Annotated in this window: 45 protein-coding genes (2 of these 45 running past the window's edge); 6 read left to right on the forward strand and 39 right to left on the reverse strand. The window is 48.7% G+C overall.

Annotation, left to right across the window (positions count from 1 at the left end):
* The 9 genes from IMCC21906_RS13095 to dapA all read right to left on the reverse strand — a co-directional run.
* A protein-coding gene (locus IMCC21906_RS13095) for a class I SAM-dependent methyltransferase (protein WP_052763531.1) crosses the window boundary here: on the reverse strand, positions 1-718 show its 5' portion. It extends 59 nt beyond the left edge of the window; 718 of the gene's 777 nt are visible here — the first part of the coding sequence; it begins with the start codon at positions 716-718; the stop codon falls past the left edge of the window.
* A gap of 147 nt (positions 719-865) precedes the next feature.
* On the reverse strand, positions 866-1,297 hold the full coding sequence (locus tag IMCC21906_RS13100) for a CBS domain-containing protein (RefSeq protein WP_231580270.1): 432 nt from the start codon (positions 1,295-1,297) through the stop codon (positions 866-868).
* A 123-nt stretch (positions 1,298-1,420) separates the two neighbouring features.
* On the reverse strand, positions 1,421-2,428 hold the full coding sequence (locus IMCC21906_RS13105; RefSeq protein WP_047012540.1) for a hypothetical protein: 1,008 nt from the start codon (positions 2,426-2,428) through the stop codon (positions 1,421-1,423).
* Between the two features lie 263 nt (positions 2,429-2,691).
* Positions 2,692-4,827, reverse strand: coding sequence for a TonB-dependent receptor (locus tag IMCC21906_RS13110; RefSeq protein WP_052763532.1), 2,136 nt, complete (start codon positions 4,825-4,827; stop codon positions 2,692-2,694).
* A 119-nt stretch (positions 4,828-4,946) separates the two neighbouring features.
* Entirely contained in the window at positions 4,947-5,234 is a 288-nt protein-coding gene (locus IMCC21906_RS16895) for a hypothetical protein (protein WP_156166050.1), read from the reverse strand.
* A 29-nt stretch (positions 5,235-5,263) separates the two neighbouring features.
* Positions 5,264-5,983, reverse strand: coding sequence for a phosphoribosylaminoimidazolesuccinocarboxamide synthase (gene purC, locus IMCC21906_RS13120; RefSeq protein ID WP_047012542.1), 720 nt, complete (start codon positions 5,981-5,983; stop codon positions 5,264-5,266).
* Positions 5,984-6,022: 39 nt separating this feature from the next.
* Positions 6,023-6,781, reverse strand: coding sequence for an MBL fold metallo-hydrolase (locus IMCC21906_RS13125; protein ID WP_047012543.1), 759 nt, complete (start codon positions 6,779-6,781; stop codon positions 6,023-6,025).
* A gap of 7 nt (positions 6,782-6,788) precedes the next feature.
* Positions 6,789-7,808, reverse strand: a complete 1,020-nt coding sequence (gene bamC, locus IMCC21906_RS13130; RefSeq protein WP_047012544.1) for an outer membrane protein assembly factor BamC — start codon at positions 7,806-7,808, stop codon at positions 6,789-6,791.
* Entirely contained in the window at positions 7,809-8,687 is an 879-nt protein-coding gene (dapA, locus tag IMCC21906_RS13135; RefSeq protein WP_047012545.1) for a 4-hydroxy-tetrahydrodipicolinate synthase, read from the reverse strand.
* A gap of 203 nt (positions 8,688-8,890) precedes the next feature.
* Between dapA and IMCC21906_RS13140 the strand changes: the two genes are divergently transcribed.
* Positions 8,891-9,379 (forward strand): DUF3806 domain-containing protein, encoded by a 489-nt coding sequence (locus tag IMCC21906_RS13140; RefSeq protein ID WP_047012546.1) that lies wholly within the window; start codon positions 8,891-8,893, stop codon positions 9,377-9,379.
* A 37-nt stretch (positions 9,380-9,416) separates the two neighbouring features.
* Here IMCC21906_RS13140 and IMCC21906_RS13145 read toward each other — a convergent pair whose 3' ends face one another.
* From IMCC21906_RS13145 to IMCC21906_RS13200, 12 genes are all read right to left on the reverse strand, one after another.
* Positions 9,417-10,304 (reverse strand): AEC family transporter, encoded by an 888-nt coding sequence (locus tag IMCC21906_RS13145; RefSeq protein ID WP_082117479.1) that lies wholly within the window; start codon positions 10,302-10,304, stop codon positions 9,417-9,419.
* Between the two features lie 95 nt (positions 10,305-10,399).
* On the reverse strand, positions 10,400-11,821 hold the full coding sequence (gene pyk, locus IMCC21906_RS13150) for a pyruvate kinase (RefSeq protein WP_047012547.1): 1,422 nt from the start codon (positions 11,819-11,821) through the stop codon (positions 10,400-10,402).
* 215 nt (positions 11,822-12,036) lie between these two features.
* A complete protein-coding gene (locus tag IMCC21906_RS13155) occupies positions 12,037-12,792 on the reverse strand; it encodes an SDR family NAD(P)-dependent oxidoreductase (protein ID WP_047012548.1) in 756 nt (251 codons plus the stop codon).
* A gap of 201 nt (positions 12,793-12,993) precedes the next feature.
* Positions 12,994-13,872: a transglutaminase family protein gene (locus IMCC21906_RS13160; RefSeq protein ID WP_047012549.1), complete on the reverse strand. Its 879-nt coding sequence runs from the start codon at positions 13,870-13,872 to the stop codon at positions 12,994-12,996.
* A complete protein-coding gene (locus IMCC21906_RS13165; protein WP_156166051.1) occupies positions 13,869-16,433 on the reverse strand; it encodes a circularly permuted type 2 ATP-grasp protein in 2,565 nt (854 codons plus the stop codon). Before IMCC21906_RS13165 ends, IMCC21906_RS13160 begins: the two co-directional genes overlap by 4 nt.
* A 171-nt stretch (positions 16,434-16,604) precedes the next feature.
* Positions 16,605-17,537 (reverse strand): alpha-E domain-containing protein, encoded by a 933-nt coding sequence (locus IMCC21906_RS13170; RefSeq protein WP_052763533.1) that lies wholly within the window; start codon positions 17,535-17,537, stop codon positions 16,605-16,607.
* Positions 17,534-18,946: a circularly permuted type 2 ATP-grasp protein gene (locus IMCC21906_RS13175; RefSeq protein ID WP_369795843.1), complete on the reverse strand. Its 1,413-nt coding sequence runs from the start codon at positions 18,944-18,946 to the stop codon at positions 17,534-17,536. The genes IMCC21906_RS13170 and IMCC21906_RS13175 overlap by 4 nt, the downstream gene beginning before the upstream one ends.
* 533 nt (positions 18,947-19,479) lie before the next feature.
* Complete coding sequence (aceF, locus tag IMCC21906_RS13180) at positions 19,480-21,189, reverse strand: dihydrolipoyllysine-residue acetyltransferase (RefSeq protein ID WP_047012551.1); 1,710 nt, start codon at positions 21,187-21,189, stop codon at positions 19,480-19,482.
* Between the two features lie 22 nt (positions 21,190-21,211).
* Positions 21,212-23,857 carry a pyruvate dehydrogenase (acetyl-transferring), homodimeric type gene (gene aceE, locus IMCC21906_RS13185; protein WP_047013425.1) on the reverse strand — a complete coding sequence of 882 codons (2,646 nt, stop codon included), beginning with the start codon at positions 23,855-23,857 and terminating at the stop codon, positions 21,212-21,214.
* A 374-nt stretch (positions 23,858-24,231) separates the two neighbouring features.
* Positions 24,232-27,063, reverse strand: a complete 2,832-nt coding sequence (locus tag IMCC21906_RS13190; protein WP_047012552.1) for an insulinase family protein — start codon at positions 27,061-27,063, stop codon at positions 24,232-24,234.
* A 45-nt stretch (positions 27,064-27,108) separates the two neighbouring features.
* On the reverse strand, positions 27,109-28,194 hold the full coding sequence (locus IMCC21906_RS13195) for an AI-2E family transporter (protein ID WP_047012553.1): 1,086 nt from the start codon (positions 28,192-28,194) through the stop codon (positions 27,109-27,111).
* 44 nt (positions 28,195-28,238) lie between these two features.
* Complete coding sequence (locus IMCC21906_RS13200; protein ID WP_047012554.1) at positions 28,239-28,469, reverse strand: sulfurtransferase TusA family protein; 231 nt, start codon at positions 28,467-28,469, stop codon at positions 28,239-28,241.
* Positions 28,470-28,638: 169 nt separating this feature from the next.
* Between IMCC21906_RS13200 and IMCC21906_RS13205 the strand changes: the two genes are divergently transcribed.
* The gene (locus tag IMCC21906_RS13205) at positions 28,639-30,093 is read left to right on the forward strand and encodes a M48 family metalloprotease (RefSeq protein ID WP_047012555.1); all 1,455 of its coding nucleotides are present in this window, start codon (positions 28,639-28,641) and stop codon (positions 30,091-30,093) included.
* A gap of 72 nt (positions 30,094-30,165) precedes the next feature.
* Here IMCC21906_RS13205 and IMCC21906_RS13210 read toward each other — a convergent pair whose 3' ends face one another.
* The 5 genes from IMCC21906_RS13210 to IMCC21906_RS13230 form a co-directional block, all read right to left on the reverse strand.
* Complete coding sequence (locus IMCC21906_RS13210; protein WP_052763534.1) at positions 30,166-30,903, reverse strand: TetR/AcrR family transcriptional regulator; 738 nt, start codon at positions 30,901-30,903, stop codon at positions 30,166-30,168.
* Positions 30,904-31,058: 155 nt separating this feature from the next.
* Positions 31,059-32,360 carry a cytochrome P450 gene (locus IMCC21906_RS13215; protein ID WP_047012556.1) on the reverse strand — a complete coding sequence of 434 codons (1,302 nt, stop codon included), beginning with the start codon at positions 32,358-32,360 and terminating at the stop codon, positions 31,059-31,061.
* A 25-nt stretch (positions 32,361-32,385) separates the two neighbouring features.
* The gene (locus IMCC21906_RS13220; protein WP_047012557.1) at positions 32,386-33,879 is read right to left on the reverse strand and encodes an aldehyde dehydrogenase; all 1,494 of its coding nucleotides are present in this window, start codon (positions 33,877-33,879) and stop codon (positions 32,386-32,388) included.
* Positions 33,880-33,941: 62 nt separating this feature from the next.
* Positions 33,942-34,316, reverse strand: a complete 375-nt coding sequence (locus tag IMCC21906_RS13225) for an EthD domain-containing protein (protein WP_047012558.1) — start codon at positions 34,314-34,316, stop codon at positions 33,942-33,944.
* A gap of 106 nt (positions 34,317-34,422) precedes the next feature.
* Positions 34,423-36,705: a TonB-dependent receptor gene (locus IMCC21906_RS13230; protein ID WP_052763535.1), complete on the reverse strand. Its 2,283-nt coding sequence runs from the start codon at positions 36,703-36,705 to the stop codon at positions 34,423-34,425.
* Positions 36,706-37,033: 328 nt separating this feature from the next.
* Here IMCC21906_RS13230 and IMCC21906_RS13235 point away from each other — a divergent pair, with 328 nt between their 5' ends.
* Genes IMCC21906_RS13235 through IMCC21906_RS13245 form a run of 3 tightly spaced genes read left to right on the forward strand, consistent with a single transcriptional unit; the run spans position 37,034 to position 40,532 of the window.
* Positions 37,034-37,516 (forward strand): nuclear transport factor 2 family protein, encoded by a 483-nt coding sequence (locus tag IMCC21906_RS13235; protein ID WP_047012559.1) that lies wholly within the window; start codon positions 37,034-37,036, stop codon positions 37,514-37,516.
* Between the two features lie 18 nt (positions 37,517-37,534).
* Positions 37,535-39,727, forward strand: a complete 2,193-nt coding sequence (locus IMCC21906_RS13240; protein ID WP_052763536.1) for a PQQ-dependent dehydrogenase, methanol/ethanol family — start codon at positions 37,535-37,537, stop codon at positions 39,725-39,727.
* Position 39,728: 1 nt separating this feature from the next.
* On the forward strand, positions 39,729-40,532 hold the full coding sequence (locus IMCC21906_RS13245) for an SDR family NAD(P)-dependent oxidoreductase (protein WP_047012560.1): 804 nt from the start codon (positions 39,729-39,731) through the stop codon (positions 40,530-40,532).
* A 210-nt stretch (positions 40,533-40,742) separates the two neighbouring features.
* Here the strand turns inward: IMCC21906_RS13245 and IMCC21906_RS13250 are convergent, their stop codons facing one another.
* The 10 genes from IMCC21906_RS13250 to IMCC21906_RS13295 form a co-directional block, all read right to left on the reverse strand.
* Positions 40,743-42,026, reverse strand: coding sequence for an MFS transporter (locus IMCC21906_RS13250; RefSeq protein ID WP_197085900.1), 1,284 nt, complete (start codon positions 42,024-42,026; stop codon positions 40,743-40,745).
* 137 nt (positions 42,027-42,163) lie between these two features.
* Positions 42,164-43,825 (reverse strand): AMP-binding protein, encoded by a 1,662-nt coding sequence (locus IMCC21906_RS13255; RefSeq protein WP_052763537.1) that lies wholly within the window; start codon positions 43,823-43,825, stop codon positions 42,164-42,166.
* Positions 43,826-43,947: 122 nt separating this feature from the next.
* Entirely contained in the window at positions 43,948-44,820 is an 873-nt protein-coding gene (locus IMCC21906_RS13260) for an SDR family oxidoreductase (RefSeq protein WP_047012561.1), read from the reverse strand.
* Between the two features lie 13 nt (positions 44,821-44,833).
* Positions 44,834-45,853, reverse strand: coding sequence for a phosphotransferase family protein (locus tag IMCC21906_RS13265; protein WP_047012562.1), 1,020 nt, complete (start codon positions 45,851-45,853; stop codon positions 44,834-44,836).
* On the reverse strand, positions 45,850-47,091 hold the full coding sequence (locus tag IMCC21906_RS13270; protein ID WP_047012563.1) for an acyl-CoA dehydrogenase family protein: 1,242 nt from the start codon (positions 47,089-47,091) through the stop codon (positions 45,850-45,852). Before IMCC21906_RS13270 ends, IMCC21906_RS13265 begins: the two co-directional genes overlap by 4 nt.
* Before the next feature lie 77 nt (positions 47,092-47,168).
* Positions 47,169-48,341, reverse strand: a complete 1,173-nt coding sequence (locus IMCC21906_RS13275) for a 2-hydroxyacyl-CoA dehydratase subunit D (RefSeq protein ID WP_047012564.1) — start codon at positions 48,339-48,341, stop codon at positions 47,169-47,171.
* Positions 48,342-48,441: 100 nt separating this feature from the next.
* On the reverse strand, positions 48,442-49,227 hold the full coding sequence (locus tag IMCC21906_RS13280) for an SDR family NAD(P)-dependent oxidoreductase (RefSeq protein WP_047012565.1): 786 nt from the start codon (positions 49,225-49,227) through the stop codon (positions 48,442-48,444).
* Positions 49,228-49,329: 102 nt separating this feature from the next.
* Positions 49,330-50,127, reverse strand: a complete 798-nt coding sequence (locus IMCC21906_RS13285) for an SDR family NAD(P)-dependent oxidoreductase (RefSeq protein ID WP_047012566.1) — start codon at positions 50,125-50,127, stop codon at positions 49,330-49,332.
* Between the two features lie 102 nt (positions 50,128-50,229).
* The gene (locus tag IMCC21906_RS13290; RefSeq protein ID WP_047012567.1) at positions 50,230-51,564 is read right to left on the reverse strand and encodes a 2-hydroxyacyl-CoA dehydratase subunit D; all 1,335 of its coding nucleotides are present in this window, start codon (positions 51,562-51,564) and stop codon (positions 50,230-50,232) included.
* A gap of 98 nt (positions 51,565-51,662) precedes the next feature.
* The gene (locus IMCC21906_RS13295; protein WP_047013431.1) at positions 51,663-52,610 is read right to left on the reverse strand and encodes an acyl-CoA dehydratase activase; all 948 of its coding nucleotides are present in this window, start codon (positions 52,608-52,610) and stop codon (positions 51,663-51,665) included.
* Positions 52,611-53,326: 716 nt separating this feature from the next.
* Here IMCC21906_RS13295 and IMCC21906_RS13300 point away from each other — a divergent pair.
* A complete protein-coding gene (locus IMCC21906_RS13300; RefSeq protein ID WP_047012568.1) occupies positions 53,327-53,971 on the forward strand; it encodes a hypothetical protein in 645 nt (214 codons plus the stop codon).
* A 39-nt stretch (positions 53,972-54,010) separates the two neighbouring features.
* Here IMCC21906_RS13300 and nadA read toward each other — a convergent pair whose 3' ends face one another.
* The 3 genes from nadA to IMCC21906_RS13315 all read right to left on the reverse strand — a co-directional run.
* Positions 54,011-55,054: a quinolinate synthase NadA gene (nadA, locus tag IMCC21906_RS13305; RefSeq protein WP_047012569.1), complete on the reverse strand. Its 1,044-nt coding sequence runs from the start codon at positions 55,052-55,054 to the stop codon at positions 54,011-54,013.
* Between the two features lie 726 nt (positions 55,055-55,780).
* Positions 55,781-56,503, reverse strand: a complete 723-nt coding sequence (locus tag IMCC21906_RS16405; protein WP_052763539.1) for a LuxR C-terminal-related transcriptional regulator — start codon at positions 56,501-56,503, stop codon at positions 55,781-55,783.
* Between the two features lie 106 nt (positions 56,504-56,609).
* Positions 56,610-57,671: the final stretch of a TonB-dependent receptor gene (locus tag IMCC21906_RS13315; protein ID WP_047012570.1), read on the reverse strand. The gene runs 1,095 nt beyond the window's last position; only the last 1,062 of its 2,157 coding nucleotides appear in the window; its start codon lies beyond the right edge, outside the window — the gene reads right to left on this strand; it ends in the stop codon at positions 56,610-56,612.

Here is a 57,671-nt window from a genome sequence, read left to right on the forward strand (position 1 = left end):
CCGCAAACTGAGGCGGCCTTCCCCCAAGAGGAGGCGCGTGAGGGGGGCGCTTAACCACGACCCGGTGCTTAGCCGCCTGCAGGGCCAAATCCAGCAACGCATCTGCATCGTTGTCCATACCCACAAGGCTGTGGAAGAGACGCATCTCTTTTTTGACCAAAGCAGATTTACCGGACTCGGGAAACATCGGGTCTAAATACACCACATCGGGCTGCTGAGTTTCTGACATAGCAGCCAAAATACTGTGGGCTCCCGTCGTCTGTAACTCCATCCTCGATACCATCTCGCAGATGTCAGGGTCATACTGCCCCCTGCTAATACCATCCGCCAGCATGGCAGCAACAATGGGGTTGCGCTCACACAGGGTAACTGTCGCGCCATAACTGGCCAGCAAAAAGCTGTCCCGCCCCAGACCTGCCGTGGCATCTAATATCCGCAACTCAGCTCGTCGACCACCAATCGCCTTTAACAGCAATTCTTTACCCCGGTGTCGATCGCGAAACTGCTTAGCAAAATCAATGGCAAACGGCTTTTCACGCAATCGGGGGTTACGTCCGACTACCAGTTGTTGGTCTTGAAAGAAAAGGTAAAGCTGCTCAGAACCGCCATCCCGGTCTGCAACTTCAGGCAGGTTCAGATGCGCCGCCAGCGCCGAGCTTCGGGGCTCGCCATCGGGGTTCCACACCAAAACAGATTGAACAGCGGCGGCATCAGACATAGTCGTTAGATTTCAAGCTCAGTCGTTAAAAAGTAAAGCTCGCAATCATAGGCGAAAGTGCCGCCGCTGCCCATGCTTTCAATTGGCGATGCGGAGGGCCTGTTAACATTAACTGGCCCTAACGAAACGCCAAATAAAACTTAGAAATTAAGAATAATGACGACAGCAATTTACAATGCGGCCCGCCCACTCTGGCTCATTACAAGCTTCGGCAATATCTGCCAACGAGACCACACCAATAAAATCTTTATTTCGAGAGTTATTCATGACCAACAGGCGCTGCACGCCTTGATCCTGCATATTTTGCAGTACGTCTTTAATATCGTCGTCCTCATAACAGTAACGCGGCTGACGGCTCATCACCGAACTGATAGGATCATCGGCCGTTTTGCCCTTGGCAAGGCCACGCAACGCAATATCTCTATCTGTCACCACGCCAACCAATTTCTCTCTATCTGCAATGGGAGTAAAACCACGATTTTGATCGCCCATTCGCGCCACGGCTTCACCAATGGTGGCTGAGGCTTCTAGGTATTCAGGTTTGCGGCTCATTAGCTGCTGCACTTTCATATCAACCATATCGGCTCTCCACTTCTACGGCCCGTTACCGAGCCTGACGTTTCCGCCATCACCAAGAAAGCATTGCCTTTGCGGTAAAACACTTTGGTAATGACGTATAAACTGACACTCAATTAACACACTCTAAATTTCATCAAGCCAGCGGCGCTTACGCACCTGCACTTTAATAACTTCGATAATCTCAACCATAACGTCGCCCACCTCATGACTGGACTGTGGGGGTTTATCAGCAACATCGCCCAGCAAGCTTCCCAGCACATCATCAATCACCTTTTCAAACTCCGGTGAATCAAGGCTATTAATCATCTCTTCCATCAAACCCAAACTGCTGCCAGACAGGCTGCGGGCAATGCCATCCACGATGGCATCACCGATTCCTGGTACCCGTTCCAGCTGTTTTACAGCGGCGTTTTGCTGCACGGACTTGGCAACTAATTGCGTGAGATATTTTTCTAAATCGTCTTTATTATCCTGGTAGACGTTTTGATAGGTTCCGCCCATGCTCCTGGCAATACTGCGGCTTAGCGCCTCCCGCCTTGGCAAAATAACGTCATCCACAATTTTTGCCGGCAGAGTGGATCCCCCGCCACGCACTTCGTTTTGTATCCCGGTTAACACATTTTCCACGACCCGATCTGAGACTTCTTCCAGAACAATATCGTAGTAGCGTTTGAGTAGCGCAAATACCCGCCAATTGCGCATATTTATCAAACCCATACGCTGCAGTCGTAGCAGTATCGCCAAGACTCTCAGCACTCTGAGCAAGCGAAATCCCGACAGAGGAATGCACCCCAGCACGTCGTACCAGCGGGCAAAAGGATAAAACCACCAACGTTGATAACTGCGATGAACTATCGCGTAAACCCAGCCAGAAGCGACATCCAAAAGAAAAACTGCGACAAAATATAAATCGATTTGCTGAAAGTTTTTATGAATATTGTCGTCGTACCATTGATGGAAATCAGGCCATTGGCCCTGAACGACATTATTGATTGGACCGATAACAAATACGCTGTCAACCAAGATCAACGATAGGTTAAGCCCCACCAAAAAAATGATCGCCAAGTCCCAAATCAGCAAGCCCCAGTCCTGGGCGCGTCTTTTTTCTCGCACCTGCTCAGGCTGCTCCATTGATCACCTCAGCCTTGCAACACGATATTGTTTCTATGTATTCGCGATTAGTGAGTAACATTCCGCTGTTGTTTTGCTGCATATTTCTGTGACCGGTAGTGAATAACAAAATTCACTTATCCTGACCTATTTTGCGCTTTGATCACAGTCCACCCCTTCGCAGTACCATCACCGCCTTGTTTACGCAGCTCATAAAAACAAAAAAGCGAGGACTCTGCCTCGCTTTTCTAATTCAGTTACAGGGCGTCAAACCACATTATGGCTTAGTCACCAAAATCCACTCTCAACGCCAGCACCACGCTTCTGCCCGCCTCAGGCGCATAGTCTCGGATAAACGAACTACTGCTGCGAATCAATTCGTCATTCAAGTTTCTGCCCCGCACACTCCACGTGTAGGTGGCGGCGACCGTTTCATAGCGCCACGCCACGCTAGCATCCATGCGGTGATAACCCGCTGTTGACGCTTCACTCAAGCCCGCCCGACGTTGTGCTGCCGCTCGTTGCCAATCCAGCCCGGCGGTTAGGGCACCGTGGCGCCACTCTAGCCGTAAACCATCGCGCTGGGGGGGCAGCCGCGGAATATCACCACCCCTGTCTAACTCGGCACTGACCCGGTCACCATAGAGCGACACGCTGACTTCACCGGCTCCCTGCCACAACAGGTAACTCAGTTCATATTCCAGGCCACGAAAGTCGGCATCTTCCTGCCGGTAGCTTAGTACCTCAATATCATCAACTTGCTGCCCGGTATTTTGCAGATAAATAAAATCCTCAAAGGCTTTGTAGAATAATGTTAGCGACCCTTGCAGACGCTGATAATGTAATTTCACACTGACATCCGCACTGTCGGCTTTTTCCCGGCCTAAGTTCTCATCCCCTACTTCAATCAAGCCCGTCGCGCCATGAACAACATAGCTGTCAACATCATTAACCCCGTTGGAATATCGCTCTTCTGCAGTGGGTGCGCGTCGAGACTGGGCCAATGACACACCCAAAGTAAGAAAATCATTCACGTCATATAACGCCCCCAACGATCCGCTTACACTGTAAATATCGGCATCAGCAAATGCTCCAGCATCCGGGCTAAGACGATCTAACTCGCCTCTGAGTCCCATCTCTAATTGCCAATGCTTGCTATGGTAATCTTCAAGCCAAAACAGGCCGAGGTTTTGACGATCGGTCGCAGGCACAAACGCTTCTTCTCCCTCCGCAGAAAACTCATTATCTAACCACTGCATGCCCACTACGCCATGCCAGTCTCCTATCGCCTGATGGCTAAGTTCGAGCCGCGCGGCCAGGGCATCACGCTGAAAGCGGGTACCGGTCTCACCGCTGGGCTCAACCTCGACATGTTCATATTCGCTGTAAGCCATTCTCCAGCGCATCAGTTCCCAGAAATTCGACAGATGTAGATCCCCTGCCACATCCCAGCGTTTTTGCTGAATATTGAGCCGAATTCCCTCGGCGGACTCCTCATGATCATCATGATCGCCCCCCTCCTCATCGTGGTCCTCTTCGTGATCCTCTTCGTGTTCGTGCTCATGCTCGTGGTCTTCGTCATGGTGGTGAACACCGGCCGGAATACCATAATCATTACTGAGTTCTGAGTAACTAAGCCCCCAATACCCCGTGTCAAAGTGATGCGCAGCACCAATGCTAAAGCGCCGGGTGCGGCCATCGGCATTGGCGACAAAACCATCACTGTTTTCTTCAATATCGGCAACATTCCTTGGGTTTATCGCTAACCCGGGAATATCCGGATCACTCCAATCACGGTAGAGCCCATCGACATGCACAGCCCAATCACCATTCCCGCCGTCGACCCGAAAAACACCGGTGCGGCCATCATCAACGCTGCTGTGGCGAAATTCTGTACTGCCTTTTACGCCATTAATGGCCCTGCTGGGAATTCTGCCATCCAACACATTCACAATGCCGCCAATCGCGCCACCGCCATACAACAGCGTCGACGGGCCCTTTAGTATTTCAATGCTGTCTGCCAAAACCGGTTCAACCGAGACCGCATGATCTGCACTGTTAGTAGACACATCCAGGCTTGGCAAACTGTTTTGCAAGATCTGCACCCGAGGTCCTTGTTGACCCCGAATAACCGGCTGCCCCACCGCCGGACCAAAACTAGCGCTGGCCATTCCCGGTGTTTGGCGTAGCGTGTCGCCTAGCGTCGCTGCCGCCCGCTGATTAAGCTCATCACCCTCAAGTACGGTGATCGGCATAGCGGTGCGGGCATCTTTTTGATGGGCGGGAATAGAGACAATGACATGCTCCATTGGCGGTCGTTCTTTTGCACCAAGTTTCTCAACATCCTGAGAAACTTGGCTAAACACAGGGGCACTGACTGCTGCGCAGACAGACACCAGCAACGTAACTTTGTTGTTCATAATTTGTTCCGTTTATTCCTGCAAACCCCATGACGGTGTCACGGTTCACACACGGCAACCGTAAAAACCAAGCGGTTTACGAAGTTAATTTAAAAACGTATTGGAAGTGGCCTAAGCCATTAAACGGAATAAAACGGAGGGGCTCTTGCGGGAGGATGATATCGAGCACCGTCAATAATAGCCGACATAACCGGCAGCGTGACGGAGTGCAACGTCGGCGCGTCCATCGCCCCGACATAAAGCTGGCCGACAGCGGCGGCAGAACCATGGTGGCACACCGCGCAATCATGAACAGGACCGTGGTCCTGAAGATGGATATGTTCGCCTTGCAGCCACAACGAGCCACTCAAGCAAAATAGCAAGAGGGCGAGTACAGTCGCTTTACGGTGCAAATTGCGTAACATCATGTGGTTTTGGAGGAGCCTACGCGCGTCACTTAAGCATCAAAGTCGATGCCCAAGCGACGACCTACTAATTCATATGATTCCACTACATTGCCTAAACCTTGGCGGAAGCGGTCTTTATCCAGTTTTTCACGTGTGTCTTTATCCCATAGTCGACAGCCATCGGGGGAGAACTCGTCGCCCAAGTAAATTTCACCATCGTTAAATACGCCAAATTCCAGCTTGTAGTCCACCAGCAGCATGCCCGCATCTAAAAACAGCTGTTTAAGCACATCGTTGACTTGATAGGTCAGGGTTTTCATTTTGGCCAGCTGCTCAGGCTTGGCCCAAGCAAAGGATTCAGCCAGCGACTCATTAATCATCGGATCGTGAAGCGCATCGTTCTTCAAAAACAATTCATAGGTAGGGGGCGTAAGATTACTACCCTCTTCAACACCCAGACGCTTTACTAGCGAACCCGCGGCGATATTACGTACCACACACTCTACTGGCAGCATATCTAAACGCTTTACCAAAGCCTCATTGTCACTGAGCAGTTTTTCAAAATGGGTGGGGATACCCGCCGCTTGCAGCGTTTGCATAATAAACGCATTAAACTTGTTATTGACCATGCCCTTACGAGCCAGCTGCTCAACTTTGAGACCGTCAAATGCCGATGTATCATCTCTAAAGCTAAGTACAAAGCGATCCGGATCATCGGTTTTAAATACCGACTTGGCCTTTCCGGCATATAACTCTTCGCGTTTTTCCATGATCTGCCTCGTCAACACTCGCTTAAAAATTAATATTAACTACGAAATTTCCAGCCATTCAAAGCCAGCTTCCTGATCTGCCGATAATAATGCCTGACTGCCGTTTAAATACGGTGCCACCGCTTGCTCGGCAAGGGCCGTGGTATTGTTTTGCTCACTAAGATGGGCCATCACCAGGTGCTGCAATCGCTCTACGCATACAGTCTGTAAAAGACTTGCTGCTTGCTGGTTATTCAAATGTCCCCAATCGCCGCCTACCCGACGTTTTAGCATTGCCGGGTAAGGCCCCATCCTCAGCATTTCCACGTCGTGATTGCACTCTAGCAGCAGTGCATCGCAATTTTGATAGTGCTCCCGAACGAAGGGCGTAATACTACCCAAATCCGTGAGCAGGCCAAATGTTTTTTTGTGATGACGAAACACAAATTGGCAGGGCTCCCGAGCATCGTGGGGCACTGCCACAGGTGTTACGGTGACATCACCAAGCTCAAAAACCTGCCCTAATGATAAACCCTGCCACAGTGGTGAGGTGGACAGCTGGCCGTACTGGGCGGTACCCACACTTGAGTAGACCGGAATTTGGTACTTACGGGCTAAGGGCAGCACCCCTTTGATATGGTCGCTGTGCTCATGAGTAACAAGAATGGCGGTCAACTCGGACGGTGAACGACCCAAGCGAGCCATCCGCCGCTCGGTTTCTTTGATGGTAAAACCGCAGTCTACAAGCAGGCAATGGGACGCTGTTTCCAACAACGTCCCATTGCCTTTGCTGCCACTACCTAAAGATGCGAATCGCACGGCTCAATTAATACAGATAGCCCATAATGCGGCTTAAAACTTGTTGCCGCTCTGCTTCACGCAAACGGCGGCCTTTCTGATAATTGAGGTAAACCAGCGACTCTTCTTCAGCAATCGGTTTCATCTCAATCACGTAACGAGCAACAGGGGGTTTTGTTGCCCCGGTAAAGAACCGGACAAACCAACCGGGCTTTTCAGTTTGAGGAGGAACATAACTGGCCCAGAATTTATTGACATTTTGCGAGGAATCCTCAATCTCAAAACCGGCCTTTTCCAATGCCAGCCCCAATGCCCCCCAAGCACGGTCATAGGGAAGTTGCACCCGCAGATGGGAGTACTCGCCTTCACCTTCCAAGAAGATTTTGCCCTTGGTACCACCTTTTTTGGCCAACACTGACACAGCACTGTTTTTGCCCTCGCTATTCGCCATATACTGGGCCAATAACTTAATCAACTCTTGGGTCCGCGCCGGATCAGGTGACTTTTCAGGCCAACTGTCTGTGCCGTCTTGCTTAGACTGGGTGACATGAACTTCAGCAGTGCTAGCCTGTACACCCTCTTCAATCCGAAATCGATAGCGCTCTGGTACATTACCTGAGCGTGGGTTTAGCCATTCTGTTTCCAAAATGCCTTGGTCCACATCTGAGCGCGCCACGTTCATCTTGGCCTCATTCAGAAAACCACGAACCTGCGGCCAAACCTGCCCAGGAGAACCATCCATCAAAATCCAAGATTTATCATCTAAACTTTGAATACGAATTTCTGCACGGCCTACATTTCGAGAGATAGGCTCTGGCGGCGGCACTTCAAATTGACCCGGCAAACCTTTATGTTTCTCAATACCCGGTACGCCGTATTTATCACCTAAAGTTTCACTACTCACACCCGGCGGTAATTTAAGGGGCTGACTCAATTCAGCCTGACGATAGTCTTCCCCGCGATCATAAAATAAACCACAGGCTCCTAGAGAAAAACACAAACCGATGGTGACAAGACGGAAACCGGAACGGCGCATAGACATGCTCATTTAATTTATTAATCCTGCTTCTTTAAGTGCAGCTCGAACCTCAGCGTAATGCTGTTCACTGAGGGGTGTTAAGGGCAGGCGAATCCCCTCTTCCATCATACCCATTTCAAGTAGAGCCCACTTGACTGGAATCGGGTTGGATTCAAGAAAGAGTTTTTTGTTCAATGCTTGCAATGGCCTGTTAGCCGCTTCAGCGGCTGCCCGGTCACCGGTCATAGCGGCAACACAAAGTGCTTTCATTCCTGCCGGGGCGACGTTGGCCGTAACGGAGATATTACCCTTACCGCCCACCAACATTAACTCCATGGCCGTCGCATCGTCACCCGACAGCACATCGAGCTTGCTGCCAACCGCGTCTATAAGCTCTTTGCCCCGCGCCACGTCCCCAGTCGCGTCTTTAATCGCGATGATATTGTCGTGCTCTGCCAAGCGGATCGTGGTGGCATTGCTCATATCGCAGGCTGTTCGGCCCGGTACATTATAAAGTATCTGCGGGATGTCTACCGCATCAGCAATGGCCATGTAATGCCGATACAAACCCTCTTGGGTAGGCTTGTTATAATAAGGCGTTACCAGCAAACAGGCATCTGCGCAGACTTCTTTAGCCACTTCGGTCAGCTCAATGGCCTCACTAGTGGAGTTCGCACCGGTACCCGCAATCACCTTTAGGCGACCTGCAGCCTGATCAACACAGGCCTTAATGAACATTTTGTGCTCATCCATACCCAACGTTGCTGACTCACCTGTGGTGCCCACTGCCACTAGCCCATCGGTTCCCTGCTCGACATGCCAGTCGATCAGGCGCGACAATGCAGCCCAATCAATACTGCCATCAGGGTGCATCGGACTAACTAAGGCAACTATACTGCCCCTAACCATGCCTGTATCTCCAGAATTAATGCAAGCCGCTAATGGTACTGGCCAGTGCAGCCCAGCTCAAGGGACAAATCAACACTATCCGAGGGATTCATGCGTCTTGAAACCATTCGCTTGATCCCCCATCTAACACTTATGGCTATAATTGCCGCCATATGATCAAAAGCTTCGCCACCGAAAGCTGAGTTTAACCGGAGAATAAAATAATGCGTCTACTGTATTTGAGCCTGATTTTACTATTGACTCCTTTGGCCCAGGCCGCAGAGCCGTTACGGGTCGACCCAATAACGCCCTTAGACCAACGATTTATGGACAATGCCACCGCCGAACTGAACAGCTTAGCTCAAATTAAGACAGGGCGTAGCTTCAGTGGTGAGCGGGAGCGAGACCTGGAGCTATTGCAACTGATGTTAGACCGCAACCTGGTAGATGGCGACGACACCAAGCTCATGCAGGCGATGGGCATCGTGATGGCCCAACATTTACAAAAAGCCCACAATCTTAAGTGGGTTATCTACGTCGACAATGTCGGGCGTAGCCGGGCATTGGAAGTGCCGTTTAAAGAAGATTTTATTTTCCCAGTGACGCAAATCTCCAGTCGTGCTGCCGTCGGCGCCGACATTAATGTGCAAGCCATCTACGATAAGCTAGAAAAGGAAGTCGCCCAAATTCGTAAAAAAATTATTGTTCATTAAACCTTATTCAGGCGCTGCTGAATAAAAGGTCACAAAATCAAAGGCCAATGAAATACAACAATAAGGGAATGGTAAAAAAGCTCAGTAGCGTTGACCACAATACCATTCCCGCCACCGCATCGGGCTGACGCCGGTACTGCAACGCCAGCAAGTAATTAAACACTGCTGCGGGTGTTGCCGATTGCAGCAAAATCACTTTTCTCATCAAGCCCTGCAAATCCAGCAAATGTACGGTCAACAACCCTGCTCCCAGTCCTACTGCCAGCCGCAAACAGGCTAAAAGAAGAGCCTTAGCCACACCACCCGGACGCAAACTACTCAGCGACACACCCAGCGTAATTAGCATTAACGGCACTGTCACCCCGCCCAGAATATCCAAGGTGTTTATCGCCGCCTTGGGCAACTGCCAGGCGCATATCACCATCAATCCCGCAAACACACCAGCATAGACAATCGGTGAGCGGGTCACTGCACCGATTGCTCCAGGCCCATTCAGTATTGCCACACCAATGGAAAAATGCGCCAGCGTAGTAACAACAAAAATCCCCAGTCCAATAGCCAAACCCGGCTCACCAAAAGCAAATAAGCACAGTGGTAAGCCCATATTGCCGTAGTTGCCAAATACCAGCGGCACCAAAAAATCCCGCGCAGGAAAACGAAACACCAGGCAAATAACCGCCGCAATCAACAGTGATAAAAACAGCAGTAGTAGGGTTGCCTGAGCCGAAATACGCAACTGCTCCAGTGAAACATCCACCGTGGCGAAGGTACCCACAATCAATGCAGGCGCACCCACCCACATGACCAAGCGACGTACAAACTCTTGATCGAAGGGTTGATTTGTCCGCGCCCAAACGATCCCCAGGCCGGCACACAGCATCACAGGTAAAATAACCGGCAGTAAAGGGGTTACAATGGAGAACACATTGATATCCGATTAATTAGTGGTCACCACCCCAATAGCGGAGATGGCGGCGAGAAAGCAGAAGACGGCTTTCTCTACCCAAAGAGACTGACTGACTAACTGAGCCGAAGCATTTTTAAGGTATTGGTGTGGCCATCGACTCCTACCGTGTCGCCCATGGTCACCAGAATCAAATCACCACAACTTACTTCACTGCGGGCCTTCAAGGCCGTTACGCAATCATCGATAGACGCATCGGCGCTATCTGTTGGCAACGCATATACTCCGCGATACAAACTGACTCGCGTGCAGGTTTCCCGGTTGCGACTAAAGGCATAGATAGGAATACCCGAGGTTAAGCGCGACATCAATAACACCGTGCGCCCCGTTTCCGTGAGCGACACAATCGCCTTAACGCCTTTTTGATGATTAGCAGCATAGACGGCGCTCATCGCCAGGGTTTCTTCCACCGACTCAAACTGTCGTTCCAATCGATAACTGGACTTGCGCGCTGAGGGATACAGCTCGGCACCCTCGCAGTTTCTTGCCATGGCGATAACCGTTTCCACCGGGTACTGCCCCGAAGCGGTCTCAGCTGACAGCATCACCGCGTCAGTACCATCCAGAACAGCATTGGCGACATCAAACACTTCTGCCCGGGTCGGAACCGGGTTCTGAATCATCGACTCCATCATCTGCGTCGCGGTAATCACTGGGCGATTTAACACCCGCGAGCGTTTGATAATATGCTTTTGCAAACCAATCAAACTGGCATCGCCAATTTCGACGCCCAAGTCACCGCGAGCCACCATCACCCCATCGCAGGCGCGAATCAAATCATCTAAATGCTCGTCATTAGCGACGGCTTCAGCCCGCTCAATTTTGCCAATAATATGGGCAAAACAGCCAGCCTGTTGCAGTTTAGCTCTGGCATCACGAATATCTTCAGCGCTGCTGGGAAAGGACACCGCGATAAAATCCAGCCCCAACTCGGCAGCAAGATCAATGTCCACCATGTCTTTTTCCGTCAGCGCCGGTGCCGAGAGGCCACCACCCAGTCGGTTGATGCCCTTACGGGAATGCAAATTACCGGCGCTTTCAGAGATACAAAACACCTCTTCTCCTTCCACACGATCTACTAACAATCGCAGGCGACCATCATCCAGCAGTAAAATATCCCCAGCCGCAACAGAGCGGGCGAGCGGCTCATAATCAACACCAATATGCGTTGCATCACCCTCGCCATCGGCCAGGCGGGTATCCAGCACCAACTCCAGACCCGGTTGTAAACGAATGGGGTCCTCAGCCAACTTGCGTAACCGGATTTTGGGACCTTGCAGATCACCCAAAATACCCACATAGCGTTCTTGCTTCGCCGCAATTTCGCGAATCAATGCCGCCCGGGCTTTATGCTCATCACCGGTACCATGAGAAAAATTCAGACGAAAAACATTCACGCCTGCGCGGACCATCTCGGCCAACAACTCAGGAGAATCACAGGCGGGGCCTACCGTAGCTACGATTTTGGTTCGACGCATGGAGAATAAAACCTTATTTCAATGGGAGGTTTAACAGACTTACAATATTACACAGGTTCACGGAGGGCTTCGATAGGAAGTCTGTCATTGGCTGTAAACAAGCCTATTTCACGAAGTATCAGACACTTTTTGATTGCAGTAACCACGTGGATAGAATGGGCGGATTGAATGGATAGCATCAATGCGTTAACGCAGTGGAGTTAATCCCAACAGCATTACCGCAATAAGGCCTGACCGCCATCGACCGGTATGGTGTGACCAGTGATATAAGCCGAATCGGCACTGCACAAAAACACCACCACCCGGCCAATATCTTCTTCGCAATCACCTACGCGCCCCAATGGGACGGTTTCCAGAAAGTCAGCGACCTCGTCTTCACCGCTTTCTACCCAGCTGGCCATAGCCGGTGAATTAGCCAAAGGCATGATGCAGTTCACTCGGATATTATCGACACCCCATTCGCAAGCTGCTGCCCGGCTTAACGCTCGAATCGCTTCTTTAGCCGCAGCGTAAGCACCATAACCAGCAGAATCGGCTTTAACTGCAGCAGAGCTGGCTACATTGACCACAGCACCTTCCCCGCGTAAAAAAGGGTAACAGGCTTTAAGAAAACGAAAGGTGGCCAAGGGACCGGAATCCATCCCCAGGTGATACTCGTCTTCACTGAGTTCCAGAATATCGCCCAAGGGCAGGATTTGAGCATTGTTGATCAGGATATCGATGCCGCCAAACTCATCAACAACCTCTTGCACCGCTGATTCAATATCCTCAAGCTCCATCACGTCACACACAAAGGCTTCCGCCCGGCCACCTCGGCGATGAATTTCAGCGCAGGTCGCTTCCAAGCTCGGCAGGTTTCGACCCAATACTGCAACCGCTGCACCTTCCGCCGCCAAGGCCAACGCAATACCCGCCCCAACGCCTTGCCCGCCGCCGGTAACGAGTGCGACCTTTTTGTCTAAAACTGACATTTTCCACCTCCAGCAGAAACCACTACGGATGCAAAAGCCTGCACACTACACAATAAAGCGCTTTAGGAGTATAGACTAGAACAAGCCTTTCACGCTTAAAAGGTAAAAGACATCCGCTGCTGAGACAGGTAACGCAAAACGCGGTGAAAAGGGATTGCAACCCAGGCCAAACATTAACAGATTTAGTGATGTTGCCAGCGATTAGGACACTCTTTCCACATCAACTGCCACAGACAGTTTTTGATTGCTGCCGCCGCCAAACACGATGCCCTTGAGCGGGGTCACATCTGAATAATCTCGACCCCAGCCAGTGGTGACATGCTGATCTGCCGGAATAATGTCATTCGTCGGATCAAAATCTAACCAGTCATCACCCGGCACAAAAACAGAAAACCACGCATGGGAGGCATCGGCACCTTGCAGCTTCACCTGCCCCGGTGGCGGCAGGGTCTCCAGATAACCGCTCACATACCGGCTTGCGTAGCCAAGGCTTCGCAGCACAGCTATAGCAAGATGAGCAAAGTCCTGACAAACACCCCGTCGGTTTTTCATAACATCCGCCAACGGCGTGGCCACGGTAGAAAAACTGGGGTCGTACTGAAAATCCTTATAAATACGGCTATTGAGCGCCGTCACCGCCTCAACAAAAGCATTCTCTGGCAAAAACAGATCCCGAGCATAATCGCCAATTTCCTGGCTGCCACTCAACATCGGCGAGTCAAAACAAAACTCCGACGCTTCTATATCATCTTGGGACTGACCGCTATTTAAAGCTGCCAGCACCTCGCCACAGGTAATACCGCTGCTAAGCAATCTGGATTCAGAGGGAGCGACTTCTATTTCACTTTCTACCGTCACCTCAAGGCTCCGATGGGGCTTTTCTACCGAAAAATGGCACACCACATTGCCGTAATAATCCTCTCGGCGGATTCGTGTCGCCGGGATAGGATCAATACTGATATTGCTATAAATCACCCGCTGACCACGACAATCTCTAGGAATCAAATAGGCGATGTTATAGCCCTGGCTCACTTGATCGGCGTAGTTATATTTAGTGGTGTGACTGATGCGATATCTCATTGCAAGCCCCTGCCACTCATCTCGATAGGCTGGGGACCAGACGCGTGCTCAAAATAGCGATCTGCCAGACAACGAGCTGCGGCCTTGAGGTCTTCATCCAAGGTTTTCAGAAAGATATCGAGCTGCAGGAAATGACCGCTTTCGGTATCCAGCTTAGACAGCTCGGTTAAAGAAGACAGCAGCAAGCTATTAATGGCTCGAATAACACAGCGCATATCATCACCCACCTGCACGCCACGAGTTGGCCCGGTTACATCTTCAAGGTGGCCTTTTAATGCTTCTAACTGGAACAGTACCGAGCGGGGGTTCTCGGGGTCGAAGATAAGCAATTCCAAGCCCTTATCCAAACGATAACCCACCCGATAATAGCGCTTATACACAATCCTCGATTCCAAGCTGGCCAAAACCGGTTTGAGCAGTGGCACCCCGTGACCGTCGGCCCCGGCAACCAAGGTGTGGCGCAGCAATTCCACGGTGCGTTGGGCGCGCTCAATACGCCGACCAATTTCCATAAACCGCCAAGCTCGGCTGCGCACCATGCTTTCTTGGCTTAAACCCGACAAGGCCAGCAAGGTGGTAATCAAGGGATCTAATAGCTCTTCTGGTGCCGCTTGTAAGCTAGAGGCCAAATTGCTATTCAGATATTCCATGCCGTCTCTGACATCGTTTATCAGCCGCAGCATATCATTGGACAACAGCTCTTTTACGCCACCTGCAGAATGCAGTATGGATTCTAGGCAATGGGCGATACTACCCTGGCGGGCACGGTTTGCCACCAAATCTAAAAGCTCTTGCTCAGGGGCGGAAAAATCCGCATTTTTGGCAGTAAAACCGGGGTAGCTGGCAGTCAAATGGGTGACCGCTCGCAACAATGATCGGCGCATATTCTCACGTAAGGGCTCAATGCTATTGAGTTCTTCAAACGCGGTGCGCACCAGGCGCAAACCCGACTCCGCCCGTTCCGCATAACGACCAAACCAATACAGGTTTTCAATAACCCGGCTAGGCAAGCTAAAGCTGCGATCCATTTTTTGCCGAGCCATAAAGTCATCAGGCTGGGCGTCTTGCACCTCTGGCTCGGATTCGAGTATCCACGTATCTTTGCTGGCGCCAGCAAACTGACTGACAATATGCAAGGTATCTTCGCTACTGCCCACACGGGTCAGGCCGCCGGGCATCACGTTATAGGAGTTGCCACTGGCAACCGTAAAACCTCGCAGGACCAAAGGGCGACTACTAAACGAGGCGCCACTGAGAACCGGCGTCTGAGAGGGCGTCACCGCAGCTTGAGCAACGTAATCATTGGGTTTGGCCAAAACGTGATTTAACAGCTCTTGGCGCTTTTCTGGCGGCAAATCACTGACAAAAAGACTGTGCTTACCCGGCAAACGGAATGTCGGTCGTATTAACAGTTCATTAAAATGCGCTTTTACATATGCCAAATCGGCCGGGTCGCCACACCACCAGGTTTGTACCGAGTTCAGCCGCAGCTCTCGCCCTAAAAAGTGCTGGGCGATAGCGGGCATATATTTCGCTAATACCGGATTTTCCAGTACGCCACTCCCCACTGGGTTGGCAATGACCACTCCGCCGCTGCGAGCCACTTCCAATAAGCCAGGCACCCCCAGAGACAGATCCTGGCGCGCCACTAGAGGATCGGTATAAGCATCATCCACCCGCCGCAAGACCACATCGACCCGGCGCAAGCCGTCCAGCGACTTTAACCACACACTGCCTTTGCGAACGGTGAGATCTCGGGATTGCACCAACGGGTAACCAAGATAGTTAGCCAGATAGGCATCTTCAAAGGAGTTTTCTTTAAACGCACCTTCGGTCAGATAAACCACCAAGGGCGAATCTTTCGATTGGCTGAGTTCGGCCATTTTCCGGCGCCAAGCCAGAAAGAAGTTAGACAGACGATGCACATGCGCATCCCGGAACAAACTGGGCATTACCCGCCGCAACACGGTGCGGTTTTCAAGTGAATACCCTGTTCCTGAAGGCGCTTGAGTACGATCGCCAATCACCAGCCACTCGCCGTTGTTATCCCGCACTAGGTCGGAGGCATGAAAAATCAGCTGATGTTCGCCGGGCACGCGAATACCGTCACAGGCTCGCATAAAGCCCCGATGCCCGTATAACGCGGCAGGAGGGATAATTCGATGTTTGAGTAGATTTCGCTCGCCGTAAATATCATCGAGAATCAGGTTGAGCAACTCTGCCCGTTCTCTCAGGGCGTTTTCTATCACTTCCCACTCTTGACTGGACAGGATCAGCGGCAGCAGGTCCAGGTTCCAAGTGTGACTGATATTAAGCTGATCGCCAGGGCTGTAACTGGCGCCATCATCTCGAAGAATGCGTTTTGCAGTGCGCTGACGCTCAAGCAAGGCTTCGGGTCCCATGCTGCGTAAAACCTGCATGGGGTAATGCCAATGCTCCCGAATCGCGCCCTGCTTATCGACAACCTCATCGTACTGGTTATGTTTGGGCGTGTAGTTAAAGCGGTCTAAAGGCATAGAATTGGAACCGCCAGATTGGGATTGAGTCGCCGTTTTTTGCATGAGTTTCGGGTTTCCGCGACGCGACGGTCATTACGATAACAGTTATTACGATAGTAAGGGCCGCGGGTCCCTTAATAGCGGGCAATCGCGAGAAAGCAGACTACCGCAGTTCCCCACATCCAGCAAACGCATTACACCGCAAATTTCTGCTCTGTTGAGGGTAACCAGCCTTCAGCTGGGCGTAAACCAGGTGTCATTGATGACATTATTCAGCCCCCCTAAACTCCGTTGCAATTCATCCAGATGGGCGGGCAAACCCTCAAAAACATCGTCGTAATGGTCACCCTTTTCAACCTTTTTGATCAACTGATCCAAGAATTTGCCCACCGGCATTCCGCCCGGCAGGACGCCTGCAGAGCTACGCATATCCAATAAGCATGCCGCAACAGCCCGGGGAAACAAGGTGTCTTCTAACAAGAATCGAGCAGAATCCTCGCCGTTCAACGACACTTTCATGGTCCGACGGAAGGGCATAATCGCATTGAGGGTGCCCAGCACACTGCTCCAAACCGCATCGGTGACGTGAACGCTGTCATGCTCAAAACAATCGACCGACATTCTTGAGCCAGCTTCCAGCGTTCGCAGGGTCATATCTGCGGTTTCCAAACTGCGCCCCAACACCAGAAAATGCCAAGCATCGTCTCGGCGCATGGTGTCAGAGATCAAACCATTAATTTGCTGGCAGGTTTTGATGATATCGCCGAGAAATTCATTACGGTGGCGGCGGTTGATGCCCTGCTGCATATTCTCGTTAACAAAAATCTGAAACTCATTCACCAGCTCCCAACATTCAGCGGGCAAAATATCCCGTGTGGTACGAATATTTTCCCGCACCATGGTCAGTGATGACGTTAATGACGACAAATTACTGGTATCTTCCAGTAAAAATTTAATAACGCGCTTCTCATCTTTTACCGAAAACCGTCGCTCATACTCCTGGTGACTCCCACTGGCAACCACCAAATTATGCCAGCTGATGCCGGTATCTTTGGGTAAATCAAACAACAGCGAGGTATAGACATTAATCAGCCTAGCCATGCTCTCAACCCGCTCTAAATACCGGGCAAACCAGTAAACCCGCTCAGCAACTCGAGATAACATCATGATTTTTTACCTCCCTGAGCCACTATCCACGTATCTTTACTGCCTCCCCCTTGCGAGGAGTTCACCACCAAAGACCCTTTTGTTAAAGCCACTCGGGTTAAACCGCCGGTGGTCACGGTAGTAGTTTTACCTTGCAGGACAAAGGGGCGCAGATCTAAATGCCGAGGCTCAACTTGGCCCGGCCCAGTAATGACCGGGGTGGTCGAAAGCTGCAACGTCGGCTGGGCAATGTAATTGCGGGGGTTTTCTTTCACCAATTTACGAAAGGCATTATGCTCTTTTTCCGTAGCGTGGGGGCCCACCAACATGCCGTATCCACCGGATTCATTGGCGGGTTTAACCACCAGCTTTTCAATATTTGCCAGGACATACTCCAGCTGCTCGGGATCATCGCAAAGATAGGTTTCCACATTGGGCAATATCGCTTTCTCGCCCAAATAATATTCAATCATTTTGGGCACGTAGGCATAGACTACCTTGTCATCGGCCACCCCCGCTCCCGGTGCATTCACCAGCGCAACATTGCCCGCCTTCCACGCCCGCATTAACCCGGCACAACCAAGAATGGAGTCGGGGTTAAATGCCTCAGGGTCGAGAAACAAATCGTCGATGCGTCGGTAAATCACATCTACCCGCTCAAGACCCGAGATGGTACGCATATAAACGCAGTCGTCGTCAGCCACAAGCAAATCGCTGCCTTCCACCAATTCCACCCCTAACTGCTGGGCCAAAAAGGCATGCTCAAAATACGCGGAGTTAAAAATTCCGGGGGTTAAAATAACAATCTCTGGCTGACGTACTTTGCGGGGAGAAACCGACGCCAGCATGCTAAAGAGTTTTTCGGGGTAATCATCTACAGGTAAAATATCGATGCTTTCGAACAGCTCAGGCAACACCCGCTTGCTGATTTCCCTATTTTCCAGCATATAAGCCACGCCCGAGGGCACGCGTAAATTGTCTTCCAGCACATAAAATTTGCCATCGATGTCTTTCACCAAATCGCAGCCGCAGATATGCGCCCACACCCCTCTTGGGGGATTAATACCCACACATTCCGGGCGAAAGTTTTTAGAATCTTTGAGTAGATCTTCGGGAACCACGCCATCTTTAAATATTTGCTGGTCGTGATAAACATCGTTGATAAACATATTCAGCGCTTTAACGCGCTGTTTTAAGCCTTCTTCGGTGCGCTTCCATTCAGCCTCACCAATCACCCGGGGAATAAGGTCGAAAGGCCAAGCCCGATCAATATTGCTGCCATCCATATACACGGTAAAGCTAACACCCATATCCCGCACGGTTCGATCTGCAGCCACCCGCCGGCTTTCTAACTCTTCATCACTCAGTTTGGATAACGCACTCACAACACTGCGGCTGGCGGCTCGAGGATTGCCTTTCTCAGAAATCATTTCATCAAAAAACTCCCCAAGGGGGTAACTGCTCCAGTCAATGCCGACAGAATCCTTGTCCTTACCTGTACTCATATATAATTATTCCAGCCTATGTGAAAACCCAAGACATGCCTTCATGCACTGTGAAAGGGCAATCAAAGTTAAGACTACGCACTGGGGCAGCGCAGCAAACCCAGGAAATGATCCGCCCAATGAACATGCTTAAATTTATGCCTGCAAACGATGCGCCAACTTGCACAAGAAAAGTGAGGGGCATTCGGAGAAATCGCCATTGCGATACGGTGGATAACAACCGATATTGAGCGTCGCCAGGCCGAGGCTTGGCAAGCAAAGATGTACTGCTTGGGGGTTGAACAATCAAGCCGGACCTCCGCAGCAATTCCCAAGAGGGAAAAGTGTTACGACGGCGCCGCAACACTACAAATATAGCGCACAGAAGCCGTCCCTGCGAAGTACCCAGCCTAAATTAGGCCCTAAAAAAGTGGCATACATTATATGCCACGTGTATGCCACGGCTTCTGCAAATCGAGTTATAAAGCTAATCTACGAATATCAGCAAGCAATCGATTTAACTCAGTCAAAAATTGGCCTGCATCCGCGCCATTGATCGCGCGATGATCGTAGGACAACGACAGCGGCAACATTTTACGCGGCTGAAAGCTTTCGCCATCCCAAACGGGTTTTACTGCCAGTTTAGAGACACCCAAAATAGCGACTTCCGGCGCATTAATAATCGGGGTAAACCCAGTACCACCAATACCGCCTAAGCTAGAGATAGTAAAACAGCCACCCTGCATATCTGCGGGCCGGAGCTTTCTGTCTTTCGCCTTTTGAGCCAGCTCAGCGGTCTCTGCAGCCAAGTCCCAAATACTTTTTTTATCGACATCTCTCAGCACTGGCACAACCAATCCTGCTGGCGTATCCACTGCGATGCCGATATGCACGTAGTCTTTGTAGATAATGTCTTCACCATCATTGCTTAGCGAAACATTAAATTGGGGGTGGGCCCGCAGCGCAGCGGCAGCCGCTTTCAGTAAAAATGGCAAGGGCGTAATCTTCACGCCCCGTTGTTCTGCCTCAGCTTTCAAGCTCTTACGGAAGTCCTCAAGTTCTGTGATATCCGTTTCATCAAATTGCGTCACATGGGGCAGGTTCACCCAGCTGCGATGCATATTTTTGGCGGTAAGTTTGGCTAACTTGCTGCGCGCTTCAAGCCTCACCGACCCAAACTGGGAGAAATCAACATCGGGAATAACGGGCAGACCCGAGCCAGACCCAGCGCCATCCGACTCAGTTAATGTTTTCACATAGGCCTGTAAATCTTCCTTAACAATACGACCGCGAGGCCCCGAGCCTTTGACCTCTTCTAAAGGAATAGAAAACTCTCTGGCCATTTTTCTTACAGCAGGCCCCGCGTAAACACCGGGATGAGTCTCGACAGTAGGGCCCGATACGGCCTCCGACCCCTTCGCCATAGCAGGATTGGACGACTGGAATGAGTCATCGCCAGAGTCAGCCGTCTTCTCAGATTTCGCTGCAGACTCTTTTGCTTCAGGCTCTGGTGCCGGGGTACTGTCGCGGTCTTCTGCCGACGCTGTATCAGGTTTTGTTTCGGACTCAGCCTGTACTTCTATTTCTCCTAGCAGACTGCCTTTGGCAACACTGTCGCCTACCTTCAATTTAAAGTTGCGTATTACGCCAGTGTAAGGCGAAGGCACTTCCATGGATGCTTTATCTGACTCCAAAACAACCAGAGAGTCACCTTCTTCAACCTCATCGCCCTCAGCAACACAAAGCTCGATCAGCTCTGCTTCGCCGCCAATATCAGGCACTTCAATTTTGCGCACCGAGCTGCTCTTAGGTTTATCACTAGCGGCTTTAGATTGCTCGGCTTTTTCTCCTTGGTCGTCTGACGATGCTTTTTCATCCTCCTCGACCTCGCCTTGTTCTTTCTCTTCCTCGTCGCCAGCGTCGTCAGTGGCAGACTCATCTTCACCCGCTGACTCGATTTCGATCTCAAACATGTCGTCCCCTTCGCTGACAGTATCGCCAACATTTACGAGGATTTTGCTAATTTTTCCGGCTTTTGGGGCAGGCACTTCCATAGAAGCCTTGTCAGACTCCAATACCAGTAGCGAGTCTTCTGCGGCAATGGTGTCACCCACCGCCACACTCACTTCGATAATTTCTACGCCGTCGGCGCCACCCAAATCGGGAATCTTGATGGTTTCATTAGCCACAACAGAATCCTTTTCGCTTTGCCTATCGGTACAGAGGACTGGAGATGTCAGGATTAATACCCAGCGTTTTTATCGCCTTGGCCACATCAGCCGCTGGCAATTGACCATCATCGCTGAGGGCTTTTAACGCAGCCAACACCACATAATTTCGATCTACTTCAAAATGATGACGCAACTTAGCGCGAGTATCCGAACGACCATAACCGTCGGTACCCAACACAACATAGCGCGACTCAATATAGGGCCGCAGCTGCTCGCCATAGCTCTTAATATAGTCGGTGGCACAAATCACCGGACCCTGACGCCCTTTAAGCTGCTGACCAATATAAGGAATACGCGGCGACTCTTCTGGATGGAGCATATTCCAACGCTCGCAATCCATACCATCCCGGCGCAACTGATTAATACTGGTGGCACTCCACACATCAGCATCCACTTTAAATTTGCTTTTCAGTATCTCGGCAGCAGCCTCGACCTCACGCAAAATAGTGCCACTGCCCATTAGCTGTACTTTGAGCTTCGGCTTTTTAACGGTGGATTCTTTAAGACAATACAGACCTTTAATAATGCCAGTTTCAGCGCCTTCTGGCAGGTCCGGGTGGTAGTAGTTTTCATTCATCACCGTGATGTAATAAAACACGTTTTCTTTCTCGTGATACATCCGTCGCATGCCATCTTGAACAATCACCGCCAACTCATAGGAATAGGTCGGATCATAAGACACACAATTGGGCACCATATTGGCCATTAAATGACTCTGGCCATCTTGATGCTGTAAACCTTCACCATTCAGCGTAGTTCGCCCCGAGGTCGCGCCGATCAAAAAGCCTCGGGCCTGAGAATCCCCCGCGGCCCAGGTTAAATCCATCACCCGCTGGAAACCAAACATCGAATAAAAAACATAGAACGGCACCATTGGATAATGATGGTTGCTATACGAGGTCGCCGCCGCCAACCACGCTGAAAAGGCGCCAGACTCGGTGATGCCCTCTTCAAGAATTTGGCCTTTTTTGTCTTCTTTATAAAACATGATCTGGTCAGAATCATGCGGGGTGTAGCGCTGGCCCTGAGAGGAGTAAATACCCAGCTGCCGAAACATACCTTCCATGCCAAAAGTACGGGCTTCGTCAGGCACAATCGGCACGATGCGCTCGCCTACCGTTTTGTCCTTAACCAATGAAGACAGTATCCGGACGAATGCCATTGTGGTGGACACTTCGCGCTTGCCAGTACTTTTCGTTTGCGCGGCAAACTTGTCCAAAGCAGGTGTTTCCAGTGCGTCAAAATCCGCTTGCCGGGCCGGTAAATAGCCACCTAACTCTTGACGGCGTTTATGCATATACGCCATTTCTGGGCTATCTGCAGGCGGCCGATAATAGGGCACGTTTGCCAGATCGTCGTCGCTAATCGGCACCCCAAAACGGTCTCGAAATTTCTTTAATTCCTCAACATCCAGCTTTTTGACGGAGTGGGCCTCATTCTGGGCTTCACCGCCCTCGCCAAGACCGTAGCCTTTCACCGTCATCGCCAGCACGACGGTAGGACGCCCCTTGGTTTCCATCGCATTGGCATAGGCGGCATACACTTTATAGGGATCGTGGCCACCCCGGTTCAGATACATAATATCGTCATCGGACAGGTCTTTAACCAACTCCAGCAGTTCTGGATATTTGCCAAAAAAATGTTCCCGGGTATAGGCACCGCCATTCGCTTTGTAGTTCTGCAGTTCACCGTCGACAACCTCGTTCATGCGTTTGCGCAATAAACCGGTGGTGTCTTTTTCCAGCAGCTGATCCCAGAGTCGGCCCCATATAACCTTGACGACATTCCAACCTGCGCCCCGAAAAACCCCTTCAAGCTCCTGAATAATTTTGCCATTACCCCGCACCGGGCCATCTAAACGCTGGAGGTTGCAGTTAATAACAAAAATTAAATTGTCGAGTTCTTCACGACCTGCCAGCCCGATAGCACCCAAAGACTCGGGTTCATCGCACTCACCATCCCCCATAAAGCACCACACTTTTCGGTCACCGTGGTCAAGCAACTCACGGCTGTGCTGATACTTCATAACATGGGCCTGATAAATCGCCTGTATCGGCCCCAGCCCCATGCTCACTGTGGGAAATTGCCAATAATCCGGCATCAACCAAGGGTGGGGATAAGAAGACAAGCCATTACCATCCACCTCACGGCGGAAATTATCCAGCTGGGATTCTTCCAGACGTCCCTCTAAATAAGAACGGGCATACATCCCCGGTGAACTGTGGCCTTGGTAGTAAATTAAATCGGCTTTTTCACCGCCGCGAAAAAAGTAGTTAAATCCCACATCGTACAATGTGGCTGACGAGGAGAACGACGATATATGACCGCCCAATGCGTCTTCATTATCATTTGCCCGCATCACCATCGCCAATGCGTTCCAGCGTATTAAAGAGCGAATTTTACGCTCCATAAACAAATCGCCAGGCATGCGTTTTTCATCGCGAGGTTCAATGGTGTTTCGAAAAGAGGTGGTGATGGCAGAGGGTAACTGGGTGCCTGAACGGGCCGCATACTTGGCCAGCCGCTGCATTAAAAACGTGGCCCGGCTCCGGCCGCCATATTTTAAAACGCCTTCTAGCGCTTCAAGCCATTCTTGAGTTTCTTGGGGATCTTGATCTTCACGCAAATCGGGATCTTGATACATTGCACAGTCCTTAACTCGATATTAAGTGGGCTGATGGCACCTAAGACCAGCAAGCATCGCGCTTGTGCGTGTTCCGTTTACAACCGGCTCGATTGCCCGCGATCAGCGTTCAATCATGTGTGTCAGCCTGCTCGTGACGGTTATCACCTGGCTAGGTCCGGGCGAGAATCCGGCCTTTTGAGCCAGAAAAACCCCTATTATCTGTGTTATTTCGCAGCTTGGTGGTCACGTTCCACCTTGCAGCAGCGACAATGATTCTACCGCCGCCGCATTATAAATCAAGAAAACCTAGGTATTTATTTAAAAAATACATATAGTTTCCATTATCAAAAACAATCACTTAGCGCATTTTTCAATCAGTGAAATTGCTCAACTGGAAGCGCTGATTTAAACGCTGGTAACGCGTTAACCGCCTTACCCGAAGGTTGTTCATCCGGCCACTTACCCTGGGTGTAGAGCAACACACCCCGACGTTGCTGCAAATCCTGAGACACCATCTGCCACCACTGCTGATAATTCAGCGCCTCAAGTGCCGCGATTAACTGCTCACGACTATCGAACTCAGGATAGTGCTCCAGCAAATCACGCCAGTGCCGGTCAGCAGCCTCCCAAATATTTTCTGGCTGCTCGGCTAAACGTTTTATCAAGCTTTGCTTATGCTTGGCAAACACCTCGGGGCTGACGCCCTGCGCTAGCCAGTTGCTTAAATAGCCAGCCACTTCCTTTTGCAGTGTTGCAGGCCCGGCCACGGGTGACTGAACAATAAAATAAATACCAGGCACCTCACGAATAGGGTAGACCCCGGCACTAACAATATAGCCCAACTGCTTTTCTGTGCGGAGCTGGTAGTAGAAATCGGCACTCATAATTTGCGCCATTAGCCCCATTGCCACTCTCGCAGTATTGCCAGTTTGGGATGACTGCAGATATTGGAGAATTGCCGCGTCATCATGACGGGTCTTTACCGGCCACAAATATTCATTCACAGGCAGCTTTGTGACCTGCTGAACCGGTTTTGTTAGTTTTGCCTGGGGTAGGTTTTGAGCCGCAACCTCAGCCAAGGCTGTGGCACTGGACTCATCAAAATTACCATCGACCAACATTGTCAAAGAAAACCCCTTCAACAATGACTCCGAGTGCGCCGCCACTGCGGCCATGTCAGCTTGGGAGGTTGCCTCGCGCGTGGCCTTTAAGCTTGCCTGGTCTTTCATCAGCAACCGGGGCAAATCCGTCACGAGCTGCTCATAGGGACCACTTTTACGCGCATTTTCAAACTGCCGCAAACGCTGGGCTTTAATACGATCAAACCGAGCTTGATCCCATTCAGTGTGCTTAAGAGCGTCTATAACAGCGACTAGCAACTCAGCTTGCTTTTGATTATAGCCACCAATATTAATCTCAATCCCTCGCCAGCTGGAGGACAGCGAAAAACTCAATCCCGCCAGCTGAGCAGGATAAGAAAGCTCATTTAGCTGATCTTGCACCATGCGCAACCACAAAGCTGTTTTGACCTGTTGGTTCAAGCTGCTTTCAGCTTCAGGTGTTTGCAGCAGCAAATAACTTCGGCCCTTCGGCACCTCATACGTATCATCTGTGTTTAACCACAGCGCCACCCCGTCCACTGTCCCAAGTGACCTTGGGCCACTGGCGTTATCATTGCTCAGCAAATCAAACTCATCAGCCACAAAGGGGTTTACCGGCGGCAGCCCCAGTTCAGATGCGGGCGCTTGCTTCCACGACTGAAATAGTGCGGGCGTTAGCTCACGAACGCCATAAGCCACCTTGTAACGCTCAACTCTTTTGCTTGTTTCCAGCCCCGGCGCGACCAGGGTAATAAAGCTGTTATCAGGACGCAGCGCATCGAGAAAGCGATCAATAATAGCGGGTTCAAAATCACTCATGACGTAGCTGCCACGAATCACTTCTTCTGCAGGATATTCTTGCAGGGCCATAGAAAGCCCCACTACATCCTGAATCACCGCCGGTGGCGTTCGGAATAAAAATTGCTGATTCGATAAGCCTCGCTGTTCTTTAAAGCGCCACGCCTCAACCCCTTCTTCTCGAAGCAGGCGGATGTTTTCAAAGACCAACGCCACAATTTGGTCGGCTTTTTCCTGTCCGGCTTGGGTGAGATTCACTTCCAGCCCGAACACCGCCCCGCCTTTGTAAGAAAAACTTTGGCCCGCACTCAGGGACTCAGCCCAGCCTTTTGCTTTAAGCACCGACAACAAACTGCCTTGGCCTTCGTGTCCTAACACATTGCCGATGTAGTTGAGAGGCTTGGTACGCCAGAACGGCTGGGGATCGGGTACCGGAAAACCAATAGACAGGACTCGCTTGTTCTGTATAGGTTCTATCTCCAACCAACGAGGTAAGGTATCAGCTACAAACAAGGGCTCGGTAATCGGCTCGATATCGACATAGCGGTTTTCAATCGTTTCAAAGCGAGGTAGCACCATCGCCTCTAACTCATCGAGGGATTCTTTACCGACAACCGTCAGGGTCATCAAATCCGCCGAGTAATACCGCTGATAAAAGCTCAGCAGCTGCTCTCGAAGCGCATCCGGTTTTTGGCTCTGCAAGGTTTGCAGGTTACCAACGGAGAACTTAGAAAACGGGTGATTTTTATTCAGCTGGGCTTTAAAAACCGACAGCTCGCGGCGCCGATCGTCCCTCAGCTTGGCGCTAAACTCGGAATTCACCGCATTCACTTCACGCTGAACAAACTCAGCGTTAAACAGCGGCGCCGAAAAAAACTGTGAAAAGCGATCTAGCGCAGGCGCCAAGGAGTCAGCACTAATATCAAAGAAGTAATTGGTATCCTCAAAGCTAGTAAAAGCATTGTGACTGCCGCCGTGGGCAACAATAAACTCCTGATACTCTCCCGCACGAGGGTATTTAGCGGTACCCAAAAACAGCATATGCTCTAGAAAATGCGCCAGGCCTTGATAGTCGGCAGGGTCTTGGCGACTGCCTACATTCACATCTAAAGATGCACCCGCCTTGTCCGTATTGGGGTCTGAGACCAGCAGCACTTTAAGGCCGTTGTCTAGCTCAACAAAGCGGTAGTCCCGGCTATCCGCAAGGGGTTTGGCTACATTCTCATCTTTTCCTGAAAAAGGCTGCCAACTGCAAGCAGCAACCTGAAAAACAACAAATGCGATAAAGAGCTTTTTCAACTGCGTCACAAAACTTCCTTTCTTCAAATAACGGCTTATTATCGAGACGATACGTTAATCATGGCTAGTTTCCGCTGTCGACACATCGGGTAGGCGGTCGCGTGTCGGCCAGGCGTAGAGAATAGCTTTGACCAGCGTCGCCAAGGGAATAGCAAAAAACACGCCCCATAAGCCCCATAAACCGCCAAACACCAGCACCGCGACAATAATCGCCACAGGATGCATATTAACGGCTTCAGAAAACAACAGGGGTACTAACACGTTGCCGTCTAGGGCTTGAATCACTCCGTAGACAATCGCAAGGGTAAGAAATTCCCCTCCCCAGCCCCACTGTAAATACCCCACCAGCAACACCGGAATGGTGACTACGGCAGCGCCGATATACGGAATAACCACGGATAAGCCCACCAACAGCCCTAACAAAGCCGGATAGTTCAGCCCCATAACCACAAAACTGACATATGAGACGCTGCCAACAATGACAATCTCGATTGCTTTGCCCCTGACGTAGTTGGCCACCTGGACATTCATCTCATTCCAGATAACCGTCAACAACGGCCTCCGGTCAGGAAGAAACCCAGACAACCAATTCAAAATTGTGCGTTTATCTTTTAAGAAAAAGAACACCAATATAGGGATAAGGATAATATTAATCAGCAGCCCCACCACATTGGGCAGCTGCGCAATGGAAAATGACAGCAAATACTGCCCCGCCGACCCCATTTTAGTGGTAATGACCCCCATCCACTCCTTAATTTGCGCCTCTGTAAAAAGCTCAGAGCGTTCGGGCAACACCAACAAGGCCTGCTGCAACTTACGCATCATTGCTGGCGCCTCTTGAAAGAGGTTGGTGGACTGCTGCCAGACCAAGGGCAACAGCAGCGTTAACACGCCAAAAAACACCACCAAAAACACCCCATACGCCACAGCAAGAGCCAACCAGTGACTGGCCCCCATCCTGACGAGTCGCGCAATGAGTCCCTGAATCATAAACGCCAGCACAACACTGGCAATTAGCGGCACCAACACATTACCCAATACAAACATGAGTAAAAAGCTGCCCACCAAAATCAGCAGCAGAACAACGGTTTCTTCCTCCGCAAACAGGCGATCAAACCATGAACGAAAGGTTGCTAACATTGAAACTCCTTTACAGCCAGCACAACATCACATAGACGGGGCAGCTACTTCTTTTGTATCAAATATCGAAAAACGCCATGCTCCAGCTCACTTAGCAACAAAACGTTGCCACTTTGCCGTGCAAACGCATCAAAGTCCCGCTGCGATCCGGCATCGGTGGCCAAAATCTCCAAAACCTGCCCAGACAGCAATTTATTCAGTGCTTGTTTGGCTTTTAGTAACGGCATAGGGCAATCTAAGCCCTGCGCGTCCAGTTGCTGATCCACATGCTGCATGATGTACCTAAACACAATCAATAAATAAAAATGCCTAAACGGCGCCCAGTATAGCTCGCTACCGGCAACAGCAAACAGGCACTTATAGCGAATAATTATGTCGAACAGTCAGTGCTCTAGTATGATCAGCTAGATCGTATAAAAGAGTGAAACCGCTTAAGGGTTAATCGTGTTGAAACGTTTTTTGTGTATTGTTGCTTTGCTTATCACGAGCAGCACGCTGGTTATAACAAGCAGTTCTCTGGCCAGTGCCAACGATGAACTGGCGCTGCCTGACCTTGGCGATGTAACGGCCTCCCGCTACTCCACCCAACAGGAGTACAAACTGGGCCGTACTTGGCTGAAAATCTTCCGCAGCCAAGCAGAAACCATAAACGATCCTTTGGCCCAGGACTATATCGAATCGCTACTGTACAAGCTTGCCGCCAATAGCGAGCTAAAAGATCGCCGCTTAGAAACGGTTTTAGTGGACAACCCTACCATTAACGCCTTTGCCGTTCCCGGTGGTGTCATCGGTATACATAGCGGTCTATTCTTGAATACCGACAACGAAGCCCAACTGGCAGGCGTTATCGCCCACGAGATTGCCCACTTAAGCCAACGCCATTTTTCCCGCTCCCTGGACAAAGCCGCACAAAGCACGATTCCTACACTAGCGGGGATTCTTGCCGGGGTAGTATTGGCTGCCACCACCGGTACCGATGCAGGGCTTGCCGCCATCACCGCCACCCAAGCAGCCGCACTGGACAAACAGCTGCGCTTTAGCCGGGAACACGAGCAAGAAGCCGACCGGGTGGGCATGGAAACCATGACGCGCTCAGACATGGACCCCAATGGCATACCCACCATGTTTGAGAACATGAATGCCCAGTACCGGTTTCGGGGGGCGAATCCGCCCGAGTTTCTGCTCACCCACCCGCTCACAGAAAGCCGTATTAACGACAGCCGCAACCGTGCCCGGCAATATCCTCGCAAGGTCTACACCGACAACCTGAACTACCAACTCATTAAAAAGCGGATGGAAGTGCACCACAGCAGCAACAAAGCCAACCTTATTAAGCAATGGCAAAACGAGGAAGGTAGCAACGGTGAAGCCCGACGCTATGGCATCGCCTTTGCCCTCATTCAGCTGAAAAAATGGGATCAAGCCGAGGAGCAACTGCAGCCATTATTAAAGCAAGACAGCGGCCGGATCGCCTATCAACTGGCAGAAGCCGAAATACAAATGGGCAAGAAGAACTACCGCGATGCCATCATTCTACTGAAAAAACGGCTGGATATTTCTCCTCACAACCATCCCCTCACAATGATGTTAGCTGAGGCCTTACAAGAAGCCGATCGTTTCGATGAAGCAGACGCTCTACTCAGCGAACAAAGCAAGCACCGGGAGGGTGATCCGCAACTGTGGTATGACTTAGCAGAAGTCCGAGGGCTGGCAGGTAATATTCTGGGAGTTCATTTGGCCAGAAGCGAATACTTCATTCTCAACGGCCAGTTTCAACGTGCCCAATCACAATTGCGCTACGCCTATAAAGAAGCCCCAGAAAATAGTATTCAACGTAGCCGTATTCGAGAAAGACTACGAGATGTCGATGAGATGCGTGAGTTTCTAGAAACAATGTAATAATTGGCATGGCCTGTTATTCAATCTAGGTAGACGGCGTGACGGCCCAGCCCCAAAACCACAGAACAGTAATCAAATGCTGTCGTCTTGAATACCCACGGTATCTTGAATAAAAGCCAGTTCGCCTTCAATTTTTCGCATATCCACCCTTGCCCTCGCAAGCGCATCAGCAATCACCTCAGTGTTAACAGGGGGGGAGACAGCCAACCCTCTGTAAACGGTATTGGCAATATCATCCGCGACCTTTTCCAGCGGTGGTGCATCGTGATCCTTCCTGAGATACGGCCACATCTGATGCTCTATCGCCCCAAAAATAATATCCCGAACAACTGGAATAGCAATATCATTTCTAAATATACCGGTATCGATAGCATCCCTTACCACGTCAGTCGTACGTCGCGTAAAGTCACCATTTAAGGCATAGAGTTTGGTATTGGGGTAATTACTGTCTATCCGAACATTCACAAAAATAAACCGGGTAATGGCCGGTTCCTGATGAATAACCTCAAGACTATGAAAAATCACATTTCTCAAGCGAGTAAATATATCGCCTACTTTATCTAATTCCGGGTCTGCTTTAATAACTTCGAGCATACGTTGCTCAGCAATCGAAACCAGTAAATCTTGCTTAGAGGGAAAGTAACGATAAATCGACCCTTCAGATAAGCCGCAACGATCCGCCACCACCGAGGGTAAAAAGTTTTCAAATTGCACTTCTGCCAAGACCTTGCGCGCAACATGCAAAATTTCTGCTTTGCGGTCTTCCGCAGAAAGCCGGGTGGCGGGTCTCGAATTTTTATTAGCTGCCATTAATTAAAACCTTGCCGCAATCAAAAACATTAATACAGGTAGCTCTATCACAGGTACCGTTAGAGGCGTCATTATCACTTAATTAGACAAGCCAAGGCTAGAGTGCCCTACACCCTTACGCCCCTGGAGCAGAGCACACCCGCAAAAGTCTGTGTTTACCCTCCCGTATAGCGCACCGGCATTGTTTTTAAACCGCTGGTAAATGTTGCTTCTATAAACTTGGGGGTGCCCGTTAACTCGATGGAATTCAACCTAGGGATTAACTCCTGGAACAGTATCCGCATATCCAGGCGAGCAAGGTGCTGCCCCAAGCACATATGCAAGCCATTGCCAAAGGCCAAATGTTGGTTAGGTCGACGGTCAATAACAAATGCATCCGGATCAGTAAACCGATCAGGGTCCCGGTTAGCCGAAGGGTAGCAAAGCATTAAGCGGTCATTCTTGTGGATTAACTGCCCACGCAGCTCTACATCCCGCGACGCCGTCCTCATAAAATGCTTTATTGGCGTTGTCCAGCGAATCGACTCGGTCACAAACTTGTCGACCAAACCAATATCTGATTTCAACAAATCAAACTGCTCAGGATATTGAATCAAACCTAACACCCCACCCGAAGCTGCAGTAGAAGTCGTATCATGCCCCGCTGTTGCAACCGCGATGTAGTAATCAAACTCATGGGCCTCATCAATTCGCTCACCATCAACCCGATGATTGGCAATCAATGAAATAAGATCATCTTTAGGGTTCTTTTGTCGCTCAGCACTGAGCCCCCGAAAATAATCATAAAACTCCATCATCGTCGCATGCCAGGCACGGGCCACTGCGTCAGGGCCAAGATCCACCCCCTCACGGCGCTCATCAGGATCTTCCCCCGCAAACAACTCTTGCGTCAGCTTCAGCATGATAGCTTCGTCTTCACGGGGAATGCCGATCAAATCCATAATGACGCGGAGCGGATAATAAAGCGCAAAGTCTTTAACAAAGTCGCACTCGCCACCAAGCGCAAAAAACTCATCGACAGATTCTTTGGCTATTTCACGAATACGCTGTTCATAACGCTTTATCAGGTTAGGCATAAACCATTTCGCCGTAATATCGCGGTAGGTTTTATGCTCATGGGCATCCATAAAAGCCAGCGAATTCAGGCTACGGATCTTCCCATTCATCATTTTTCGCGTAAATTCATCACTCTCTCGGGTTTGCAGCAAAACATTGTGAATACCATTTTTATAGGTATCTGCATCCCGGGAAATCTCCATCACATCATCGTACTTGGTTACCAGCCAAATAGGGTCATACTCGTCTAGGTAAGCTTTCCCCAAAGGCATATTACCCCGCAACCATTTAAAAGCTGGATAAATCACATCATCGTGAGCATAAGATTTACCCGAAACCACAATCCTGGCAATGTCCTCCGGAACAACAGGCTCAACGCTCTTTAAAGTTTCACTGTTCATAAAATACTACCCTGCTAATTCAGACTTATACGACGTGCGACGGAATATCATTCAAGATAACGGTTTTATTTTCCAAATAGGCAGCAAGTCCAGCTACCCCACCTTGCCTGCCAATACCCGACTGTTTAAACCCACCAAACCCAATCATCATGTCACTGCGAAAAACATTGTGACCAACCGTTCCAGACCGTAATTGCCGAGCAACCGCGTAAGCGCGATCAATATTATTGGTAAACACCGAATTGTTTAATCCAAATACGGTATCGTTGGCCAATTCGATGGCATGCTCCTCATTCTCGGCAGGTATTACGCAGAGAACAGGGCCAAAGACCTCTTCTCTTGCAATCCGAAAATCATTGCCCACATTAGAGAACAGCGTTGGCTGAATATAAAAACCTTGATCAAGATCGGCTGGACGCTCGCCACCAAACGCAAGAGTCGCACCTTCATTTTTTGCTATTTCAATATACTCTTCAACTCGGGCAAGCTGGCGTTCGGAAACCAAAGGCCCTAACTGCGTTTCTGGATCAAAGGGGTCACCTATTTTTATATTGGCATAAACCGCCGTTAGCGCCGCCACAAATTCATCATGTCTATCTTTAGTCACAATAACCCGGGTTAGCGATGAGCAAACCTGACCACTCAAAAAACAAGAAAAGCTTCCAATAGCTTCTGCCGCTTCCTTTAAATCGTAGTCGTCGAGAATCACCGCCGCAGATTTTCCGCCCAGCTCTAGAGTGCATCGAGCTATGCGATCCGCACAAATGGCGCCAATTTTTCTGCCCGCAACATTTGAGCCCGTAAAACTGATTTTATCAACGCCAGGGTGGCGCACCAGCCGCTCCGATGCTTCCCGGTCAGCAGTCACCACATTAAGTACGCCAGCGGGTAGACCAATCGCCTCGGCAATCTCCGCCATGATATAGCCACCTCCGGGCGCCTCTGGAGAGGACTTAAGAACCACAGTGCACCCCGCCAATAATGCGGGGGCAATGGTATACGCCATAATATTAATCGGCGCATTCCAAGGAATAATAGTACCGACTACACCAACCGGCTCTTTTACCAATAGTGCAATTTCCCCCCCGCCCGGAGGATTAGGAAACGCCTCTTCAAAGGGAAAGCTCTCACTTAAATCCGCGTAATAACGGTAGACATCGGGAATCGTCGCTGAAAAAGCACCGGCAACCGCATGAACAATACCCATTTCATTTGGCCAAATATTGGCAACGTCATCAGATCGCTTAGCCAATTCATCAGCCATTGCTCGGAGATAAGATGCACGCTTGGCATGCGTCATTTGCGACCACGGCCCGCTATCAAAGGCATTGCGAGCGGCGGTAACGGCCAAGTTAATATCGTCTTCTGATGCTTCTGCAACTTGCATATAAAGCGCTTCAGTAGCCGGTGACTTAATATCAAACATTTTACCTGACAGAGGCTTAACCCAAGCTCCGTCTATAAAAAGGCAATCTGGATGCGCAAGTGGCACTTCTGCATGAGATATTTTCGTATTCATTCTTTACTCCAAGGCCGCATGTGACACAGGTTCAATACTTGTCGGCCACGCAACTCTGACTGCTAGTCGCCATCATTTATCGACAAGGCATTTACCGCGTTCATGAAAAATGTTCTACAGCGTTTAATATCAATAAAATGAAATTCATCGGGGCGAATATTATCTATGTACTGTCGCTCTTGAATAGCCAACTGCCAATGCTCTCGTGATAAAAAAGTGAGCACTGCGATACCGTCAAAATCACGAATAACATCGCCAAAAGTTTTAACACTACCCTCAATATCAGACTCTTGATGGTATTGTTTGTAGTCAACAAGATAGCGTGAAAATTCCGTATTTTTTCTAATTAAATCGGCATGAATATCACGCCAATATTCAGAAAATTTTACAGCCGACCACCCTTGCTTACGCTTAATACAGACAATCAATGAAAACATGGTACTTGCCTGTCTATAATACCAATGACTAAAATACTCAAAACCGATGTTGCATATGACTTATCACATACAACACCGGCCAGCACGGCAAATAATCAGCCTGTTATTAAAACTTCATACCCAGTGTTACACCAAATGTTCTTGGCGGCTCAACCGCACCGTATCTCGGGAAACCCGACAAGCCAACACCCAAGGTGATATTGCTGGCAATATACTCATCGGTAATATTTTTACCCCACAACGTAACGGAATAATCACCACCAGCACTTTCATAGCGAACAAGGGTATTTATTTTGGTCACACTCTCTTGCGAAATTGCCTTGTCATTAAACTCAGAGAAGTAAATGTTGTCGCTGTAAGATGCATCCAATCGTGCGGTAACTAAAGCGCCACTATCCATTGGAACCGTATAAGAGAGACCTATGCCAGCAGCATACTCCGGTGCGCCAGGCAACTGGTTGCCCGTTAAATCTTGCTCTCCTTCATCCGGAAATAATGGGTTAGTAGAACTAAAGTCTGTAAACGTTGCATCAATCCATGTGAGGTTAGCATCCAAGGCAATACGCTCTGTAAGCTGAGCCCGGGTAGCCAATTCAATACCTTTGTTTTCTGCTTCACCCGCATTCACTGTCAGCGTCGCAATTCCTATGATTTTGTTAACTTGAAGGTCAGTGTAGTCATACCAAAAACCTGCACCAGATAACTCCACACGGCCATCCATGAGACGGGATTTAAACCCTACTTCATAGGCTTGCACTTCTTCCGGATTGACAACACCATCTGGATTACTTTCTGAAGAATTATTTTGACCTACATTATAGGTACCGCTTTTAAAGCCTTCAGTCCAAGAAGCATATAGCAAGGTATCGGGTGTCACATCGTATTCAAATCCGACTTTTGGCGTTACAGAAGACCAGGTTTTATCTGCATCGGTGTTGTAAACAGGAACAAACAGCCCCGTAAACTGGCCCACATGCTCTCTGGTTTCACGGCTATACCTCAACCCTAAAGTCGCTCTAAATTTATCCGTTACAGAATACGTTGCCTGGGTAAATGCCGCTATTGCAGATATATCCATTGTTCCATCTTGAATATACTCAACAGGTGGCTCCCCTGGCTCATCAAACTGCACAAAAGGCACCAATACGTAGTTAGTAATGTCTTCTTCGTAATAATACAAACCCGCCACTACACTCAAATCTGCAGCTTCGTAGTTCAGCTGAAACTCTTGGCTAAATTGCTCATTATCTTCATGGTAATAAGTGTTAATCAAACCCGCAGAAGTATTGTCAGAGTTGGTGTCATTGACACGACTGCCTTTTCGCCAACCGGTAATAGAGCTAAATGAAAACATATCGTTGATATCATAATTCACCAACGCCGTCAGAGCAGATGCCTCTCGTGTGTTGGTATTACCACGTAAGTCCGTAGCCGCGTCAAAACTGTTACTTTCTTCAATGCCCGCAGGAATATCGCCGGTATCAGAGACCCCCTCCAAGGTATAGCCGGGGTAGGCCCCAAATGACATGGTGTAATAGTTATTGTCATTTTCAAGGTGATGCTCAGCTATTAAAGTAACATCCAGATCATCGGAGGGGAAAAACTCTAATGTTCCGCGAAACGAACGTTGATTGGCGTCATTCACAGGATGATTTTGTGCAAGGTCAGTACCGTAACCATCACGGTTCAAGGTATTGAAGGCCAAACGTCCACGAACGCTACCTTCAGTGTTGAGAGGACCAGAGACAGCGCCCGTGGTACTTAACAACTTATAGTTACCTGCCGTAATATCCACATAGCCACTGAACTCTTCAGTCGGACGCTGAGTTAACAAATTCACAGCCCCAGCCGTGGCATTTCGCCCATAAAGTGTACCTTGAGGACCTCGCACCACCTCAAGGCGGTCGACATCAAAGAAAGAGGTAATTTGAAAGCTTGGACGCCCTACAAACACACCATCAACATAAAACCCGGCGCTGGCATCACTTCCCGACGCAAAGGATTGCAGACCAATACCACGAATAAATAGCCGATTCACACCGTTGGTCATACCGCTCCTCACACCGGGAGCCACTAGATTAATATCCTCAAGAGAATCAACCTGTCGATCCTCCATAGACTGGGAATTAAGCGCTGTTAATGACAGCGGCGTGTCCATTGCACTTTCTTCTCGCTTCTGTGCAGTAACGACTATTTCTTCTAAAACAAGTTTCTTCTCAGGTTCAGCGGCATTGGCGCTATGTGCAGATAATGCCGCTGCAGCCATAAGCAAGCATCCACCGTATCCAAGCTTGGGTTTATGACGCTGAAACTTCGCTGACACAGAAACTTCTTGAACCAATCCCTTGGAAATACTGTTGCTGGAATAGTACTCATAATTGATTTTCATTGACTGCTTACACTCCGTCACAAATTATTTTTTTGTAATGACTACACTTTATTTTGATTATCTATTAGGCCACCAAGCTTTGATTTCGATGCAGATACCTAGGAAGCCATTTCATGCTAGTAAGCTCAACTCATTATGTCAACATTATTTTTGCGCATCACATGTATTAAAACAAATTAAATGAGCTATACTTACTTGCATAAATCGGCGTCCTCACCGCTTACCAACACCGGTAAGCGGTATCGTGATCGACCGAAGAAAATCTATAAAAACCAAATAAATACAATAACTTAAACAAAATAACGTTTTATCAACAAAGGACGAAACCATGAATAAAAACCACGACTCAACCACCACAACAATCCACACCCGCAATCCAGTCGCGCTGCAAAACATTGAAATCATTAAGGAATTCTTTTCACTTTACTTAAAAGACAAGGCTCGGTTTTACACGCTCTGGGTAGACGACATCCCTAGCGTTCTGACACCTTTTGTGAGTGATGATGTTGCGGTGTGTAAAATTGGTGTCCACTCCGGCTGGGACGCTGTCAAAGCCTTCTGGGACCCAATATTTGATGAAATGACGGGTTCTTTTGAGTGGACAATTGATGACTTTATTGTCGGGGAAGACCCCAATACGATTGTCACTAAAGCCCAGAGTGCAATTGATGTGCAAACTGGCGACACATGGGGAAACAAGCACCTTCGATACAATGGTCGCTATGTGCAAATATTTCGCTTTAGAGACGGTAAAGTAGAATCATTTGAAGAATACTATGACACCGCATTGCTCAACGCTCAATATTCATAAATAAGGGGCTTGAGTGCAATGTCTTTACAAATAACAAGTCGACTTGCTGGATTGACTAGCACGCTGATAAAAAAGAGCTTACTCACCGCCCTTTTTGCTGGCAGTCTCATTGCAGCAACCACCTCCGTTGCCGATGAGAGTGACACTGCCAATGTTAAAACACGGCTAGCCCAAGCAGATAATGAGCCCCAGAACTGGTTGAGCCACGGTCGTAATTACAGTGAGACCCGCTACAGCCCCCTTAAGCAAATTAATACTGAAACCATTAACGATTTGGGCTTAGCCTGGTCCTACGATTTAGATACCAGCCGGGGGCAAGAATCGACGCCCCTTGCCATAGATGGCGTTCTGTACACCACCAGTGCCTGGTCAAAGGTCCAAGCCTTTAATGCCACAACGGGGGAACTACTCTGGCAATACGATCCAGAAGTGCCCGGCGAAGCGGCCGCAAAAGGCTGTTGCGATGTTGTTAATCGAGGGGCGGCATATTGGGATGGTCACATTTATGTTGGCGCCTTTGATGGACGCTTAATTGCTCTAGATGCAAAAACGGGTGAACAACTCTGGTCAACAATGACCGTCGACCCCGACTTGAATTACACCATTACAGGCGCGCCCCGAGTTGTTAAAGGCAACGTTATTATTGGTAATGGTGGCGCCGAATTTGGTGTCCGGGGCTACATCAGTGCTTACGACGCTAAGACCGGCGAGCAAGTATGGCGTTTTTACACCGTCCCCGGTAAGCCAGGCGTTAAAGACAACGCGGCGTCCGATCCCATTTTAGAAAAGCTTGCCCAAGCTACTTGGAGCGGCAAGTGGTGGTCTAAAGAAGGCGGTTACGGCGGCGGAACGGTTTGGGACTCTATGGCCTACGATGCCGAGCTTGACCTTCTGTATGTTGGCGTTGGCAATGGCTCATTTTGGAACCGGGCCATTCGCTCCCCCGGCGGAGGAGACAACCTGTTTATCTCCTCTATTCTCGCTTTAAAGCCGGATACCGGTGAGTACGTTTGGCATTTTCAACAAGTCCCCGGCGAGGAGTGGGACTACACCGCTACCCAGCACATGATATTGACCGACCTAAAAATCAAAGGTCAAGTTCGGCAGGTCTTGATGCAAGCCCCCAAAAACGGATTTTTTTATGTTTTGGATAGAAAAACAGGTGAATTCATATCCGCAGAACCCTATACCCCCCTTAACTGGGCAACGGGTGTCGATCCAAAAACAGGGCGACCGAACATAAAGCCCCAAGCCAGATATTCAAAAACAGGTAAGCCTTGGCTGGCCCTGCCAAGCTCCCTCGGCGGCCATAACTGGCAACCCATGGCCTATAATCCCGTAACACAACTCGTGTATATCCCCACCCTAGAAGTACCGGGTTTATATAAAACAGATCCCGAATTTAAACCCATGGCCAAAGGCATGAATCTCAGTATTGATCTTGCCCCCTTTACCCCTCCTACAGACAAAAAAGACATTGCCAAAATTAAAAAAAGCCTAAAAGGGAGGCTGATCGCATGGAATCCGGTTACCCAAAAAGAAGTATGGCGAGTCACACACAGCGGTCCCTGGAATGGCGGCGTCCTTGCCACAGCGGGGGGATTAGTATTTCAAGGTGATGGCGATGGTTTTTTAAGCGCCTATCACGCCACTACCGGCCAAAAGCTATGGACATTTGATGCTCAGTCCAGCATTCAAGCGCCACCCATTTCTTACGCCGTTAATGGTAGGCAGTACATCTCCATCGTTGTGGGTTATGGCGGCAGCATGCCAATGAATGCCGGAGAATTACTCGCTAATAGCACCTACCCTAAAAGCAATAAAAGTCGCGTGCTCACTTTTCAAATCGGCGCAAGTAACCAGCTTCCAGAGAAAGTGCCTGTAGTAAAACCCAAGCTGACACCCCCAGCCCAAGTTGGTGATGCCGATGCCATCGCTCGGGGAAAACGCTACTACCATGCCGTTTGCACTTTTTGCCACGGTGGCGGCGCGGCGGGAAGCGGCCTTCTGCAAGACTTGCGCTACAGTGGTTTTTTAGCCAGCAAAGAAGCGTGGAAAGAGGTGGTTTATAACGGAGTTTTAAGTTCAATCGGGATGGTGTCCTTTAAAGAAAACTTTACCGCCGACCAAGTTGAAGATATTCGAGCTTATGTCATCCACCGCGCCATTCACGAGGCGCAGTACCAAGAAACAACACAGGAGATAAAATAACATGGGAAAATTAAGCAACAGAAAGGTCATCGTTACTGGCGCTGCTCAAGGTATGGGTCGCGCTATTGCTATTGAGGCCGCCCGGGAGGGTGCCAGTTTCGTTACCATTGTAGACATTAAAGACAGCGGCGAAGATACCGCCAATGAAATCCGGCAAATGGACTGTCAGGCATTATTTATAAAAACAGACCTCAGCAAACTGTCAGATATAGAACATATGATCAACAGTTCCGCAGAGGCTGCAGGTGGCATTGACGTATTAATCAACAATGCTGGCCTAACCGATGACGGTGCTACAGGCGGCCCCCAGACCCTTGATTCATTAACAGAAGAGACCTGGGATTTGCTAATGAACATTAATGTTAAAGCCATCTGGAGAGCAACCCGACTTGCCCTGCCCCACCTTAAAAACTCAAGCTTATCTCCCGCAGTGGTTAACGCAGCATCTGTGGCCAGCTCAGTGGCCTACCCAGGAATTCCTGCTTACTCGGTTACCAAAGGCGCGGTAAAATCCCTGACTCAATCCATGGCGGTTGATTTAGCAGCCTATAATATCCGCTGCAACGCCTACGCACCCGGCGCCATAGAAACGCCCATGCTTACCCATAGCCTTGATACGTTTTCATCTGAAGAGCGAGCCATTACCGAATCAAGACTCTCTGGACCTCATTTGATTAAACGGCTTGGTAAGCCGGAAGAAGTGGCAAAGCTGGTATGTTTTCTAGCCTCCGAAGAAGCCTCGTTTCTTACTGGCTCGATCTACCAGATCGATGCAGGAACACTTGCTTGGCGAGGCAATGAGTAATCACCAGCAACTGAGTAAGGCCCGCTGAGCGGGCCTTACTGTCCTACTACACCGAACTCACTATAAATGCATCGCTAGAAAAAACGTCAACGATTAACGTAATCAGCAATCCCTCTTACTCAAAGACTCAGCCAATGTGATACATGCATCGTCAACCCAGCAATAGCCAAGCCCACGCTCCCATGGTAATCCCCCGATCACGGCTTGACGCTAATTACCATACCAATCTTTAGCTAGCCGTTTTCCAGCCAATCCATAAAAGATAGTCGCCAATGGGTAAAGCACCACGGCACAACTTAATAATGAGTATCGCAAGGACTCTTGAACATAACGATCTGCAAAGAAATCTGACAATGCCCCCAAAATCGTCGCACCCAAACCCAGACCAATGAGGTTAACAACAAATAAATAGCAGGCAACGATGGTGGTTCGCATTGCAGGTGGCCCCAGATTCTGGATGGCCACCGCAACCGGTGAAGAGGCAATCACTCCGCAGGCCTGGGGAATAATAAACAGCAAAAATGCCAAAGTAAGATTATTCACCCACAGCGCACCCAACAACAGTGGCAAACCAATAAGAAAAGCAAGGCTGGGTATATAGCCGTAATAAGCAGGTTTCGCACTTCCTAGTTTGTCACCAAACCAACCACCTAAAAAGTTACCCAACAAACCACCGATCAACACCAACGCGCCAAACAGCCAGGCCGTATATTCCAGACCCAGACCATGGCTACGCTGAAAAAACGTTGGCAACCAAAAACCAAAGCCGTATAAAACCATTGCACCAGTCGCCATTCCCAAGGATAAAAGCCAAAAACTCGGACAGCTAAACACGTGACGAAATGTGGCTGGAATACTGTATTCAATTTGGTCTGAGATATTATCGTAACGCCCTCTTTTGGGTTCCCTTACCGTCCAGAAAATTAATGGCGCAATCAACACACCAACAAGCCCGAGCGTAATAAATGCCACCCGCCAGCCATAAGTTGCTGCAAGTACCCCACCAACCACTAAGCCGAGTGCCGAGCCTATCGGTATACCGCAGCTCATCACTGCCAATGCACGAGTGCGTTGATGAGGAGGAAAATAATCCGCCAGAATAGAGTACGCAGGCGCGACACCTCCCGCTTCCCCTACCCCCACACCTAAGCGGAACCCAAATAACTGCACAAAGTTTGCTGCGACACCACATAACGCTGTAAAGCCACTCCAAATCGCAATTGAAGCGCCAAGAATACGCTTGCGATTAGATCGGTCTGCCAGCAGAGCAATCGGTATTGCAAACGTTGAATAAAATAATGCAAAGGCGAAACCACCCAGCAAGCCCAACTGGAAATCAGTTAGTCCTAGTTCATTTTGAATCGGCACAGCAAGTATTGCGATCAACTGCCGGTCCATATAATTCAGGGTGTAGTGCAAAAAAATTAATGCCAAAACATAGAATTTGTAGTTTGGCTTCTCTGCAAATGGCGTATCGAGCAGCTTATTATTCAATTTTTTACCTGTCGTAAAGACCCGCGTTGCTACAGAGCAATACTTACAGAGCTGTGTCTACAAAACTGTAGTGCAGCTCTGTGGCAACAAAGGTCTTCCTTTGGTTTATTATTAAAATCGTCTGTTAAGCACTATGTTTATGGCTTAACGCTAATGCCCGAAAGCTCTACATCCCAGCAGTCTTTGGTAACACCTTCGTCCTTAAGCTTATATTTTTCTACTCGATCACTCGGTGTTTTTGGCAAGCTGTCGCGATAGGCAATGTAACGAGGCACACAGAAATAGGCCATCCGCGCTTTACACCATGCAATTAAATCCGCATAGGGCAAGGTATGTCCTTCTTTCAATACCACCACTGCTTTGACATCCTCTTCACCTAAGTCAGACGGCACACCAACTACGCAAGACTCCATAACAGAATCATGCTCATTGATGACGCCCTCAACTTCGAAGGACGAGATATTTTCTCCCCTGCGCCGGATTGCTTGTTTTTTCCTATCGGCATAATAGAAATAGCCATCTTCATCCTGGCGAGCCAGGTCGCCAGTGTGGAACCAGAAATTTTTCATTAGCTCCATACTTTCCGAAGGCATTTTGTAATACCCCGAGGTCCCCAAATACATACTTTCAGGCTGAACAATAACCTCACCAACGGTGCCAGTTTCAACCTCTTCGTCATTCTCGTCGACCAGTTTGACTCGATAACCATTAATCGGCTTACCGCAAGAACCTGGTCGCCGGGCATCATAGGGGTTGACGAGATTAAACAGGCACTCGGTAGCGCCATACAATTCAAGTAAACTCACATCAAAGCGTTTTTGAAAGGCATCCCACAATTGCACCGGCGCAGCCGCACCTACCATCAAACGAACTGGATTATCCCAATCATCAGGCTTTTCATCCTGTTTCATGAGAATAGACACCATACCGCCGATGTAATTTACCACCGTACAATTCCAGCGCCGTACATCATTAAACATCTGACTGGCAGAAAACCGCTCGACTATGACCGCCTTACTATCAGCCAATATCGCTGGCAAGATTGTCATACCTCTAGCAGCAGAATGAAAAAATGGCATCGCGGTATACAGCACATCTTCGTTAGTAATACGGCAGAACTCCACCAGTGACATTGCCGCGCGATACCAATAATGGTGCGAGATCATCACGCCTTTGGAACGGCCCGTGGTACCCGATGTGTACAAAATACTCGATAAGTCTTTAAAACAACCCGATGCTTCTGCCGCAGTGTCTGGTTGCTTGCTAAATTCTGAGTACAACAGCGTTTTCAAATTTGGATAATTGCCAGCCTCAGTAGTTTGTTGTTCACGATCGACAATCACAATAAAACCAAGTTTTGGCAGCTGATCAATAATCTTCTCAACATGCTCTAAATAGTCGCGATAGATAACGAGACCAACACAGTCTGCATAATCGATCTGATAGGCGAGAGATGACCCTCGCTGAGCAGTATTAATGGGCACATCGACAGCGCCAATCCGGTTTAATCCAAACCAGCAGTACAGATGCTCGGCACAATTTGGCAGCATGACGGCAACGTTCTGACCTTCGTCCACACCCAGCTCTCGAAAGCCATTTGCGGCCTGATTAATACTGGCATTTAACAGCTGAAAACTGATCGGCTCATCACCAAATTGAAAAATGATGTGATTTGGTAGCGCCTTGGCTTTGTCATCAATTATTTTAGAAATAACACGATCACACTGGGGATAACCCTTCAGCGTCCAGCCAGTGTCATTGCTTTCTACAGGATTCGATTTTCTCGCAAGGTCAGTCATAATTTATTCTCCGTAGCGACTGCGCTAGGCTGCCTTTTAGCTATATATTCGGGCAAATGATTTAATGTAAGTCTCTTAATTTTTTATGACCATTCACACTAAAGCTTTGCCACTTATTAACATTAGGAAGATCTATCACTTAAAACTTTAGGTAGCACTGAACGGTGAAAGCCATCAAAAGGCTGATTTTTTTCACTCTTTTCCAACGTCCAAGTTTGTCTGGAATTTGGGGCGCCCCCATCAACTCGAATACAAGTACCCGTAATATAGGCGGCAGCCGGTGAGAGCAGGTAAGTAATTGCTGCTGAGACTTCAGACTCCGTGCCGTAACGTTGTAGAGGTACACGCTCAGGGTACTCGTATAACTTCTTTCTGATTTCGGGCGCGTAAGTATCAAAACCGCTGGAGGCAATACCACCTGGCGCTACACAATTGACGCGTACATTTGCCGCTGCCCATTCGCAAGCAGCACTTTCAGACAGTGTCAGCATGCCGCCTCGGGCCGCACCAGAATGGGCAAAATCAGGCCAGCCATTCCAGATATCGGCAATCATATTAACGATACTGCCACCATGTTCCGCCATCCAACGGTTATAGACTTCACGCATAAAAATAAACCCGCCAGTGAGATTATTTTTAACCACAGCCTCAAAACCTTTAGTAGAAATAGTATTCATCGGTGTCCGGTACTGTCCGCCGGCATTGTTAACCAAACCATGGATACAGCCATATTTTTCTAGCGTTTTATCAATAACAGACTTAACGTTTTCCTCATCGCGAATATCACAGGTCAAGGTCATAACCTCGCCACCATCAGCAACAATTTCGTCTCTTACTTCATCCAGCTTTTCTTGGCTGCGCCCAACAATGACAATATTAGCGCCTAAAGACGCCAGTTCATGGGCAGTACACCGGCCGATTCCACTACCACCGCCAGTAATAATAATGGTCTGATCCTTAAATAAGCTTGCTGCAAATACTGATTGATAACCCATATTAATAACCCACTTACGCTTCTTTCATTAAAATATCGATGCCACGCTTGGCATAAGCTTGAGCAAGACGATTTCCTGTTTTTGTTGCATCAGAAGTAAAGGCATTACCCGCTATACCTCTTGCCGCAATGCCTGCGCTACCCACCGCCGCCCTGAACATGGCAAACACTCTATGGAAGGTTGTAACTCGCTCCTCACACCCCGACAGCTCGTAATACCAGTCGAGATACTCAGACTCTTCTGGAATACCCAGGGCCGACAAATCCAGTCCCAGCAGCCCCCCGTTTTCGTCCGGTGCCATATGGTAGGCCTGAGTGTTAAACGCCACATCGGCCAGTGGGTGCCCAAGGGTCGATAGCTCCCAATCCAGAATGCCAACGACCTCAGTGGATTGCGGATGAAACATGACATTCGGCACCCGGAAGTCGCCGTGGCAAATGCTGAGTAACTCACTGTCGGGAATATTGTCTGCCAGCCAGCTAATCATCTGGTCAATAAAGGGATTTTCATCAACGTCGAATTTTTCCCACTGCCTAGACCAGCCATGGAACTGCCGCACAAAGTAGTTACCCGGCTTGCCGTAATCAGTTAAACCTGCACCTTGCCAGTCAAACTTATGCATTGCGGCCATTGCTTCGCACATAGCGCGATAATAACCTCGCCGACTGCCCACGACTCCCGGCAGCTCATATTCATCAAACACCCGACCGTCGATTTTTTCCATAATGTAAAATGGCGTGTCGAGAACATCTTTGTCGGCGTGGTACAGCATCGGCTCCGGAACGGGAACACCTGAACCATGCAAGGCGCTCATGACACGAAATTCTCGATCGATAGCATGAGCTGACTTTACGGAAACGGACGCGGGCTGCTTCCGCAACACCGCCTGCCAATCTCCCACCTTGACAAAATACGTCGGATTAGAAAATCCACCTGCCGTTCGAGAGACAGATAAATCCCCCTGAAGACCGGTAAAATTGTTCCGTAAAAAATCCGACACCGCGTCGAGTGGCAATTCGTTGTTACTCATCATCGTGCCGCTTTACCAAAGTTAAACAGGTATTGGGCCACTCTTCGCATTTGCACTTCTTCAGAGCCTTCGGTAATGCGATAACGGCGATGATGACGATAGATATGCTCAAAGGGCATCGCCCGGGTATAGCCCAAACCGCCGTGAACCTGCATCGCTCGATCTGCTGCGTTACAGCACAGCCGATTGGCGCGGAAGTTACATATCGACACCTTGTCACTAATCTCGATAGGATCAATCTCATCCATCAATGCCGCGGTTTTAAACAGATAATTACGCAGCATTTCACACTCTGCATAGAGCTCAACAAGCGGCCATTGGATACCCTGGTTAACGGCCAAAGGTTTACCAAAAACAATACGCTCACTGGCATATTTTGCCGCTTCCGTAATACAGTAACGGGCAGCGCCAATACTGGCAGCCGCTTGACGAATGCGGTTTTCGTGAACAAAACGTTGAGCGATGATAAGACCTTCACCTTCCTTGTGAAGAATGGCTGAGTCAGGCACTTTCACATTGGTAAAGCCCACTTCAGGGTGATCACTGGGCATATTGAATGTCCAGTGATTGAACAATATTTCTACACCCGGTGTAGACATGGGAACAATAAACGCTGTCACCCCTTTAGCATCGCCATCTTTGCCTGACGTACGCGCAAATACCAAGTCGGCCTTGGCCCGATACACTTGGCTATTCCAGCGTTTAATGCCGTTAATCACCCATTGATCGCCCTCTTTATGGGCCGTAGTATCGATCCAGGTTGCATCACTACCATGGCCCGGTTCAGTCAACGCAAAAGCAAGATGATTCTCTCGGCCGATAATGCCTTCGATGTATTGCTTTTGATCTTCGGTGCCATATTCATTAATGATAGGGACGATAGGGTAGTTACCTACAATAGATGACTCATCCTGCAGGTCGTTGTGTAAACCTAAGCCCTTTGCTGCTAAATGTTCACGAATAGCTGCATTAGCTAGATTAGAACCTTCTTGTCCGCCACAAGATTTGGGCAAACAATAGCGCAAGTGACCCGCTTTATCGGCACGGCGCTCCATTTCTGCAATCAGGTCTTCCCACTCTTTGCGAGGCACACCGTCGTTATCCCAGTCAGTGCGAGCATGTTCACGGCGGTAATCAAAAAACTGAATATTCTCTTCTTCAAGCGGCTTTATTTCCGCTTCAATAAATTTGTCCAGCTCTTCAAGTTTGTTAGTAATCTCTACCGGTAATTCAAAATTCATTAACATATACTCCAATTATTAATATTGTTACTTCAATGCCACCGAAATCATCAGCTCAATTAGCGGTGTTAGTTGTTCTAGATAGTCGACGCTCTACCTGCCATTTCCATAAAGGTTTCTAAGCGTGTTTTTACTGACTCCATAGGCATTTCTTCATGCTCAGTTTCTATCAGCAAGTTGGGAATCCCCACTGCTTCAAAAGCTTCTTTTATCTCTGGATAAAAATACATATGAGGCTCGCAAAACTTCACCATCAAGATAATGACACCTTGGGCTTTTGCGTTTTTAACAGAATTTAACAAGTAGGTATGCCAATCGTGTTCTCTGGCAGAGCGGGTGGGGCACGGCACGCGCTTGTTACGCTCCAAATACCAATTTGTTAATGCATCGAGGGGCTCATCTGTTATCTCCACATCGGTAGAGATGTAGCGGTAACCCGTATATAAATCGTCGGCGACAACCAAACCGCCACACTCCTCGACCAAATCAAGAAGTTCTTTTTTAGGTGCGTGGCACATATGTCCGGACAGAAATACGGGTACCTTGTCTGCGAAGGAAGAGTTTTCACCGGTGCCTTGTTCTTGAAGCGCATCCAGCACTTTCTCTAACTTTTCCGTATGTTCGGCACGGTCCATCGTCATACTGGCCTGCACAATATGCATAAGATCACTTGAAGAAATGCGTATCTTGCCTGTCATACGCATATCATAAAGGCTTCTTAATAATGCACGGCTCTTGTTAAACACCTCAACGCTGGCATTTATATCGTCGTTGGAAATTGTCACACCAAGCACGTTTTGCAACTGATTTCTTAGCTCACCGACAACGCGACGACTTTCATTGAAGGCCCAGGGCGCCTCAATGGTCGACACTAGCTGGTCATACAAAACCGGTACTTCTGGCATATGATTACGCATGACATCTGCAGTACCCAGAAGCTGAACACAATGATCGCCTAATAAAATCGCATCTAAAAATTGAAATGCGTCACTCACTGTCTGATTCACTAAACTGCGATTAAAGCCGCAATAAAAGCTGAATATACGCTTCAGCCCTATCGTAACTGGCTCGTCATCTTCTTGAAGCACCACTGGCAGAGCGCCTGCAGCATGGGCCAATTCCGCAGGAAAATTCATTGGCAAAATGCCAACGACTGGCCGTTTATGCTCTTCTTTCCATTTTTTGGCGTAATCCAAAGGATGTTGCGCAGCAAAAATGAAGTCTTCCATTAAACTATCGTTGATTGACATTAACGTTCTACCTTCATATAAAATTCAAACGACATGGACATAAACTATTTCTCGCACTTGGGAGTAAGTGACACATCAAGTGCACAGAATTTTTTTGTCCTTATGCAAACCTGCCGTAAGGATGAGTACTACTAATCCCACCATCCGCTGCCAGAAGCTGCCCATCCATATATGAGCTGTCATCACTGGCCAAAAATGCGACCACCGCGGCAATTTCTTCAACCCGACCTGTTCTTTTTAATGTTGTCAGCTGGCCCATTTTACTTTCTGAGCCTCGTGCCCTAGCCATCTCAAAAGTAGATGCGGTTAACTTGGTTTCGCACAACCCTGGCAACACTGCATTAACGCGAATTTGTGTACCCGCAAAGGCATTAGCCGCATTCATAGTCAGGCTATTAACAGCGGCTTTACAGGCGCTATAAGCCGCTGTTCCGCCATTAGCTCTAAGCGAGCCGGTTGAGGAATTCAGCACAATCGAACCGTAACCGGTCGTTTTCATATGACGACCTGCGTATTTCACCCCAAGAAAGGCGCTAATGGTGTTATCTCTAAACTGGGTTTCCCACGCCTCAACCGTTTGATCGAGTAGAGAAACAAAACTGTCGGTATTACCCGCATTAGCAAAGAAAATTTCCAAACCACCCAATTTCTCTACGCAATAATCAACACTTCCAGAAATATCACTTTCTTTAGTTGCGTCAGCAACAAAAGCGTCTGCTATGCCGCCTTGCTCGCTAATGATGGAAACCGTTTCTTCAATATTTTCTCGGGTTCGGCCTACTGCAAGTACCGCAGCACCTTCTGAGGCAAAACGTATTGCAGTCGCTCGCCCTATTCCACTGCCAGCACCGGTTACTATTGCTCTTTTACCTTTTAATCGCTCCACGCCTATCCCCTCTTTTTATACTTAGCTGCGACGCTATATTGCTATGTGACCTTGCCATTGAGATGGCGATATCACTTATCGATTGCAGCTAAACGACGTACATTACGCTGCTGAAATCCCACCATTGACACTAATGGCCTGCCCCGTAATTTTTGATGATTCTGGGCTAGTCAGAAATATAATGGTTTTTGCTAAATCCTCTGGCACACACACACCTAAATGTGCAGCCTGAGTTGCCTTGGAAAACAATTTTCCCGCAAACTCCTGGGTCATCATGCGTTGATTAGTCAGCGTGCCTTCGATTACCGATGGCGTAAGAACATTAACTCTAATGCCGTTGCGCTTGGTTTCCATTGCCATCGCTTTGGTAAACATAATAATGGCCGCCATCGCTGCGCCTAGCACTGTTTCTCCTGGCGTTGTCGTCTTACCCGCATCTGAAGCAATATTAACGATGGCACCACCACCGTTACTTGACATCATCGGTAGCAAAATCCTGCTAGTGAGCATGGGCGCCATTACTTGATCAAAAATAATGCCTTGTATTTCAGGTACAGGAATATCTTTAAGTAATACCGGGCCGGCCAAACCTACTGTCGAATTCACTAAAATATCGACACCAGATAAGAAATCCCACGCTGCATTACACACATCGTCGGCACCACTTTCTGTATTACAGTCACCGGCGATAAATTTTATATTCGCCTGGGGATAATGCTCTTTAACATAAGCACAAGCTTGTTCGCCACGCTCAGCATTACGGCCGTTGACAACAATGCCTCTGGCACCGGCTTTCGCATATAACAATGCTGCAGATAAGCCGACACCCGAGGTACCACCTGTTATCAACACACCTGATTCAGAAATTTCTTTGGGCTCATACTGCGCAGACTTGCTCATATCAGATAATTCTCATTTCATTATTTATAATTTTGGCATAACCACACCATCGTTTTAGTGGCTATGAACATGCTTACTCATAACCACTAAAAGAGGTAAATATTAGGCGACGTCTTTTTTCTCACTCATGGCTTCAACCATGGCTTCTAAGCGAGTGTTCAATAGCTCATCTTTATAGAAAGACTCGTCTGCCACATCGCCTTCAAAGAAGATGGCTTGTCTATTGTTGCGCACTGCCGACTCGGTGATTAAAAACTGCTGATTTGTCATACCACGACAAGTTCGTGAGGCGTGGCAGACAACACCATCTATATCAAAGGTATCGCAGACTTTCTCAATTTCACCGATCATGATTGGTGCACCGTGATTGTTTGGACAGATCAGATAGTTCTGAGCCATCCCACGCACTGGATTACTTAAATCAATCAGATCTGGTTGCTGCCAGAAAGACATATGCGTGTAACGACCTGCGACAACGGTGGCATCGACTGCCGCAAACTTGTCAGCCAACCAACCCACTTTGTTCCAATTCATCATGCCATCAAAGAAGAGACGATACTTCTCGTTTGGCACCGCGCCTTCACCGCGCTCGATCCGTTCCTGTATCTCGTCTTTAAGAGACTGAAAATAATCAACCAGGGCTTGCTCACCTGGCAGAAAATTGACGTGGGCGATACTGACAATCCAATCAAAAAAACTAGCGGGAGCGGGTTTAGCTTTGCAAAGTTCCATAGCTTCTAAGCGTAATTCAGCGGCTTTTTTAATGTAGCCCATAACTTCGCTAAGTCGGTCCCAGTCAAATTTTCTACCGGTGTTTTCTTCAAGAAACTTGGTCATCTCGACAAGCTGCATAGAGACGTAGTCAGACTTCTCCTCCCACTCTTGTCCGTAAAGATAGTCGGCGTCTGGCTTGCCTCCCCACAACAGTGGGATATTGACGTTAAAGATGGGGACTTTTTTACCATGCATACGGTACATAAGGTCATCCCATTGCTGCCCTGAACTGCAATAGGGGTAGGCATTAATGATCATGTCCGGCAAAGGCAGTTTTTTAATATCCTCTGCTCGTGGATCAGAAGCAGCAATAGTGCCGTCTTCTACCATGCCTTTTTCGATCAAGGCTTGCCCAATATGAGTGCGGGCATAAGAACATAATTCTCGATCAAAGCCTTTATCTTCGCCTGCTTGCTGTGCGTCGCCTTCTAAATGCTTAGCCGCCAAATATGCTGACCATGCTTCGCCATGAACCCATGCGAGGTCATGGGCGTGGAAAAAAGGCGGTATATATGTGCCGTTATACCAAACGACTTTTTTACCTTCTTCTTTGGCTCTAAATAAGCCTTCCCAATAATCATTAACCAGCTTGCCGCCCAGTTTGGTTGCTTTAAGACGGTTCGCCTTTTTATCACTAGCGTGTACACCTTTTTCGTGTTGCATTGCACTCTCCTGTCTCTATTTCGGCCAAGCCAAATCGTGAGCTCTACATACTGCGTTTATGGTTCTGTAACGTTATTTGTTTACTGTCTATCTTGGACTCAATTACGACTCACTGTAGTAACTTCTACTACTTGAACCGTGCTTTCTTCGCCCGCCTTTTCTGGATCACCTTTACATTTTGGTACGCAAGCGGCCATGGCACCGTCCATCTCACCTTCCAGCGCCATATCGCTGCCGTCCAAGGCTTTAATTTCCTTCTGGCTTTTCACATATTCTTCCATCGCCAACAATGCCGCGCCCAAAGCACCAGCTATTTGCGGCTCGCTCGGCAGCAAAAATTCAGCACCAAATGCTTGCTCAAGGTAATGAACCGCCGCAACGTTCTTAGCGACGCCACCAGTCATCACGACGGGGCCCTTCTTCCCGACACGGGAAGCCAAGCCTCGAGTTCGGTTTGCTATTGAGGCATGAACGGCACCTAAAACATCTGGCTTGGCGTGCCCTTCGGCAAGCAAGGAAATCACTTCGCTTTCAGCAAAGGTTGCACACATACTGGAGATCTTCAGGGTGTTTTCGGCCTTCATGGCTTCGGGACCCATATCGGCCAGCTCTATATTCATCGCCCTAGCCAACACTTCTAAAAACTTACCCGTTCCCGCAGCACAGCGATCATTCATCGAAAACTGAGAAACCACACCTTTATCGTCAATAGAGATAACCTTGCTGTCTTGGCCGCCTATATCGATAACCAATCTTGCCTCCGGAACCATCTCCAGCGCGCCTCGGGCATGACAGGTGATCTCGGTATAATTTTTATCTGCGATATCCAGCATGCGGCGGCCATAGCCCGTGGATACCGTTTTCACCATATCCTGCTGTTCTAAACCGGCTTCGTCCAAGGCCCCTTTAATAGAAGCCAAAACGCCATCGTTACTCACCGCACCCATAGATTTAATACATGAACCAACAATATTTTTATTGGCATCTAAGATGACCGTCTTTGCCGTGGTTGAACCAAAATCCACGCCCATCACATAAGGTTTCATACATACCTCAATCAATTTTGCTGAAGAACGAAAACTGCTCCAACGATCAGTTACGCCCTTTTGCCTACCACCCAACTCAAACATTGCGCGCCACCGTGAGCATCAAGGGCATCACGATCAGCCCACTGGAGGCGATAAAGCAGCTGAAACTCAGTATAGATGAGTAAAGCTCACTTAATCAATACGAAATTTGTTTTTACAGTAAAATATTACCATCACTAATGAGTTTAGCTTACATTTATATTCACCCCACCTATCTAATGAGTCTATTTAAATACAAGCCCACCAAAGCTTCTGCAGCCTACGTTTAAGCATCTCAGCAGCAAAGCTGCTGAAACCTGAAACCACAACAAAAGCAACGAAAACGCAGTTAAAATCCTAAAAAGAGCAAGAAAACTGACATAGATCTGTAGTGAGCACTGACTCACAAGAGCCCCTGTACAAAAGAGGAATATTTTCGAGTTATCGCGTAACCTTGAAGCCAAAATAAAAAGCCAGTGCCAATAACAAATACAATGCTAAAGTCTGAATATATATCGTTCATCTTTTCTATGCTCCTCTGCATAAGCCTTGCGAGTCAGCAAGCTCTTGGCAAAAATGAGCCATCCTCATGTGACGCCGCGATCTGCCCTACAACTTCCGCCAAGCACAATCGTTTATTGCTAGCGCCTTATGCCTTCATCCCCTCGATAGAGGGCAGGTCTGAAGCACTTGAGATGAAAACAGAATTTGAATATGACGCAAAAGAACTGGCAAGCGGTCTCAATCTTGGCGGTTTGGCTTATTTGCAGTGGGACCGGGGGCGGGATTTTTTATATTTTGATGGACTGGGGGTTCGCTATAAAGACCGACTTAGTGAGTTTAGAGAAAGACGCTTAAATATTGAGATTGCGTTACTGGAAATCGGTTATGGCCGCAAATTCTGCATCGCTTCCAAGCGCCTCGATACAAACTGCACAATTGGCTTTGATCCTTATTTGGGGATCCGTCATTCTCGCTTTAATGTGTCTGCAAAAATTAACGAAGGCGGTCTAGAAGGTTTATTGATTAGCCTGTCGGACCTCCCCGACAGCTACCAAGCCAAAGAGCGCTGGCTAGACCCGGTCGTCGGCTTTATTAGCCACTACCAATTAAGCCAACGCAACAGGCTTTACCTAAAGGCCGACGCCGCTGGCTTAGGCCTGGGTCGCAATGATTATTGGAACATAATGGGATTTTTAAATTTTCAATTAAGCGCGCACTGGAGTGTTTCTGCCGGTTATAAAGCGACAGAGTTTGATGCAAAATCCGGAGGGGAAAACAAACTAAACCTTAAACTAAGGGCCAGAGGCCCCATAGCCGGTATTATTTATTCATATTAGAACGATAAACGTATCTCACCCTGAGACAAGGCAGCAGGCTTAACGCTTACCAGCACCAAAGTCCAACATACGGGTCAACGGCTTCATTGCATCTATCGCGATGGCAGGGTCAACAAAAATTTCATTACCGCCATTTTCTAGCACCGCTACTAAATTATCCAACGCATTCATTGCCATCCACGGGCAATTTGCACAACTGCGACATGTGGCACCACTACCCGCAGTGGGTGCAATAATAAATTCCTTATCGGGCACCAACTGCTGAAGCTTGTAGAAAATACCCTGGTCGGTCGCCACAATCATTTGTGGATTAGGAAGGTCTTTAGCGGCATTGATAATCTGAGTGGTAGAGCCAACCACATCGGCTAATTCAACAACGGATGCAGGGGATTCGGGATGAACCAAGACCGCAGCATCTGGATAAACTTGCTTCAACTCCAAAATGCCTTGGGCTTTAAACTCTTCGTGAACAATACAAGCACCATCCCAAAGCAATACATCTGCGCCGGTCTCTCTGCGCACATAATCACCTAAGTGCTTATCGGGTGCCCAAAGAATCTTCTCGCCTTTGCTATCAAGGTAATCCACCACATCCAAAGCAATACTAGAGGTCACCACCCAGTCTGCCCGAGCTTTTACCGCCGCTGAAGTGTTGGCATAAACTACCACAGTACGATCTGAATGCTGATCACAAAAGGCCGCAAACTCATCCGCAGGACAACCGATATCCAGTGAGCAGGTAGCCTCCAGGGTCGGCATCATCACCGTTTTTTCTGGCGAGAGGATCTTGGCGGTTTCACCCATAAATTTTACCCCAGCCACAATCAACTGAGACGCTGGATGGTCACGACCAAAACGAGCCATTTCTAAAGAGTCCGAAACACAGCCACCGGTTTCTTCCGCCAATGCTTGAATCTCAGGATCGGTATAGTAATGGGCCACTAAAACCGCATCGCGAGCAATGAGCAGCTCCTTAATACGCTGGCGCAATTCCTCGCGCTGCGCGGAAGGAATTACAGGCTGCTCTTGAAGACTCGCCAAATGATCGCGAACGATGTCTTGGGCTGTTGCGTGTTCCGCCATAAGCTTTCTCTACCTTTGCGGACCGTCGGCCTTCTAGTTTAGCAGACATGTCCCAAATCACTCCAAACAGCTTTGCCGTCAGCGCGACAAAAAAGGATGCCCGGAGTTTTGAGTTCTTAGTAGGCAATGATGATGCTCACACCATTATCGTCTACTAGTTAAAAATCAACCTTCGGAGGGGAATTGCGATAAAAATCAACCATTTAACAATAGCCAAGCCTCACAACTTCTTGCGAATACAGCCCGTAAACCATTGATTTTAAAAGGTTCCTAATTAACTGCGAAACAGTTACGACACCTTCTATAAACGTAAAATTTACCCTAGACCCACTCATTACAGATACATAGCCAACCCCTTACCGAGAATGCAAGAAGATTAACGAGGCGCATTCTATGCCTTCTACCAAAGAAATCCAAGCTGCCTCCCCTGCCTGTCACTGCTGATAAACAGGTCTACGGCAATCACTGGAACGTGAAAATACAACAGCAAAGATGGCACACGCTCCATCAGTGCACAGCTGTGATACGGTTGAAGCAATAATCGCTATTGAGATAAAGAAGGACAGGATAGCGGTTAATAATCGGCCTGAAATGAGTACGCTGTCGCATGCAATGATAAGAACACTAAGTCCTCCGCCGGTCTTATAGGAAAATCCACCTCAGTTGAATGCAACAGGAGCAGAAGTAACACCAAGCTCAACAATCCTTAGTTTGCAGGAGGCAGGCTTATAACAAAGACTGGTTTTGCAAATGAGCTAATAACGCAGTTCGGTTGCTTACCTTAAATTTGCGGTACAGCCGTTTGAGATGATTCTGAATGGTGTATTCCGATAACATTAATTGCGCGGCGATTTGCTTATTGCTTTTTCCAGTACTCAACGCCAGCACCACCTCTTTTTCTTTAGGGGTTAAATGTTCGGAGGAGGCTGGTAGTAAGCTTTGATTTTCGATCGGGAACATTCGACTGATACTGTGATTAAGGATATCACTGGCACTACGTGCGACCAGATCATCCAACGCGCTCATCACCTGCTCACCATCCACCGGACAATAATTCGCTCCTCGACGCTGTCCCATTAAGCCGCCAATTAAGAAAATATCTGCTGTAAATGGATGAATTGACGCGACTATTTCTCCGTAGCCTGCACTATCGATATAGCGCCAATATGCTCTGGAGGCATCCCCCTTCTCCTCCAGCTGACGCCTTTCCAGCAAGGTAGGGCGTTCGAATTCACGATTGTCATTAATAGAAAGTAAGAAAGGATCATGAGCCCATAAGCCCGCGCTGTAATCACGCCGAACTTGCTCACTCATACCCTCATTACAAAGAAAGTTCACCGCGCCCTGGCGACGGTTAGTATGAAACAGAAACAGGCAAAAGTTATTGGCACCCGAACGACCCATTAACTCTTGACCAACACGTAAATGCTCAGGGGGAATACAGTACATCACTACCTCAGGGGCGTTATTATAAAGTTACATTGCCCACTGGCATTAGCTGTGTCAAGAATGAAGGGAGCGGCCGACCAGTGAAACCAGTCGGCCGCCAAGGTGCTTAGAAGCGATATTCGACTTCTACGCCAAAGGTAAGTGGGGGCGCTGCAGCAACAAAATCGCCAAAGCTACTTTGCTGGGAATAGTAAGAATACTCAGAATCCAGCAAGTTACGTCCAAACAGGCGGAAACGCCAGTTTTCATCTTTTGTGGTTAAGGCCACTTCGGCATTTAACACATCATAAGATTCCTGCTCGGTACGGTTATCTGGCTCCCAGAAAAAACCGTCGTTGTAGTAATAAGCAATATTGTAGTTCAGCTCACCCAAATCAGTATGCTGGCGGTAATTCGCACTCACCGTGTAAGTGAATTCCGGCGCTCGAATCATTTCATTACCAGACAAATCATTACCTGTTGTAGAAACAACATTGCCTGATCCAGAAGGATTAGGAGCAATGACAGGGCCATCAGGAAAATCAGTGTACTCAGAATCCAAGTAAGACATTGAGAAGTTCAAATCAAGGTCAGCATTGACGAAGTACGTTGTCTCCAGTTCGGCCCCTTGCATTTCCGAGTCGCCAACATTGAATAGGAAAATCGCCCCACCCAGCACTTGCTGAGCTTGAAGATCATCGAATTCATAGTAAAAGGCCGATGCATTTACCCGCAGGCTGTTATCAAAAAAGTCGCCTTTAAAACCGATTTCATAAGCATCAAGAATCTCAGGGTCAACCGGGGTAGGCGCCTGACCAAACACAGTCAATGTATTATAAACGCCACTTTTAAAGCCGCGATTATGAGACGCATATAAAAGCACCTCATCATTGAGCTGATGGTCTAATGCAATACGCCAAGTTGGCTCTTCCCAAGACTCTTGTCTATCTAAAAAGGGTTGCGAAGAGTTAATCGGGTCACCGGTAATAATACTCGTAGTACGCCCCTCAAATTCTCGCTCGTCCAATGTCCAGCGGGCACCAAGGGTTAACTTGGTTGCTGAAGTAAAATCATATGACACCTGCCCATAAGCAGCATAAGAACGGGTTTCTTGCTCGGTGTCCATATTGATATTAAACGCGGGTGTAGCGGACGTAGTTTGGGTTGGATCATTCTCAGCAAGAGAATG

The organism is Spongiibacter sp. IMCC21906 (assembly GCF_001010805.1).
Classification (GTDB): domain Bacteria; phylum Pseudomonadota; class Gammaproteobacteria; order Pseudomonadales; family Spongiibacteraceae; genus Spongiibacter.

Coding starts and splice junctions, on each gene's coding strand:
- IMCC21906_RS13100 (WP_231580270.1), bottom strand. CDS start 1,297: ATGGTTGATATGAAAGTGCAGCAGCTAATGAGCCGCAAACCTGAATAC.
- IMCC21906_RS13105 (WP_047012540.1), bottom strand. CDS start 2,428: ATGGAGCAGCCTGAGCAGGTGCGAGAAAAAAGACGCGCCCAGGACTGG.
- IMCC21906_RS13110 (WP_052763532.1), bottom strand. CDS start 4,827: ATGAACAACAAAGTTACGTTGCTGGTGTCTGTCTGCGCAGCAGTCAGT.
- IMCC21906_RS16895 (WP_156166050.1), bottom strand. CDS start 5,234: ATGATGTTACGCAATTTGCACCGTAAAGCGACTGTACTCGCCCTCTTG.
- purC (WP_047012542.1), bottom strand. CDS start 5,983: ATGGAAAAACGCGAAGAGTTATATGCCGGAAAGGCCAAGTCGGTATTT.
- bamC (WP_047012544.1), bottom strand. CDS start 7,808: ATGAGCATGTCTATGCGCCGTTCCGGTTTCCGTCTTGTCACCATCGGT.
- dapA (WP_047012545.1), bottom strand. CDS start 8,687: ATGGTTAGGGGCAGTATAGTTGCCTTAGTTAGTCCGATGCACCCTGAT.
- IMCC21906_RS13140 (WP_047012546.1), top strand. CDS start 8,891: ATGCGTCTACTGTATTTGAGCCTGATTTTACTATTGACTCCTTTGGCC.
- pyk (WP_047012547.1), bottom strand. CDS start 11,821: ATGCGTCGAACCAAAATCGTAGCTACGGTAGGCCCCGCCTGTGATTCT.
- IMCC21906_RS13155 (WP_047012548.1), bottom strand. CDS start 12,792: ATGTCAGTTTTAGACAAAAAGGTCGCACTCGTTACCGGCGGCGGGCAA.
- IMCC21906_RS13160 (WP_047012549.1), bottom strand. CDS start 13,872: ATGAGATATCGCATCAGTCACACCACTAAATATAACTACGCCGATCAA.
- IMCC21906_RS13165 (WP_156166051.1), bottom strand. CDS start 16,433: ATGCAAAAAACGGCGACTCAATCCCAATCTGGCGGTTCCAATTCTATG.
- IMCC21906_RS13170 (WP_052763533.1), bottom strand. CDS start 17,537: ATGATGTTATCTCGAGTTGCTGAGCGGGTTTACTGGTTTGCCCGGTAT.
- IMCC21906_RS13175 (WP_369795843.1), bottom strand. CDS start 18,946: ATGATTTCTGAGAAAGGCAATCCTCGAGCCGCCAGCCGCAGTGTTGTG.
- IMCC21906_RS13195 (WP_047012553.1), bottom strand. CDS start 28,194: ATGTTAGCAACCTTTCGTTCATGGTTTGATCGCCTGTTTGCGGAGGAA.
- IMCC21906_RS13200 (WP_047012554.1), bottom strand. CDS start 28,469: ATGCAGCATGTGGATCAGCAACTGGACGCGCAGGGCTTAGATTGCCCT.
- IMCC21906_RS13210 (WP_052763534.1), bottom strand. CDS start 30,903: ATGGCAGCTAATAAAAATTCGAGACCCGCCACCCGGCTTTCTGCGGAA.
- IMCC21906_RS13215 (WP_047012556.1), bottom strand. CDS start 32,360: ATGAACAGTGAAACTTTAAAGAGCGTTGAGCCTGTTGTTCCGGAGGAC.
- IMCC21906_RS13220 (WP_047012557.1), bottom strand. CDS start 33,879: ATGAATACGAAAATATCTCATGCAGAAGTGCCACTTGCGCATCCAGAT.
- IMCC21906_RS13225 (WP_047012558.1), bottom strand. CDS start 34,316: ATGTTTTCATTGATTGTCTGTATTAAGCGTAAGCAAGGGTGGTCGGCT.
- IMCC21906_RS13230 (WP_052763535.1), bottom strand. CDS start 36,705: ATGAAAATCAATTATGAGTACTATTCCAGCAACAGTATTTCCAAGGGA.
- IMCC21906_RS13235 (WP_047012559.1), top strand. CDS start 37,034: ATGAATAAAAACCACGACTCAACCACCACAACAATCCACACCCGCAAT.
- IMCC21906_RS13240 (WP_052763536.1), top strand. CDS start 37,535: ATGTCTTTACAAATAACAAGTCGACTTGCTGGATTGACTAGCACGCTG.
- IMCC21906_RS13245 (WP_047012560.1), top strand. CDS start 39,729: ATGGGAAAATTAAGCAACAGAAAGGTCATCGTTACTGGCGCTGCTCAA.
- IMCC21906_RS13255 (WP_052763537.1), bottom strand. CDS start 43,825: ATGACTGACCTTGCGAGAAAATCGAATCCTGTAGAAAGCAATGACACT.
- IMCC21906_RS13260 (WP_047012561.1), bottom strand. CDS start 44,820: ATGGGTTATCAATCAGTATTTGCAGCAAGCTTATTTAAGGATCAGACC.
- IMCC21906_RS13265 (WP_047012562.1), bottom strand. CDS start 45,853: ATGATGAGTAACAACGAATTGCCACTCGACGCGGTGTCGGATTTTTTA.
- IMCC21906_RS13270 (WP_047012563.1), bottom strand. CDS start 47,091: ATGAATTTTGAATTACCGGTAGAGATTACTAACAAACTTGAAGAGCTG.
- IMCC21906_RS13275 (WP_047012564.1), bottom strand. CDS start 48,341: ATGTCAATCAACGATAGTTTAATGGAAGACTTCATTTTTGCTGCGCAA.
- IMCC21906_RS13285 (WP_047012566.1), bottom strand. CDS start 50,127: ATGAGCAAGTCTGCGCAGTATGAGCCCAAAGAAATTTCTGAATCAGGT.
- IMCC21906_RS13290 (WP_047012567.1), bottom strand. CDS start 51,564: ATGCAACACGAAAAAGGTGTACACGCTAGTGATAAAAAGGCGAACCGT.
- IMCC21906_RS13295 (WP_047013431.1), bottom strand. CDS start 52,610: ATGAAACCTTATGTGATGGGCGTGGATTTTGGTTCAACCACGGCAAAG.
- IMCC21906_RS13300 (WP_047012568.1), top strand. CDS start 53,327: ATGAAAACAGAATTTGAATATGACGCAAAAGAACTGGCAAGCGGTCTC.
- nadA (WP_047012569.1), bottom strand. CDS start 55,054: ATGGCGGAACACGCAACAGCCCAAGACATCGTTCGCGATCATTTGGCG.
- IMCC21906_RS16405 (WP_052763539.1), bottom strand. CDS start 56,503: ATGTACTGTATTCCCCCTGAGCATTTACGTGTTGGTCAAGAGTTAATG.